This window comes from Rossellomorea sp. GQ25, from assembly GCF_059758515.1.
The window spans coordinates 1-57,369 of record NZ_JCAXEQ010000005.1 but is presented as its reverse complement, the minus strand read 5'-3'; the positions used below and the strand labels follow the sequence as shown (position 1 = coordinate 57,369).

Below are 57,369 nucleotides of genomic sequence, written 5' to 3'. Positions count from 1 at the left end.
TTGAATTTTCATGGACAACTTCCATTGATGAGATAGAAAATGATGTGCTTCAAAGAATGGATCAAACCCCACTCCCGGATGGGGCGGATAATCCCAGGTTTCTTAAGTTCGATCCGGCCCAATTTCCAATCATTCAATTCTCGTTGCGTGAAGAGGGGAAGGAAAGTAATTTAAAAACGCTATCCGAGAATTTGAAATTGGAATTAACCCGGGTTGAAGGAGTGGCCAATGTAAACGTTTCCGGTTCACTCAAGGATGAAGTGGTCATTGAATTGAATCAACAAGCGCTGAAAGATAATCGTCTAAGTCAATCTGACGTAATTAACACGATTAGAGCAAATAATGTAACATCACCTGGGGATACCATAGAAACTGATGGACAAACCTTAACCACCCGTGTTATGAGTGAATTACAGTCCGTCGATGAACTGGAAAAATTGGTTCTTCAAGTGAATCCTCAAAGTGGTAAGAAGATTACCCTTGGAGAAGTAGCGGCTGTTGAGAAGAAGCAACAGGACACGAATACGATCACTCGTGCCAATCAGGAATCTGCCATCCTTTTTAGTGTGTTACAGCAATCCGACGCAAACACGGCTTCTGTTTCAAAAGCATTTCAAGATGAGCTGGATCGTCTACTTCAACAAGATCAATACAAATCAATCAAAGCAGACATTCTCTTTGATCAGGGGGACTATATTACCCAAGCAATAGGAAATATTGCAAATTCCCTTATCCTTGGAGGGGCTTTTGCCATGCTTGTTCTATTTCTATTCTTGAAGAATGTAAAGAGTCCGTTAATCATTGGTGTGGCGATTCCATACTCTGTTATCGTTACATTTGTCTTAATGTTCTTTGCTGATTTTGCTTTGAATATCATGACTCTCGGAGCACTTGCCCTTGGAATCGGAATGCTTGTGGATAATGCCATTGTTGTAATTGAAAATATTTATCGGCACCTTTCCCTTGGGAAAACACCGAGAGAGGCTGCGAGTATCGGAGCCAAAGAAGTGGGTGGAGCCATTACGGCATCTACTTTAACAACAGTTGCAGTGTTTTTACCTGTTGTCTTTATTTCAGGTTTGCTTGGTGAATTATTTACCGAATTTGCCCTAACCATTTCTTTTAGCTTATTAGCATCGCTCGTTGTAGCTTTAACGGTGATCCCGATGTTAGCAAGCAGATTATTGAAGAAGCCTAAAGGAAATCTCGAAGCGAAGCGCAGGCGCTCAAAAAGCAGGAAAACATTTGCCAGATCTGTCAAGTGGGCCCTTCGTCACCGATTTATCGTCCTGTTTATAACGGCTCTCACTCTGGTCGCAGGCGGTTTCGGCTTAACGACGGTAGGAACACAGTTTTTACCTCCTACGGATGAAGGGTTTTTCAATATGAGAATTGAATTAGATAATGGAGCATCCGTGGAAGAGACGAATAAAGTTGTAAATGCAATTGAAGATAGGCTTGAAAAGGAAAAAGATGTTGATGTTTTTGTAAGCCTGGTCGGTACAACTCAGGAGGAGTCCTTTAGAGGAAGTTCAAAAGGGAATATTGCTGAGGTGTACGTAAAGATGAAACCTTTAGAGGATCGTGGGAGATCCATATTCACTTTTGCGGACGAAGTAAAACCTGAGATAGAAAAAGCTGCGAAAAAGGTAAATGATTCATCGGAAATTTATTTTAACCTTCAGTCAACGTCAGGTTCAAGTCCTCAAACCCTGACGTTCAATTTAAGGGATACAGATCCAAATCGATTGGAGCAATCTGTTGATGCCTTATTCAATTCTTTGAAGGGGATGAAAAACGTATCTGAAGTGACGACGGATCAAATGGAAACGGTCAAAGAAGTCCAAATGAAAGTGAACCGTGACAAAGCTCTCGAACAAGGGTTGGCACCAGCTCAGATAGGCACCCTTGTACAAGATGTTACACGAGGTGTATTGGCGACTCAAATGGTTACAGAGACTTCTGATGTCATAAATGTACTAGTTCAATATGACCGTAATATTACTGAAAATCTGGACTCTCTGAAGAAACTACTTATTCCTAATGGACAAGGAAAATATATTCAATTAAATTCTGTAGTAGATTTTTCGATAGAAGATGGTCCTGTCAGTATACAAAGAATCGATCAGCAGCACGCAGTTCAATTCACTTTGAAGTATTCTTCGTCTACCAATCTCGGGGCAATCTCGAAAGCTGTTGACGAGCAAATAGAATCATTGGAACTTCCGAATGAGACACTGGTTTCATTCAGTGGTGACAGGGAGTTACTGGAAGACTCCATTGATGATATGGCACTTGCACTTGGACTGGCGATTGTTCTTGTCTATATGGTCATGGCTGCACAGTTTGAATCGTTTAAGTATCCATTTGTCATTATGTTTACAGTGCCGCTCATGGTCATCGGGGTCGCAATAGCGCTGGCGGTAACTCAAACACCTATAAGCATTTCAGCGATTATTGGTGTCATTGTCCTGGCAGGCATAGTTGTAAACAATGCAATTGTGATTGTCGATTACATCAACCAGCGTAAAGAATCAGGAATCAATAGCTTTGATAGTATTGTTGAAGCGGTTCAAGACCGGGCACGGCCGATATTAATGACCGCATTGACGACTATACTTGGCTTGTTACCTCTTGCCCTGGGACTCGGGGAAGGTACTGAGATCAATCAGCCTATGGGTATAGCCGTAATTGGTGGATTAATAAGCAGTACACTGTTAACGATTTATGTCATTCCGATTGTATACAGTTTCTTTGATCAAGAGACGAGAAGAATGAAGAGAAATCGTGAAGCATACGGTAATAAAGAATAGACAAAATCAAACGTGCTAACCTGACAGGTAAGTAGTCACCTCCTTATATCGAGCAGGTAACTTAGACTGCAGGTTAGCTTTTTTCATTACCCATTTTGAAAGAAGTCCTTAGCGGGGGGAAGCGATATGAAGAAAGGGATATATTTAATCACGGGGTTTCCAGGGTTTTTGAGTCTTAATATTGTGGAAGAATTAATTAGTCAAGAGAAGGCATCGTCGATCTTCTTGCTTCATTTAGATACTATGACTGCAGAAGCAGAGGAATTAGTCGGCAAATTGAGAGGAAACAAAGGAGCCAACCTTATTTTAGTGAAAGGAGACATTACAAAACCTGATCTTGGAATGACAGAAGGGAAAATAAGTGAAATACGCGAAACAGTGGAGTACGTCTGGCATTTAGCTGCCATATATGATCTTGCCGTACCTGAAAATCTTGCACATAAAGTAAACGTCGAAGGTACTCGACACGTTAATTCTTTCTGTAAAACTCTTCACCAATTAAAGAGATATGTTTATTTCTCTACTGCCTTTGTGGCCGGAACACGTAAAGGAGAGATATATGAGGAGGAGTTGAAGTATCCAAATAGCTTTAATAACTTCTATGAACAGACAAAGTATGAAGCAGAGGTATTAGTGGACGAACAGAAGGAATTCCTGCCGATTACGATCATCCGTCCCGGTATCGTTAAAGGAAGTTCAAAGACTGGTGAGACAGTTAAGTTTGATGGTCCGTATTTTATTATGAATATGTTTAAACGATTATCGTTTTTACCTTGGATACCCTTTCTCGGAGGAGGTAATGCCCTCATCAATATCGTTCCCGTCGAATATGTCGTCCGAGCTTCTATATACCTCGGCCATGAAGGCATTGGAACAGGAAAAACCTATCATCTTACCGATCCACAACCAGTGACGGTAAAGGAAGTCTATGAACAGATTTTATGGCATATGTACAAAAAACAGCCACGGGGAAGGGTTCCCTTGTCTCTTTCCAATTGGGCACTGGGCTTTCGGTTTGTACGCAAATATTTGAAGGTTGAACGTGAAGCGCTTGATTATTTTACACTTGAAGGAAGGTTTAATTGTCAAAATGCTCAAGAAGACTTAAGAGGATCTGACATTCAATGCCCAACCCTCTCAAGCCAAATTGGAAAAATGGTTGAATTTTATCTTGAACATTCTTCTAACGAAAAATTACATGTAAAGATTAATTAAGGATGTTTTCATGAAGATTGTTAGATGGTGTCTTAATCCTCGTAATAATTGGGAGGTAAATGGTAAAAATAATGGGAGAAGCATCAATAGGAGGATTCTCGAGATGTCATTTTCCCTTACGCAAGATCAGACCAGGTACATATATCCTATAGTTCATTCACTACATCGCCTATTCTATTTGCTGGGATGCCCATGAAAACTTCGATTACAAAATTAGAAGGAATTCTATGGAGCATTGCTCTCCCTGGTTTTCCGCAATTACTGGTTGGACTTTGGTTTAAGGGAACGTTATTTGTGCTTCTTGAGATTATCATCAATGTCCAAAGTAACTTCAATCAAGGGATTATGTATAGTTTTTTAGGGGAAACCCATAAAGCAGCTTCTGTAATTAATTATCAATGGTTAATGTTTTATCCATGTCTTTACATGTTTGCCATGTGGGATGCTTATAAGCTTGCTCAAACCAAGGAAGAACCTTATATATTTTTACCTTTTGTCATGTCTGCTTATATGGTGACGGTAGGGCTGATGGTTTCACCGAAGATATATTTATTTGGGAATTTTATCGGGCCAATCTTTTTGCCGATGTTATTTGTGATTCCCGGAGTGGTCCTGGGCCTAATCATTCGATGGAGCCTGATTAGGATCCAATAAATTTTATTTCTTTACGTAACATCGTTCATGGGGTAAAATACAGGTATACAACTTAAACGTTTTCTACCTGTCAAAGGGGAGTAGCTATAGGTGACATACCTAAACAAAGTCGTCAGTTCATGGATGATTCCATCGGCTTTGTTGGCATAAATGATTATGCTCAGCAAGACCTTTGCCTTATTTAGGCAAGGGTCTTTTTATTTTATAAAAATCCTTGCCTATTGGAAAACTAACTGTGTAAATAGGAGGGACTTACATTAATGGATGCTTCAATGTTATTGGAATATGGTTGGGTACTGCTCATCCTTGTTGGTCTTGAAGGAATTCTGGCTGCCGATAATGCAGTTGTTATGGCAGTCATGGTTAAACATCTGCCGGTAGAGCAAAGAAAGAAAGCACTCTTTTATGGTCTGTTAGGAGCTTTTGTATTTAGATTTGCTGCACTATTTCTCATTTCGTTCTTAGTGAATGTATGGCAGGTTCAAGCCATCGGGGCAATCTATTTATTCTATGTGTCGATTCATCATTTCGTTAAAAAGAGGAAAGACATGGGAATTGTTGAGTCAGAGTCTAACAAGGGCTCAGGTTTCTGGACGACGGTATTGAAGGTGGAGCTTGCAGACATCGCCTTTGCAGTTGACTCCATGTTAGCCGCCGTAGCTTTAGCGGTTACTTTGCAGCCAACCGGATGGTTTGATGTCGGTGGAATTGACGGCGGTCAGTTTATCGTCATGTTCCTTGGTGGAATAATCGGATTGGTGATCATGCGATTTGCTGCAACATGGTTTGTGAAGCTATTGGAGAAATACCCTACATTGGAATCAGCGGCGTTTTTAATTGTTGGTTGGGTTGGGGTGAAGCTGGCTGTCTTTACGCTTGCTCATCCTGATGTGGCGATCCTGGATCACCATTTCCCTGAATCAAAGCCATGGAAGCTCGTCTTTTGGACCGTCTTAATCCTTTTGTCAGTTGGAGGATATTTATTATCACGCAGGAAAGCAAAACAGGAAGAAGCCAAAGCAGAAGCCAAAGCAGAAGCCAAAGCAGAATAAAGAATAATCGAAAGCTAACGTGAGAAATATTCACGTTAGCTTTTTTCCTATGAGAATCATATGTCTACCCACCCCTTACCATTCGGTCCCTTTTTGAGAACTTTATCAATATTTATTTGTATAAACCCCCTCAAAAAAAATTCTCTTAACGTAACTCCTTTAATAAGGCGATCGATCGACTAATAAAAATTTAACTTCCGAGGTGTACATATGACAAAACATTCCAAATTAATGAAATCATCTTTAGCTGTATTAGTAGCAGGATCTATTAGCTTTTCAGGTTCATTGGCTTATGCGAATAATGATGAAAAAACGTTCGACACGGTTACAATTGAGCAAAAGGGCAGTACGGGAGTTACAGTGAATGATGAAGCCATGATTGATTCTGCTAAAACAGAAATTGAAAAACTAGAAAAGACAGAAACTCCATCATTACTTCCTGGTGAGTTCTTCTATTTTGCTAAGCTTGCTCTAGAGAAAGTGAAGTTGGCCTTTACGATGGATGATGCGAAAGAAGCGAAATTACTTGCAGAGTATGCAGCAGAAAGACTTGCTGAAGTAGAAGCTTTATTTGAAGAAGGAAAAGAAGAAGAAGCCATCGAAGCAATCAATCATGCCATTGAAATGATTCAACGCTCTGGAGAGGAATTACCACACGGTGAGAATGAAGAAGCTTCTAACGATGATTCAATGAAAGAGTCAGAGGGCGAAACAGCAGATGAATCGAATACTGAAGAGAAAAACAGTGAAACTGAACAAACCAAAGAAAGTAATGATGAAGGAACTCTAGAAGAAGCAGATTCCGAAGAAAAATCGGATGAAATGACTGAAATGGAAGAGTTAATGTCACAAAATATCATTTCACTTAAAACGAATATGGAAAAAGTGAAGAACCCTAAAGCGAAAGCCGCTCTTCAAAATAACATTGAAAAAAGTTATTTAAAATTAGCCGAAAAGCTTGCGAAGTTTGAAGAAAAATGGACGAAAAAAGCAAATGCTAAAGAAGAAACAGAATCCGATGAATTGGTGATGGAAGATCCTGAAACTCCAGTTGAAGAACCAGCACCATCTGATACAACAAATGATGAGAATACAGCTGAAAATACAACTAAGGAATCTCCAGAAGCAGCAAAGACTGCACCAGTAAAAGTTCAGCACGTGGAAAAAGAAGCGAAAAAAGAATTAAAGCAGCAACAAAAGCAAGAGAAAAAAGAAGCAATAGAAGTGCGTAAACAAATGAAAAACGAGGAAAAACAAGCTCGTCATGATGTTAAAGAAGAAAAGAAACAACATCAGCCAGCTACAAAACAGAAAGAACACCAGGGTCAGAACAGTATAAGCGGAAAAGAAAACGGCAAGGGTCACAATAAAGACTAAGTATAGAACAATAGCTACAGGATAGGCTGGAATTCTAATTGCCCGTCAGTCTCGAAGGGGATACTGGACTTAAAGTAATTTTTCATTTGCTGGGTTGAATGCATCTGTAAAGATTACTTAAACAGTACCCCTTCCTCTCTATTATCCTTTTAAAATCAACATCATATGAGTATAATAGTGTGCAGGATGGAGTGAGACTGATGCTAAATGTATTACTATTTTTAATAGCCAAACAAAAGAAGAAACAAACGCTTGAAGACATGGCGATACGAATACAAAATGGTGATGAACAATTACTGAACATTGTTCTGGAAGACTATAAGCCATTTATAAAAAAAACGGTATCTTCAGTCTGCAAACGGTATATCTATGAAAGTGATGATGAATTTAGCATCGGTTTTATTGCCTTTCATGACGCTATCTTAAAATATAACCATCATCGGGGATCTTCCATCATCAGTTTTTCAGAAGTGATCATCAAACGGAAAGTAATTGATTATATCAGAAAAAACGGGAAGATTCAGGATGTGAGCATCGACATGAGTCTGGTTGAGGATGATGAAGAGAACCCTAATTTAACCATCGAGCAAATTGTCTCTGTTGATGAATATGGGAAGCAGGAAGAAGGAAAGAAGAGGCGGGAAGAGATCATTTCTTTCCAAGAACATCTTTCTCACTTTAAATTATCCTTCCATGAGCTAGTCGAACAATCACCTAAGCATGAAGATGCAAGACTGAATGCCATTGACATTGCTAAAACGGTAGTGAATTCCAAAGAATTATTGGAATACCTTCTTGAAAAGAAACGATTACCCATAAAAAAATTAGAGAAAAAGGTAAACGTTAGTAGAAAAACAATTGAGAGAAATAGAAAATATATTATTGCCATTACTCTTATTCTTATAGGAGATTATGTGTATTTACGGGATTACTTAAAAGGGCGGTTAGAGATATGAAAAAAGGGATCATTATGGAAATCAAACGTGATGTCCTCGTTATGATTACGTCAGAAGGGGAATTTCTGACGGGAAGAAGACAGCCCAATCAAAAATATGCTATTGGAGAGGAAATACCTTTCTTTCCCATGCATCACGAACCTGCTACAGCTCAACCATTTCTTAAATGGAACTGGAAGGTGTCAACTGCATTATTAACAGCTATAATCGTCATCCTCACCCTGTTTTCAAGTGCTTTCTTACAGAGTAACCAGGCATATGCCTATGTGTCTGTCGATATCAATCCAAGTATGGAATTGACATTGAATGAAAAACAACAGGTGATAAAGATTACTCCTTACAATCAAGATGCCAAAGTGCTCCTGGAAGAGTTAGTTGGCTGGGAAAACATGGATGTAGGTGAAGTGACAGAGGAAATCTTCCTCTTATGTGAAGAAATGGGATTTTTAAAAGAGAATCAAAATGTTCTCATCACCTCATCATTTATTGAGGATTCAAATGGTCAGCGTGAAGATGATTTGGTTGCTGAAATAAACAAGTTTGTTCAAGAATACAGCACAGACCACAACATGAACATCACGGTGAAAGAAACATCGCAGGAAATGAGAGAAAAAGCTTCAGATAAAGGAATGACTGCAGGGGCCTTATTACAAGAAACTGAAAAAGTTGAAACACCGAAACCAGCAGGGGATCCTAAAGAAGATAGTAAAGACCAAGATGTGCTTAAAGAGGGAATGAAGAAAGAGGAGAATTCAAAGGTTGAAAATCAAAATGTGGAGTTACCATCTGTAGAGAAGAAGCAGAAACCAGCGAAACCTGAGAACCATCCAAAAAATAATAAACCTCTTCCAAATGAAAATAAGCCTCAAGAAAAACCTGCACAATCCCAAGGCAAAGGTAATTCCTCTGACCATAACAAATGGAATGAGCCCAATGGGAACCACACTGGTTCTTCTAAACAAGGTAATAAAGATCAATCCAGAGACAATGAAAACCGTGATAACAACGAAGAAAAGAAAATGGATCACCAAGAACGAAAAGATAATAAAAAATATAAAGAAGATTAGAAAACTGCGGCCCATTTGCAAAAATGGGTCGTTCTCATTTATAAGAGGTAGCTGGTGAAACCAGCTACCTCAAGCCAATATTATTTAGTTTGTTGTCCGGAAAGTTGAGATTGAGCTTGTTTAACCAGTCGTTTTGTAATTTCTCCTCCAACGGATCCGTTAGAGCGAGCTACTGTATCCGATCCGAGTGTTACACCAAACTCTTGAGCGATTTCATATTTCACTTGATCAAGGTATTGTTCAACACCAGGAACGAGTAATTTATTACTGCTTCTAGCCATGGTTGTTTCCTCCTTAGTAATAGACTTGAAACAAGGATGTTTCAGTAGTACTATTATTTGTCTTATTTCTTCGAACATGAATGGTAATATTTCGCCGAAATTGTATAGTTTGTATGGGAAGAAATGAATCACTGATACTTAATGGTTTAAGCTGCTTTCCTTAAAGAAAGAATAAACATTAGGAAATTATCCATTTTTCCTTTCATTCTTCGTACATATTCATTAAGATAGAAAAGGAAATAACCTTGAAAGGGAAATATACATATGTGGTATAAACTTAGATTAAACTTGAATAAATTGACTCCAGCTCAAGTCATAGTGACCTTCTATCTTATCGCTGTAACAGTGGCAACGATTCTTTTGAGCTTACCATTTGCCCATAAACCCGGGGCAGAGTGGAGTTTTATAGATGCTATTTTCACTTCCGTCAGTGCCGTGAGTGTAACCGGCTTAACTGTTATTAGTACTGCGGATACGTTTAACACAGTAGGGATTTTCTTATTGATATTTGTTTTACAGTTCGGTGGAATTGGAATCATGACTCTTGGAACTTTTTTCTGGCTCTTGGTAGGAAAGAAAATTGGTTTGAAAGAACGACGATTGATTATGATGGATCAAAATCAATCCAACTTGTCAGGTCTTGTTCATCTATTAAAACAAATATTATTGCTTATCATTGTGATTGAATTAGTCGGTGCGTTTATATTAGGGGTCTATTTCCTGAGTTACTATCCAAGCTGGCAGGAAGCATTTATACACGGACTCTTTGCCTCAGTAAGTGCTACGACTAACGCTGGTTTTGATATAACTGGTCAGTCACTCATACCTTTTAAAAATGACTATTTTGTCCAATTTATCACAATCATCTTACTCACTTTAGGGGCAATTGGATTTCCGGTATTGATTGAAACAAAAGACTATCTAATGAATAAGCAGCGAAGTAAACATCATTTTTCCTTGTTTACTAAAATTACAACCATTACTTTTGGGCTGTTGTTGGTATTTGGGACTTTGATTATTTGGTTATTCGAAAATGATCAATTTTTTTCCGGGATGACATGGCATGAATCTTTCTTTTATTCATTATTTCAGTCTGCATCCACTAGGAGTGGTGGACTAGCCACCATGAATGTCGCTGAATTTTCCACTCCGACTCTAATGGTGATGAGTGCGTTAATGTTCATCGGAGCATCCCCAAGTTCAGTTGGCGGTGGAATCAGGACGACCACTTTTGCATTAAACATCCTGTTCTTATTTCACTTTGCCAGAGGCAATCAAACGATTAAGGTTTTTAGAAGAGAGGTACATGAACAGGACATCATTAAATCTCTTGTTGTTACGATGGTGGCTGTTCTTATGTGTTTTGTGTCGGTCGTTATCTTAACGATTACAGAAGATCACAGCCTGATAGAAATAATCTTTGAAGTGGCATCGGCCTTTGGAACAACGGGTTTATCATTAGGGATCACTTCTGATTTAACTTCTGTAGGGAAGTGCATCATTATCGCGTTAATGTTCATCGGTCGTGTAGGAATACTCGCTTTCTTGTTTATGATAGGTGGAAAAGAGAAAACAACCAAGTATCATTATCCAAAGGAAAGGGTCATTATTGGATAGAAAAACGATGCATGCCGCATCGTTTTTTTTATTTGAGCACAGAATAAGGGACATCAAAGTAAATCCAAAGGAAGATAATGATGGGAAAGGATATGATCCATCCTACAATCGGGTTTTTATGATGGACAATGAGTACGGTGAACATCATGATATTAAATAGGATATCCCACCCCAAATGCCAGCCGTGGTGATAGGTCATCATCCCAAATACATAGGATAAGCCTTCTGTCGGACCGTAAATACCAGTCCACATTAGTATCCAGGCTAGTTTTCCCCAGTATGTTGAGGGGAGTTTCCCGATAAAGATGGCAACGGTTGCGGTGTATTGAACAGCCATTTTACACAGTGAAATGATCGTATGATTCAGGTTGATGTGGTCCCCGAATGGTGTAATCGCATGGAATTTCCACATAGAGTAGTCATACAAAAGGAACTGGGAGAGTAGATCTCCAATAATAAAAAACAACAATGTTGGATAATAGCTGTAAAAATCTTTCCAATTTCCGAATTTCCATCCAAGTAGAGCGTAACAAATTAAGAAGACAAGTATCATGTCATATCCTCATTTAACATTTTTGCATAGTTTTTGGTTAAATGCTGCATTTATTCAGACTTTTTCTTCTAGTATTGGAATACCTTTATCATCTGAAAATCATATATCTTTTGGAATGGAAAGAGAATCGAGTGGGGAAAGTAAGGTTACAAAGGAGATGAGTTAATGATGAAACGTAAAGCTCAGTATAATGCTGCTGAAAAGAACAATCAAACACCTTTAAAGAATAAGCAAGAGGCAGAATTCTCCGCTGAATTCTCACAAGGAGAAGATCCAGCGAAGGGAAAGAATAGAAACTCTTCTAAAGGTATGAAGGGTAGAAGCTGATGAAGGATAAAAAACAATCCTTCCGTGAGGAGTTTGGTCAGGAATTTGGAGATGTTAATGCGGCTAAGATCCTGGAAGTGACACAAAAACAGCCAAAAGTAAAAGAAGACAAGAAAAAATGTTAAGCGAACCGCTTAACATTTCTTCTTGTTTATAGTGAAACAGATTGTCGGCCAAACTCAAATACGGTAGATTGACCTGAGGCTGGTTCAAAGTAAGCTAATACATACTGATCTTGTCCATCCTTCGACTGAATCGTTTCTAAGAGTGTATGCTTATACAATTCTTTTTCATTTAAGTTTAGCTCAGCGAAAGATTCACCTGCGATAGATGGTTGTGCAAGCAAAGTTTGATAAATAGCAGACCTTTCTTCTTTCGTCAGTTCATGTGTCCACCAAGGCTTTCTTGGTTTGTACTTCTGATTCTCTAAATAATCCAGTTTCATTAGACCTTCAATAATCGACATGTTGTAGCTTGTCTCTGTATATAAAAACTCATGTAGTCTTTTAAACAAATCCTCCAGTTGATGCCCGATTCTTGACCAACCACGGTTTTCCCAGTAGGAGCCGAATAGTTGGAAGAAATCAAAGGGTGTTTCAAAGCATTCGGTCACCAGATATTCGATCGTCCGATCCATACGATGATCGTTCCAATACTTTTCTAATACATCTTCAACCTGTTTGATTCTAACGATATCATCAAAGGATAATACATTGTTGCCCAAGATTTCATAGGGTGAATGGTCCATGTACGTATATTGATGGTCGTTTGCACGAATCCTTAAGCCCGTACCACGAAGCATCTTCAGGAATCCTAATTGAAGTTCTTCTGGTCGCAGTTCAAATACATCATTGAAGGTTTTCCGGAATGAATGGTAATCCTCTTCAGGCAGACCGGCAATCAAATCCAGATGCTGATCGATCTTTCCTCCATCCTTGACCATCGTAACGGTTCTTGTCAGTTTCGAGTAATTTTGTTTTCTCATCACAAGATCATTCGTTTCGTCATTTGTTGATTGGATTCCTATTTCAAAGCGAAATAAACCTGCTGGGGCATTTTCATTCAGGAATTCAATGACTTCCGGTCTCATGATGTCTGCTGTGATTTCAAATTGAAAGACGGTTCCAGGCAAGTGTTCATCGATTAGAAATTGAAACATTTCCATGGCATAGCTTCGGCTGATATTGAAAGTACGATCCACAAACTTTATCGTTTTTGCACCATTTTTCATTAAGAATCGAATGTCATCTTTTACCTTTTCTCTGTCGAAGTAACGTACACCTACTTCGATCGAAGAAAGACAGAATTGACAACGGAATGGACAACCTCTGCTTGTCTCAATATACGTAACCCTCTTACCCAATTGAGGAAGGTCTTCTTGAAAGCGAAACGGTGAAGGAACATCTCTTAAATCAATTTTATTCTGCTGTGGCTTGATGACCGGCTTTCCATCTGCTAAGTAAGCCACTCCATGGACCTGTGAAAAGTCCCTATCACCATTAAGTTCCTCCAATAACTGCTTAAAGGATTCTTCCCCTTCACCGATAACGATAAAGTCAACGTCTTGCAGCCGCTCCAGCCAGTAGGGAACATCATATGTGACTTCTGGCCCACCCAGGACGATGGTTATTTCAGGCAGGATTTTACGAAGGATCTTGATCACTTTAATCGTCTCTTCGATATTCCAAATGTAACAGCTGAATCCTATAATATCAGGTTTTTTCGAAAACAAGTCAGAAGCGATGTTAAGGGTTGGATCTTTAATGGTGTATTCAGCCAGTTCTATCTCATGTTCAGGCTCTGCAAAGGCCTTCAGGCAACGAATCGCCAGATTGGTGTGAATATATTTTGCATTTAACGTACTTAAAACGACTTTTTTCATCAATAAGCTCCTTTTATACTAACCTCACATGGATGAACCATGTGAACCATTTTAAACGATATATTCCAACATGTACGAGTTGTTCGTACATCTAATATCAACAGTTCTGATTATCATTTTATCTAAGGAAGAGAGAAAGCTCAATGTTTGTCTAGAATGAATTTAAATTTATTGTAAGTATTAGAAGGAATTTAAGGAAAAGTTACGAATAGTATAATAAAATAAATAGTTTTTTGAAAATTGTGTAGAAGATGATCAATATATACCTTAAGAGAATAGATATTCATGAAAAGGGACTGACCCGTGTCTGCTATTGGGTCAGCCCTTTCTAGTGAGGTTTATCTTGTTTTCATTTCTCTTTTTGAAAGAAGTTTCTGGAGTTTGGTTGATTTAAACTCCACTATTGGTTGCGTTATGCTTGTGAAAAACCATGTTGAGAAAATCATTGTCAGAACCAATGATACACCGAGTAAGATTAATAAACTCGTAGTGGGATCAATTGTATCCTTCAGCTGGCTTTCCCGGAATAAGCGGATAAGAAAGCCGTGCAGCAAGTATACATATAGCGTATTTTTGCCCCACTTAGTGAAGAACTGTCTTTTCGTAGGGACAAAGGTAAAGAAGCTAAAGATCATCACAACGTTCAGCAAGTAAACAAATGCCCTGACCGCTAAACTAATGACGTTGTTCCCTTCGAAGTCTCCATACGGCTTAGAGCCAAGTAACCATTTATCGGAGAATTCAGGTATAAAAAACATTCCTAAAAATACGAGAACAAATAATGTACCTGCCACTATACGTGCTTTACTCGTTTTAAAATATTCGAAGTGCTCCTTCTCCAAATAATAGCCCATCAGGAAAATGGGAAAGAAAACAAATGTTCTGGACAGGCTTAGATAGTTTGAAATCACATCAGCAAATCCTACAAGCAGCCCAATGGAAAAAGCGATTGTCAATCCGATGCCGGGCTTGAACTTAAACCACTTGATGAAAACATACAATAATGCGTTCCAACAGAATAAGCTGATGAGGAACCATAATGACCAGTGCGGATTAAGGGGATCGACTTCAAATGTTGATTTTTGATAAAGAAAATAGTAATACACCGTGTAGATCAATTGAAACACAAGGTAAGGAAGTATTAACTTTTTCGCCAGTTTTTGAATATATCCCTTTTTATAAAATCCTTTTGCAAAAAACCCTGCCACAAGAATAAAGGCTGGCATGTGGAAGGTGTAGATCGTTTTGTACAGAGAAAGGATAAATGGATCGCTTTCTATATAGGACCGGATCAAATGTCCAAAAACAACCAGGAAGATCAAAATGAATTTGGCATTGTCGAAGTAATAGTCACGTTGTTTCATATCTTCACCATCTCTTAGAATAGATTTATCCTAATTCATTCTTACCCTAGGATACAATGAGTAAAACATGAATTTCACTGTTAATTATCACCAAAAGTATGGGAAGCTATGCGAACTCTATAATGACCTGAGCCAATAGTCGTCTTTTAAAATAGTAGGGGGATGAGGAAATGACTAATAGTAGTAAATTGCAGAAAGAGCTGAATAAGGACGAATGTCATCCCGTCGATAGGGAAATTTGCTTAGCATCACCCATGCCGATGTTCGTGATCAATAAAGAGTTGAAAATTGTCTTTGCCAATGGAGAAGCATGTGAAACGCTACAGACCACGAAAGAAAGGATTGTAGGCACACTGTTCAGCAACTTTTTTTCTTCTGTTCCGGCCCCGATTGTGGCTCATTATAAGGAAGTAATGGAAACCGGAAAGAACCTTGAAGATGAAACGTTAATGAATATTAGTGATAAGAAAATCATCCATATTGAACTATTGCTTAAAAAATCGACCATTTCTCCTAATGCCTATCTGTATTTCAAGGATGTAACGGCACTAAAGGAAAAAGAGCGGAAAGATCATATGAATGTCCATTTGTTATCGAATATTTTTCAGAATGCATCAGAAGGAATCGTTCTCTTTGATATAGAAGGAAATATTAACGACGTGAATCAGGCATTCAGTTTACAAGTCGGATTGGAAAAGGATGAAATCACAAACAGGAAAATAAGCTCATTTATTCCTGAGAATGCGCATTATAAGGTTGAAAAGATAAAAGAACTGATTTCTCAAAACAAAAAAGCCCGTGGGGAAATTCCAATAAAAAAATCACATAGCATTTCAATGGTGGAATTTACGACAAGTCCGTATGTGCATCACAAGCTTCATATGGCCATCCTTAGGGATGTAACCGAGAAGAGACAGATGGAGATTCAATTAAAACGAAACGAAGAGTTGTTTAAAGGCTTATTTGAAGAAGCGATTGATGCGATCGTTTTATGGGATCAGGATGGTAGAGTACTTAAAGCGAACTCTTCCGCCCTGAAGATCTTTGAATGCTCACTTTCAGAGCTTCTTTCGAAGAGGATCCGTGACTTTGTTTATCCTCTGGAAAGCCAAAAGTTTGATTTAGTCATGGAACAGTTAAACAGAAGCGGTGCAGTAAGGGATGAAGTACTGTTTCTAATGCCTAACAATCAGTTGAAGCATTTGGAGTTCACTTCTAAGCTTCATTCCGTTGATGGGTATAACATGACGATCTTCAGAAATGTCAGTGAGCGTTATCAAATGGAAAAGGAATTGCGGGAAAGCGAGGAGAGGTTCAGGAAGATTTTCGAAGGTTCACTGGACGGCCTGATTCTTACCAATCACAATTATGTTGTCGTAGACGCAAATCCTGAAGTGAGTAAGATCATTGATATCGAGAAAGATCACTTAATAGGTAAAGATGTACGTGAAATATTGACTATAGAACCCGGTGAAGAATCATATGATGAATACTTACAACAATTGAAAGAAGACGGGCAGGCGACGTTTTTAAAAACGTTGACTTCTCATAGGGATAAGGTTCAATACATTGAGCTGTCATCCAAGTACAATTTGCTCTCTAATTTAAATCTAACGATCATTCGTGACATTACAGAACAAATTGAAATGCAGGAGCAGTTGAGAAAGTCAGATACATTGAGTGTAGTTGGGGAGCTTGCTGCAGGTATTGCCCATGAAATCAGAAATCCAATGACTGCCCTTAAAGGCTTTATTCAATTGTTGGAAAATAGTGTGGGTCAAGATCATGAGATGTACTTTAATGTGATTACTTCTGAGTTTCAGAGAATTGAATCCATCATTACTGAGTTTCTAGTATTAGCAAAGCCACAGGCGATTCAATATCAAGAAACAAATTTAATCAGAATCATGAAAGATACGGTAGAACTATTAAGTGCTCAGGCAGTCATGCATAATGTGCAATACGAGGAGAGTTACCAAGTGGATCTCCCAACCATCATCGCAGAGCCCAATCAGTTAAAGCAGGTTTTCATTAATGTCATCAAGAATGCGATTGAAGTTATGACGGACGGTGGGTTCATTTCCATCCGAATCCAAGAGACGGATGATGAAATGATTCACATACGCATAAAAGATCAGGGTGGCGGGATATCAAAGGATAAGATTAGAAAGCTTGGTGAACCATTTTACACTACGAAGGAACGGGGAACTGGACTTGGTCTGATGGTAAGCTTTAAAATTATTAAAGAGCATAAAGGAAGTGTTCAGGTTGAGAGTATCGTTGGAGAAGGAACCACCTTCCACATCTATCTCCCTAAATCGTAAAGGAGTCCTGTATAATGTCATCTCATTCTATTATAATGGAGAGTCCGATTGGAAAGTTAGAACTTCAAGCGGATCAGAGCCATCTAATTTCGGTACAGTTTTTAGAAAATGATTTACGAGGGGATTTTGTCACCGAGAATCCAATATTACTAAGGGCACAAGAGCAAATCACAGAATTCTTTAAGGGGGAGAGAAGAGAATTTGATCTCCCTCTAAAGATAGAGGGAACGGCTTTTCAGAAGGAAGTATGGAACACCCTGCAACAGATTCCATTTGGTGAAACCCGGTCTTACCAGGAGGTAGCCCAAGCGATCCAAAGACCTAAAGCTGTCAGGGCAGTAGGGCAAGCGAATAAAGCCAACCGATTCCCCATCATCATCCCATGTCACCGTGTCATCGGTAAGAATAACACACTTACAGGTTATGCTGGTAAGCAGGTGGATAAGAAAGAAACCTTACTGTCATTAGAAAAATAGATTCAGTAACAGGCATTTTCCATAGGGAGAATGCCTGTTTTTTTATGACTGATTTCGCAAGGTTTGTTGTATTATGACATATGATCAGCCAGGACTCTGTCAACCCGTGTGTGCTAGATAGTGAGGGGAACCGCTCCGTTTGCAGCTAGCGTTCGGCCGAGCCTCCAAAGCTTAGCCGAACGGGGTCTCTGCACGCCCGTACTTCCGCGGGGGACTACGCAGTTCCCCTCACCATCTATAAGAAATTTTCATGACACAGAGCTTAAAGGTAACAAAAACTTTTAAAGAAGACAGAATTTCTAGTACACAAGAGAAAATAGTTCACTGGTAAAAGAGGTTGTTTTCTAAATTTTTGTTGTTATTATTTAGATTTTCTAAGAAAATTTATGCTGAGAAAGTTGATTCTCGCTGCAGGTGCTCGACTCCTGCGGGAGAAGCGGGACAGTACGAAAAGCGGAAGGGCTTTGCCAGGTGCGACCCCACAGGAGCAGAGTGACGAGGAGGCTCACCACACGCCCCGCGGAAAGCGAGCACCTGGAGCGGAAATCACCCACTACTCGCTAAGCAACAAAGTTTACGAAAATAGCCTATTTATTTTGTGATTGATTTATCATTCTAATTAGAAAGGGGGAGACCTGTTGCAATTAAGTAAGCAGGTAGCTTTTCATAAAACAATGGGGGATCCGACCCGAATCAAGATTGTCTATTTACTGGCATCAGAAAGCTTTCACGTAGGAGCCATTGCGGGAAAACTGGGACTCACCGCCCCGACAATATCCCATCACCTAACGAAACTCAAAGAGTGCAATCTTGTTTATTCACGAAGGGAGAAGAACACGGTTTACTACTATTTGAATAAAAAAGTTCTGAGTCATCATGGGAGTGTTCTTCATCAGTTTGCTCATGAAGAGAAAGGGGACAGTGTGATGGCAGAAAAACTAATGAAAGAAAAACAAAAGGTGATGAATAATTTCTTGGAGAAAAATGGACGAATCAAAAATATTCCTTCTCAACAAAAAAAGAAATTATTTATATTGGAACATATGGTGGAAGGATTAAAGGTGGGAGAAAAATATAAGGAAAAAGATTTGAATGAATATATTCAGCAATTTCATGAAGACTTTGCAACCTTACGAAGAGAATTTATCATTCATCAGTTTATGTACCGGGAAAATAGCATTTATGAAGTGAATCCGAGGGAAATGTGGGCGTCGACAAAGTTATATGGGTAATAACATGGAAGCCAAAAGAAGAGCAGGAGGAATCTATTGCTCTTCTTTTGGCTATTGTTTAATACCTATGGTTTGTTGAATACTTTCCTCGAAGCGAGGGTACAGGACACATTTTTCCGTGATGATGCCGGTAATCAGTTCATGAGAAGTAACATCGAATGCAGGATTATAAACATGAACGTTTTCTGGAGCAATCAACGTCCCCCCGATTGTTGTGATTTCTTCCCGGTTACGCTCTTCAATGGGAATATCGTTTCCGTTTAAGCTGGAAAGATCGAAAGTGGAAGAAGGAGCAGCGACATAAAAGGGTATATTGAAATGTTTACACAAAATGGCAAGCATGGACGTTCCGATTTTATTTGCGGTATCCCCGTTGGCAGAAATCCGGTCAGCCCCGACAATGACGGCTTCTACACCTTTTTCTTTCATGGTATGTGCAGCCATGCTATCTGTGATGAGGGTGACATCTACTCCTGATTGCTGTAACTCCCAAGCGGTCAGGCGGGCTCCTTGCAGAACAGGTCGTGTCTCACATGCATAAACCTGAAACGCTTTTCCCTTTTCTCTTCCTAGATGAAAAGGGGCCAATGCAGTACCGTATTTACTCGTTGCAATGGACCCGGCATTACAGATGGTCATCACGATTTGTTTATCCTTCAATACACTCAAACCATTTTCCCCTAAAAGACGGCACACGGCCTCGTCTTCTGCATGAAGCTGGATGGCAGCATGGAGTAAATTGGTTTTAGCTTCATTAACAGAAGAAACATTCTCTAATACCTTTTCCAAGCGGTTCAAAGCCCAAACCAGGTTGACTGCTGTAGGGCGTGAATCGGCAAGATATTCTTTGTCACATTGAAACAGGCCGATAAATTCCTCTAACGTATTCACTTCATACTGACAAGCTGACTGGGCTAAACCGTAAGCAGCCGTAATGCCAATGGCAGGTGCACCTCTCACTTTTAGTGTGATAATCGCATCATAATACTCTTCGATGGTCGTCAGTTTAATGTATTCCACTATGTTAGGCAGTTTTTGTTGATTAAGAATCAGTAAATAATCTTCATGCCACTCTAGTGAAGTTGGAATTGTAAGTGTTTGTGTCATGATAATCTCCTTTATTCATTAAGAATGGGACTGTATTAAGGATATGAGTTCCTCGATGGAATGGATCTGTTTTCGTTTCACGATCAGTTCTTTCCCGAGAACTATGCAAGTACGTTTGGCCAGTATTCTTTGTTCTTTTTCAGCGATACTCTCCAAATCTTCAACATGAGCAAGGCCTATCGTTCTCCTGATACATTCACATCCTGCAAAACCGATGCTGTCTTGAAAGCTCTTCTCCAATACATATTCAAGGTAGCCATCCACTTTCGTGTAGGCATCTCCGCTTTCTTTCCAATACTTGGAGAACACAGTAGAGAAGACGTTCCAGGTATTCTCAATGTGATAGAGAATCGTTTCCTTCTCATCTGGCTTGGAAACGGCTTGGAAAATAAGGTTGGCAATGAACTGTCCAATATCAAAGCCAATCGGTCCATAAAAGGCAAACTCGGGATCAATCACTTTTGTTTGATTCTTATCTACAAAGATGCTTCCCGTATGAAGATCTCCATGAAGAAGTGCCTCTCCTTCAGTAAGAAAGCTCTTTTTCAATTTGGCCACTTCAAGTTTCAAGGTGAAATCAGCCCATAAATGTTGGACGTCCTGGGAAAGCTCTTCTTCAAATTCATTGGTTTCACTGTTAAAAAAAGGATCCGTGAATACAAGGTCCTCAGTGATTTTGCACAACTCAGGATTTGAAAATTCTTTCACGTATTCCTTTTTCTTAAAAGGATGAAGGGCATAATCAGAGGTGAAATATAAGGTATTAGCTAAAAATGTTCCAATGTCATGGGAGAGCCGGGGGTAATTTTCCCCTTTGATAAGGCCAGCCCGGGCAATGGTCAGTGCGCTCAAATCTTCCATGACTGTAATCGCAAGTGTCGGATCAGAATAGTACACTTCGGGAACGAGATCCCCTACAAATGATTGCTGAAGCTTAAGGGCACTCGCTTCTATTCTTGCCCGTTCGATTGTCAACGGCCAGCTTTCACCTACAACCTTCGCATATGGTAGGGCTTGCTTAATGATGATTCCCTTACCTGTTTCCCGTTCTAATACACGAAAGACCAGATTTAAATTCCCGTCTCCAATTTCTTCACACGTTAAGAGAGTGCCGTCTTCAAAAATTCTTAAGCGAATCGCCAGTGCAATTGCCGCCTGTTCAGTTAATGGTTGATATGTATTGAGTCTCGTAATCGCCATTGTCCTTCCTCCTTTAAGTACAGTCTTATTGAAGACTGTGTTGTGGAGGCTTTTCTGTGGCATAAGAAAAGCCTCTTTCCATGTTCGAAAGAGGCTTGAAGAAGGTATCTTCGTCGCCTCTTATCTCTCAGAAAGACTATCTTTCTGTTGGAATTAGCACCGTGCCTTAATGGATCCATTCAATCCGGCGCGTGCTGCGCCCCGTTTTACAACGGTATTATGGTCGGTTGCTGGGCTTCATAGGGCCAAATCCCTCAGCCAGCTCTTGATAAGAGTTGCGTAAACTATTTAATTAAACTTTCAGAATGTTTCATTTGATTTGAATAGTACCATCGAAGTATTTTCCATGTCAACGTTTTTTAAAAAAAATAACCCTTTTTAATAAAAATGCGGTCTTCGATCCTGGAATATCGGAATCTGTTTTCGGACTCTATCTACTTCCTGTAAATTGATTTTAGCTGAAACCAATTCTTCATTTTGTGACCCTTTTGAAAGAATTTCTCCCCATGGATCAATGATGAGGGAACAACCGCCAAATTCATTGTTCGGGTCGCTTCCCACCCGGTTGCAGGCGATCACGAAGCATTGATTTTCAATCGCTCTTGCCCTTAAGAGGGTCTGCCAGTGATCAATTCGTGCTGCAGGCCACTCTGCTACGACAAAAACAACCTTGGCACCTAGTAGAACTTGTTTTCTGAACCATTCCGGGAAACGGATGTCGTAACAAATCAATCCCGCCATCTCTGTGTCTTGAAGGGTGAAGATGCCATCTTCATGCCCAGGAAGTAAATAATGATGTTCATCCATTAGCTTAAACAAGTGAAGCTTCGAATACTTTTTCACCAACTCGCCTTTTGAATTCGTAACTAAAAGGGTATTGGACACCCCATCCTGCGTTTTCTGTGCAATAGAACCACCTACAATATGAATAGAATATTTCTTTGATAGGGCAGACAGGAAGGAGATTGAATCTTTTGCTCCTTCATCAGCGATTTCCTCCATTCTTGTAAGGTCATATCCAGTCGTCCACAGTTCAGGGAGTACAACCGTATCACAGCCTTCGTCACACGCTCTTTTAACCCATTGTTCTACTTTTTGCTTGTTTTTTTCGGGATCCCCGAACACAATATCCATTTGTGCAAGACCTATCTTTTGAATCATTTCTTTCACCTCATTATGGACTTTTGGAATTTATTCCTTTACATTCTTTATTTTCCGTTATATCATTTGTGACTAGAATTTGAAAGTAATTAATTTTCAAAAAAATGTAGTGGGTGAGTGTATGAAAACCTTTAGTAAGGCAAAACGATTAGATTTATTACCTGAACAATTTTTCGCATCCCTCGCGGAAACAGTGAATGCTGTGGTCAAAGAGGGACATGATGTCATTAATTTGGGCCAGGGAAATCCGGATCAACCGACTCCTCCACATATTGTGGAAAAACTGACAGAAGCAGCAGCTTCCCCGTCCAATCATAAGTATCCTCCATTTCGCGGCTTATCGTCCTTTAAAGAGGCGATTGCTGCTTTCTACCTTCGTGAATATGGTGTGGAATTAGACCCGGAAACAGAGGTAGCTGTGCTGTTCGGAGGAAAGGCAGGGTTAGTTGAAATCCCTCAATGTTTATTGAATCCTGGTGATGAGGTATTGGTGCCCGATCCCGGTTATCCTGATTATTTATCAGGGGTGGCATTGGCAGAAGCACGTATGATTAAAATGCCTCTACGAGAGAAAAATGGATTTCTGCCTGATTATCGTGAACACTCTCGTAATGAGCTGGAAAATGCGAAGCTAATGTTTCTGAATTACCCTAATAACCCTACTGGAGCGATCGCCACAAAATCATTCTTTGAAGAAACAGTCACTCTTGCCAATCAGCATGATATTTGTGTTGTACATGATTTTGCCTATGGAGCTATAGGGTTTGATGGAAATAAGCCCATAAGCTTCTTGGAAACAAAAGGAGCAAAAGATGTGGGGATTGAGATTTATACATTATCGAAAACGTATAATATGGCTGGCTGGAGAGTGGGGTTTGCAGTAGGGAATAAGAGTGTCATAGAAGCGATCAACCTCCTCCAAGATCACTTATATGTGAGTCTGTTCGGTGCTATTCAAGAAGCGGCTACCACTGCCCTTTTAAGTTCCCAGGAATGCGTACATGAGCTTGTTTCAACATACGAAGAAAGAAGAAAACTATTAATCTCCGGACTTCAGGAAATAGGGTGGGATGTAAAAGCTCCACAAGGTTCCTTCTTTGCTTGGTTAAAAGTACCTGAGGGATTCACCTCTGTAGAGTTCTCTACTTATTTACTTGAAAAAATCAAAGTCGCTGTAGCCCCGGGAGTTGGCTTTGGAGAATTCGGAGAAGGGTATGTACGTGTAGGACTATTAACCACAAACGAGCGGATAAAAGAAGCGATTTCGCGTATTGAAAATTTAGAATTATTCCATAAAAGGGATTGACAGAAGTTGAAATTGGTGCAATAATCCAACTGAAATAATGAATAATGAAATTCTTATCAAGAGCAGGCGGAGGGACCAGCCCTATGAAGCCCGGCAACCGACTTATTCAAGCACGGTGCTAATTCTTGCAGCAATAATGCTGACAGATAAGAAAGAGTGACTTTATCAAACCTCTTCTTATTTGGAAGAGGTTTTTTGTTTACCCGGGCTTATGAAATCAACATGCGGATAAGAATAGCATGTTTTCAAAAGGAGGCAGGACAACAATGAGTGAAGTGATAGCCACATATGAACTAAAGGGAAAGAGTGGTTCATTCGAGAAAAAGGCAGAGGGAATCGCCCTGGGATTGACGGTCGGTTCATGGACGGACTTACCGCTCCTGGAACAGGATCAATTGCGCAAGTACAAGGGGAGAGTCGTTTCTGTGAAAGAGTGGGAGGGTAAAAATGGACCCAGAGGTAAGGTGCAAATTGGCTATCCCGGTCATAATTATTCAAATGATATCCCAGCCATCCTTACTACGGTATTCGGCAAGCTTTCCCTGGATGGTGAAGTGAAATTAGTAGATATAGAGTTTTCCAGTGACTTAAAAAAAGCCTATCCTGGGCCACGGTTTGGAATAGAAGGAATCAGGGAGCTAACAGGTGTACAAGAAAGACCCCTGTTAATGAGCATCTTTAAAGGCGTAATCGGCAGGGATCTTACCTACCTTGAAACTCAATTAAGGGCACAGGCTCTAGGGGGAGTCGACGTAGTAAAAGACGATGAGATTCTCTTTGATAATTCACTAACACCTTTCACTGAGAGGATCAATATAGGGAAAAGAGTGTTATACGAGCTGTTTGAAGAGACAGGTAAGAAAACGTTGTATGCTGTAAACCTAACAGGAAGGACTTCAGAATTACGTGATAAAGCAAGAAAAGCACGTGAGCTTGGAGCCCATGCCCTTTTATTCAATGTGTTTTCATACGGCCTGGATGTTCTCCAGGAATTGAGGGAGGACCCTGAGATCGGATTGCCGATTATGGCCCACCCTGCATTTGCAGGTGCTGTTGCTTCATCTCCTGCACATGGTGTGAGCTATTCTTTATGGTTAGGGAAATTCTTACGAATGGCCGGAGCTGATTTTTCTTTATTTCCATCTCCATACGGAACTGTCGCATTAGATAAGAACCAAGTCCTGTCGCTCAGTCATGAGTTAACAAAGGATGACGATCAACTAAGAAGATCATTGCCCGTACCGTCAGCTGGCATTCATCCTGCGCTTGTACCGCTTTTGATGAAGGATTTTGGTTTAGACTGTGTCATTAATGCAGGTGGTGGCATCCATGGCCATTCAGATGGGGCAATTGGAGGGGGAAAGGCATTCGTCCAAGCAATTGAAGCAGTTTTAAGAGGAGAGTCTCTGACAGATGCTGCAGATACCCATAGTGAGCTTCGTAAAGCACTATCCCTATGGGGAGAGGAGGTAAAGGTATAGTGACGCGTCCGATCATTTTCTGTGATTTTGATGGCACGATTACAGAAACCGATAATATCATCTCGTTAATGAAATCCTTTGCTTCTCCAGAATGGGAACCTATCAAAGACGACATCTTAAATCAGTCGATTTCCATTAAAGAAGGAGTCAGCAAGCTGTTTTCACTTATTCCTTCATCACAGAAAGAGGAAATGATTCAGTATCTATTAGACACAGCAGTCATACGTAAAGGGTTTAAGGAATTTGTAGATTATACAAAAAAACATGAGATTCCTTTGTATATCGTTAGCGGTGGAATCGACTTCTTTGTTCATCCTTTACTAAAAGAATATGGGCCTTTTAATGGGGTTTATTGTAATAAAGCAAACTTTAACGACTCAACCATAACGCTTCATTGGCCATATCCATGTGACGATCACTGTGAAAATAAAGGATGTGGGTGCTGCAAGCCTTCCATCTTGAGAATGTTGTCTTTAACAGAAGATACAGAGGTCATTGTGATAGGGGATTCTGTCACTGATATCGAAATGGCAAAGCTTGGAGATACTGTGATCGCCAGAGACTATTTGGCACATACATGCGAAGAAAAAGGAATTCTCTATCATCCGTTTGAATCCTTTCACGATTGCTTGGACGTCATTGAAAAAGGAGTGAAAATATGAATTCCTATCAATCTCAATGGAAAGAACTCGCTGATATTAAAAGGGAACTGGCAGCCAGGGATTGGTTTATGGGAACGAGCGGGAACCTTGCGATACGAGTGAGTTCTTTACCTGCTACTTTCCTGGTAACGGCAAGTGGAAAGGATAAAAGGAAGCAAACCGATAAAGATTTCCTGCTCGTGAATGCTCGTGGTGAGGCCATCGAGGATACTCCTTTACGACCATCTGCCGAAACATTGCTGCACAGTCATGTTTTCACAGAAAGTTCAGCAGGTTGCAGCTTACATGTCCATACTGTTGCCAATAATGTGATTAGTGAATTGTATGGGGATGAAGGTGTCGTCACATTTAGAAACCAAGAATTAATTAAAGCGTGGGATAAATGGAAGGAAGATGATTCTTTAACCATTCCAATTATTCGTAATCATGCACATATCCCGACGCTTGCCGAGGAGTTTCAGTCCTTTATTAAAGCAGACAAAGGGGCAGTGCTCATTCGCAACCACGGGATTACGGTATGGGGACGAACCGGTTTTGAAGCTAAGAAACTATTAGAAGCTTGTGAGTTTATGTTTCAATATCAACTCACTCTTTTATCCTTAACGAACACGAGATCATTTACTAAAGGAGGAGTCAGATTATGACGACAATCAAAATCCAAGGGAAAAACCAAGTCATTGATAATCAGGAAGAAGTAGTGAAGTATTTAAGTGAACAAGGAGTCATTTATGAGCATTGGAAAATCGAAAAGCTGGACGAAGGACTAAGGGACCAATACGCTTTAACCGAAGATGATAAAGCGGAAATTCTGTCTACTTTTAAAGAGGAGATTGAAAATATTTCAGAGCGAAGAGGATATCAGGCTTGGGATGTGATTTCCCTTTCCGAGCGCACACCAAATCTTGAAGAGCTTTTAAAGAATTTCCAACAGGAGCATCATCACACAGATGATGAAGTCCGTTTTATTGTAAACGGCCATGGTGTATTTGTTATTCAAGGAAGTGATGGTGATTTCTTTGAAGTGCATCTAAACCCGGGTGACTTAATTTCAGTCCCTGAAAATATCCGGCATTATTTTACATTGAGTGAAGACAAGCAAGTAGTTGCCGTCCGGATTTTCGTTACACAGGAAGGCTGGGTACCAATCTATTAATATAACTTTAGGGTAGACAAAGAGTGGAATCCATTGTCTATCCTTTTGTTTTTGATAGAGGATATATTTAGCGAAAAATGTCTAATTAAGATACATTACTAGTTATTTTGTCTTGTTTTGCGAATCTATTTACTTTTCTAATAATACTTGCGATAATGCTCAAGTAACGATTTAACTTAATAAAGGCTAGGAGCTAAAAAGGAGTTTATAAGAAATGGGTCGTCTACTAAAACAGAAGTGGTTATTAATGAGAATTAATCAAAAACGTTCAGAAATGATTGGGTTGGGAGAGAGTTTAGGATTATGTGCAGCGGAGACAATCAAATGCAGCCAGCAATTAGATCAGCTTTTGAACGACTATGAAAAGTGCACAAATATGATAGTACCATTAACCCTCCAAGAAACATCAAACGAATTTGGGCAATACATTAAGAACTTATTAAAACGAACTGCTTCTTGAGACTACTCACCAAGGCTTTCCCTCACCATTCAAGGTTTACAAGAGACAATCATCTCCAACAAATCCACATTTAAACCAAGACAATCATTTTAATTTGTCGTTATCTAAATAAACGAAGGGCGGTTCGCTATATGCGTAACGCCCTTCGTTTATTTACTGTTGAGCAGTGATTCTTGTTTGACAAGGATAGGGTTTATCTGTATAATATTTTGAAACTGAGATATTTATTTAAAAGGAATGAATGGAATGAACGAAACTCCAGACACAAAACGATCATTAAAGCTTTTCATTGTCCTGTCAAGAGCTTTCAAAGCCTTAAATGAAGAGATAAATAAAAACATCCAGGAGAACGGTTTAAACCCTACTGAATTTGCCGTCCTAGAGCTTCTTTATCATAAGGGAGATCAGCCTTTGCAACAAATTGGCGGAAAGATTCTATTAGCTTCCGGCAGCATTACGTATGTAGTGGATAAGCTTGAACAAAAGGGCTACCTAAAGCGCAATGCTTGTCCAAAGGACCGTCGGGTCACCTATGCTCAAATAACAGAAAGCGGCAGAAAGTTAATTGATGAGATATTCCCTAATCACGAAAATCGAATTCATGAACTGATGTCAGCTCTATCTCCTGATGAGAAGGAAGAAACGATAGAAATGTTGAAGAAATTAGGCTTATCCATTAAAGACTTGTCGTATTGAGTCGAACTTCCTGTGCCCCGTCTTTCATGAGACGGGGCTTTTATTTTGTCTTATAAGCACGTCCTTTCACATCAGTTCCATTATTTCTATTTCCTAAAATTCGATATTACAATAAACAGGAGATTTTCTATCATAAGTCGAATAACTATATTCGGGATTATATTAGGAGGAGGCAATAGTATGAAGTTTGATCAGTTTACATATGAAAGGCCCAATTTAGAAGAGGTTAAACCTGTTTTCCAACAATTGCTAGGGAAATTTAGGTCTGCGTCCAATGTACAGGAACAGGTGGATGCCATGAAGGAATTGAATGATATACGTCTGAACATCGATAACATGCAAAATATATGCTATATCCGGCATTCTATCGATACCAATGATGAGTTTTACAAAAAAGAGCAAGATTATATCGATGAAATGATGCCTGAGGTTCACGGGATGGTGACGGAATATTACCAGGAACTCGTAAACTCTCCTTATCGAAAAGAATTAGAAGAAAAGTGGGGAAAGCAGCTATTCGCTCTGGCAGAAAGTGAAATGAAGACTTTTTCTCCTGACATCGTCACTCTATTGCAGAAGGAAAATAAATTATCTTCCCAATATACAAAGCTGATGGCGTCTGCAAAGATTCCATTTGAGGGGGAAGAAAGAACTTTGGCTCAAATGGGTCCTTTCACACAATCTGTAAATCGGGAAACAAGAAGAGAAGCCGCTCAAGCGACCGTTGCTTTCTTTGAAGAGAATCAAGAAGAATTGGATCGTCTATTTGATGAGTTAGTTAAGCTGCGTCACACGATTGCGACCACATTAGGGTATAAAAACTTTGTTGAATTAGGTTACTATCGTATGACGAGAACGGATTATACTCCTGATATGGTAAAGGTTTTCCGCGAGCAAGTAAAGAAGCATATCGTTCCTCTTGCTACAGAACTTAAAGAAAGACAAGGAAAGCGCATTGGAATAGATTCCATGAAGTTTTTTGACGAAGGCTTTAAGTTTACTTCCGGAAACGCAGTTCCTAAAGGAAGCCCTCAGTGGATCATAGATAATGGCAAAAAGATGTACGAAGAGCTGTCACCTGAAACAAAGGAATTCTTTGATTTCATGATTGAGCATGATCTCATGGATCTGGAAGCGAAGAAAGGAAAAGCTGGAGGCGGCTACTGCACGTATATTGCAAACCATGAGTCTCCTTACATCTTCTCAAATTTCAATGGGACCTCAGGAGATATTGATGTATTGACCCATGAAGCAGGTCACGCGTTCCAGGTTTACTCCAGCAGGGGATTCGATATCCCTGAATATATTTGGCCAACGTATGAAGCGTGTGAAATTCATTCCATGAGCATGGAGTTCTTCACGTGGCCATGGATGAATTATTTCTTCGAAGAGGATACAGACAAGTATCAATTTTCACATTTAAGTGAAGCATTGCAATTCCTTCCTTACGGTGTGGCAGTTGATGAGTTCCAGCATTTTGTGTATGAGAATCCTGAAGCTTCCCCGGCTGAACGGAATGCCGCCTGGAGAAAAATTGAGAAGGAATATCTTCCCCATAAGGACTACGGTCATGTTTCTTACTTGGAGAATGGAGGATTTTGGCAGCGCCAATCCCATATTTATAATTCTCCCTTCTATTATATCGATTACACATTGGCTCAAATTTGTGCATTTCAATTCTGGAAGAAGATGAATCTTAATCGTGAGGAAGCGTGGAGTGACTATGTTGCCCTTTGTAAACTGGGAGGGAGCCTTTCATTCACCGGGCTTGTAGAAGCAGCCAAACTTGATTCTCCATTCCAGGAAGGGACAGTTGAAAAAGTCATTGAACCGATCAGACAGTGGCTAAATGGAATAGATGATCAATCATTATAAATGCAAAAAGGGCAGCGTATTTTTTACGGCTGCCCTTTTTGTTAGGGCTCTTCTACAATTCCGGAAGAATTACGTTCTTTTGCTTCTGAATTTCCCTGCTTGTACATAAGGTGAAGTAGAAGGTTGTCAGAGGTGATGGGATGAAAAAACTAGCTGGGTCGTTTCAAATAGCTGCTGTTTATGTTGGTACCGTTATAGGAGCCGGATTTGCAACAGGAAGGGAAATTGTAGAGTTTTTCACTCGGTTTGGCTTTGTCGGGTTTATTGCGATTTTATTAAGCGGGTACTTATTTATTACAATGGGAACGAAGATTATGCTGAAGTCCCATGATATTAAAGCAAAGTCCTTTGAAGAATTTAATGAATATCTATTTGGAAAATGGTTTTCTAAGGTTATGAATATCGTCATGATGATTATGCTGATCGGGGTTTCTGCGGTTATGCTTTCAGGAGCGGGGGCTGTTTTTCAAGAGCAGCTTTTGCTACCAAAACAATTAGGGATATTGCTGACAATCGGTCTTGGATTCATCACGATGATGGTGGGGATTAAAGGGCTTTTTGCAGTTAATACGTTCGTTGTTCCTCTTATGATTGTCTTTAATCTTTTATTGATGGTTTATTCTGTTCGAAACGCAGCTTTTTTAGACGCATTTCTAATGATACCGCATGCAGAGGATGGATGGAAATCCGTAGTAGCACCTTTTTCATACGTGGCCTTTAATCTGGCCATGGCTCAGGCGGTTCTCGTTCCCGTTGCCGGAGAAGTGAAAGACCGGGAGACCATTAAGTATGGAGGATATCTTGGCGGTTTTTTCCTTACACTGATCCTCATTTCCAGTCATATTACCTTAGTCATGATCCCGAATGTGACACAATACCAAATTCCAATGGCTGTGGTGATGAAATCCTTTGTAGCCGGGTTTTATCTTGTTTATATCATCATCATTTATGGTGAAATTTTCACTTCCGTGATCGGGGGGGTATTTGGTCTGGAGAAACAATTAACGAATTATTGGAAGGGCTCTTCTTTAATGACCTTTACCGGTATCTTTCTCGTGATCTATTCGTTAAGCTTTTTTGAATACAGTGAACTTCTGTCGTATTTATACCCACTTTTTGGGTATATGAGCTTATTATTCATCATTCTTCTTTGGATGAAACCCAATAAATAATCATCAAGGTGAGAGTAAAATGCGGGTCTGCTGCTCATGTTAATAGGGACTAATGAAAAGGAGTGGCGAACATGACGCAATCAAAACATGAAAAAGAAAGACAGTGGAATGTAAGAAAACAGGAACAGCATCCTCATGGCAAAGTATCATCCTTCAAGGAGCTTTCAGAAGGAAAAAAAGGAAAAGAATAAGAAAAAAAACGGATGCATCGTGCATCCGTTTTTTTCTTGGCTCTAATTACTCTTCTCTCTGATGATGGTAAGAGTCGCTTGTCTTATATTGTTCGGGGAAATATTTATTCCGCACTTCATCCTTATCCCAATCCGTTTGATTGCAAGCTGCAGCCAGTTCATCCAGGTGCCTCATAATGTACTGCATGTCGAGATTTTGAAGGCTTTCGTAATCAATTCCTTCCAGAATATAGTCTTTAAATGTCCACACCATATGCTGCGTTTCTTCGCTATTGTTTTCCCCTATCATTCGCAGCGAACGCAGGATTTCAGCAATAATGGATATGTCCTGCTTCCCGTAATGCCTTAACTGGTAAAAGCTCTTGTATAGATGATCAACAAAGGTAGGCTGTTCCAATATGATTCGCACATTGTTTTCTTCATCCGATAAATAAGAGCTTGGAAGCTTGTATTTAGCAAGTTTCGATAGAATGATCCCGATTTCTTCTATACAGTTTTTTGCCGTATTCGGGTCATTGATGGCGGGGGAAATGGCTCTCAAGGCTATTTCAACCAGCTTTCTTATCCCGAGCTCAATGTCTTCCATGGGCTCTTTATCAGGCCCAAGTACGAGGTATTCCAAGTAATCTTCTACATCAATGTCTTTATTCGTCGCCCATGCTGTCATGATAGGAGTTCCTTCAAGTAAGTATTCACCGGGTGTTTTCATCATGCGGATAACTGCTTCATCCTTAGCAGCATTATTGATCATTCCTTCAATATTGATCTGTTGTAAGTACCCCGATTGTTCACTATACACCAAAATGGGCTCCGTATCGTCAAAGAGCGTCTCATTAAAGGTTGAAGGCTGTTCATTAATGGCATTCTTTCTATATAAATAACTATTATCAATTTTTTTATTGGTTTTGATTGTTATATTATGTATTAAATTACTTACCTTCACCCAATTGGAAACATGATGAACAAAGTAGACGAAAACAAATAAACAAATAATCGCCACTATACCGGCAAAGGCCGAAGAAATATATAGTTTTTGCCCGGACTCGTCCTGAAGGAGAACCAACAAAGTGATGCAGTACACCACACCTGACACAAAAATGGCTAGAACCCGTTGTGTAGGACGGTCATTAATGAAGTTCTGCAGGGTTCTGGGTGAATATTGGGACAAAAAAGTGGTTAAGACGACCATAATCGTTGAAAAGGTAATCGTCGTCATGGTCATGATCGAAGATGCAATCGTACTGATGATGGTCATGGATAAATCAAAATTGGAAAATAGTACCTTGGGGAACAAAGGATACTCATGCTGACTCAACCACCAATCAAAATAGAAGGTGATGAGAGCAAGTACTAATGAGATAAGTGAAAATAAAAATGGTACAAACCAAAAACTTTTCCTGGCTTTGTTAACCATGTGAATATTTAAATTCATGACGGGGGTCCACCTTACGAAACAGTATGCTATAAGAGTATCCTTAATGACATTTCCGTAAACCTTTCTCTAGTTAAGGAGCTCAATTTAAAAAGATGGAGTCTCATTCTCCACCTTTTAGAAAATCGTACTATGCTTCAACTATTTTATAGTTTTTATGGTTAACAACTGTTTTTTCTTCCAGTTCAAGGTCTCGATAATTTTTCATATACGTTAGATCAACGATAACCGAGTTTTCATTTACTTTCTCTACAATACCTTTTAAACCCTCTCTAAATTCAATCACATTTCCAATTTCTGCTTTTTTCATCAGAGGTCGCCCCTTTTTACCAAAATTCTACAAACAATTACTAATATTTTGACTTAAACTCTTGGAAAGGTAAAGAGTTTTCTAAAAATTTCATCAAAAAAATTATTCTTGAGGTTTACATCCTTTTAAAACTACAATAGAGACATTCAGGATGGAGGTTGTTTGGATATGAGTGAAACAGAAATTCTTGAACAATTACAATTATTGCGTACAAGAAAAATGGAAGAAATAAGAGTAACGAAAGAAGACTTTCTTACCTTTCGATCTGTACTCGTTAAACAAGAGGATTTTAAACAGTTTCGTGGAGTGGCTCAGCATGGCGGTGATATTTTTTATCACTATTTAGATACACCAAGAAGTTAGAAGAAGCGGGGGATGAGATCCTCCGTTTTTTTTGGGTTAATATCCAATATATGAAGCACTAAGGTTTTTTAGAATGTATTGCCAGGCTACAAAGAACGGACTGTGGTAACCATTACCTGATGAACTTCTGTTTATTCGTTGTTATCTTAGGGGGAGTGCTAATTAGGAGGTAGCAAACGGTCAATATGCCTTTTCACCGGTTCAGAAAGGGGAAATCAACCAAGCGCCTTCACAGGAAGCGAGAGACGCTGTTCAAGAGGCTTTGGCTTTCAGAGGTCAAGGACAAGGTTCTCTCTTCTTCTATAATCCACTAACATCTACAAGCGATGGATTACAAATAGAGAAACCATGTTAACCATTGGAAAACAACGCTTCGCAAAATAATCATTACGCAGTATTTGACTCAATATCAAAATAGCGTTCGGATACTTTTTTCTTTTCTCTACGTGGAATTAATAGTAAAATAGAGTAAAGAAAAAGAGGTGATGTTGATGAATGGGACCATTGTGGCTCGAATTGAAACGGTAAGGTGGAAGATGATACAGACAGGCGTTCGTTTTGGGCTTAGCAGTCCAGCCACCATTCAACTTAGTAAAGAGCTGGATGCCTTAATCAATATTCATCAGCAAAATGATATTAATAAAACTACAAAAAATAAGATAGTACAATAAATAAAAGGATTAACCTTGGAATGTCCCGGCATTTCCACAGGTTAATCCTTTTCTATATGTCTGAAAGAAGGTTGAGGGCCATGGGGAAAGGGTATGCTTTTTAGGAAGAGAACAGTAAATCGCAAATGAAAATATTTGAAGATAAAGGGAGATGACAAGATTGAAAGATAAAAATGGTCTGCATAACAGGTGGAGCGAATGGGATCGGTAAAACGCTGGTTGAAGAATTTGCGAAGCAAGGTGCTGTTGTTGAATTTATGGACAGGGACGGGGATAAAGGGGAGGAATTATCCCTGCAGCTCAATTCAGAAGGTTATTCAACAAGGTTTCATGAAGTGAATGTAGGAGTCTATCAACAGGTAAAAGATGTTTTTTCAAAGATAAAAGAAGATCATGGCGTCGTAGACGTACTTATCAATAATGCAGGTGTTTCGAAGCTCATGTCCTTTTGGGAGATGGATCCCGAGGACTGGGACAGCATTCTATCGTCAAACTTAAGTAGTGTCTTCTATTGCAATAGAGAGGGGGCCGCTTTAATGAAGAACCGAGGGGGTTGCATTATTAATATGGCCTCTACTAGAGCTTCCATGTCTGAACCGGATACGGAAGCCTACTCTGCAACAAAAGGGGGCATTGTGAGTTTGACTCATTCAATGGCCATTACATTGAGTGAGGTTGGGGTCCGGGTGAATTCCATAAGTCCCGGCTGGATTCAAACCGAAGATTATGATTCATTACGGGACAAGGACCATGACCAGCATCCTTCGGGGAGAGTAGGGAAACCCGAAGACATAGCAAGGGCATGCTTATATCTTGCTCATCCTGATAATGATTTCATTACAGGAGAAAACTTAGTGGTGGATGGTGGAATGACAAGGAAGATGATCTATGAGCATTAGCACTGTCGGGGAATAGGATAAGTATTTGTAAATATTTGTATGAACATAGAAGAACTACCGGTTACGAATCCAAGACAGGGATGGTGACCGGCTTTTTACTGTTCAGAAACAAAAGGGATATTTTAACAATATACTATGGTATGATGAGGATGGTTCTATTTTTAGAATATTGGCTGAATATTTATTGTTATTTTAAAATTACTAGATAAATAGAGATCAAAATAAAGGGGGAGCAAAGGTGTCTACTATACAAGACATAAAAAAAGAAATGAGCAAAGTTCTGATTGGAAGGGAGAAAGAAGTCAATCTTCTATTGATTGCCTTACTTCAGGAAGGGCACGTCTTGCTAGAAAGTGTACCAGGGACTGGTAAAACATTATTGGCTAAGACATTTTCACATTGTATTGAAGGAGATTTTAAGCGAATACAATTCACACCGGATGTATTGCCGAGTGATGTAACAGGCATTCAGTTTTTTAATCCAAAAACTCAAGAATTCGAATTGAGAACCGGACCAGTTGTCACTAATGTGTTATTAGCAGATGAAATAAATAGGGCTACTCCCAGAACGCAGGCAAGTTTACTTGAAGTGATGGAAGAGAAACAGATCACCATCGATGGAGAGACGGTATCATTACAGCCTCCGTTCATTGTGATAGCGACGCAAAACCCGATTGAATCACAGCAGGGGACATTTCCTCTACCAGCAGCCCAACTGGATCGTTTTCTGTTGAAGATTCCATTTGCATATCCAAGTTTCGAAGAGGAACGCAGTATTCTAAATCGATTTAAATCTGCACAACCTTTAAATACAGTAGAAATGGTGATGAGCCTGGGTGAAATTCAATCTCTTTCAAGTCTCGTTAAAGAGGTACATATATCTGAGGATATCGAATCTTATATTCTTCAGATCACAAGGGCGACAAGGGAGCATGAATGGGTTGAAGTAGGGGCGAGTCCACGTGCAAGTTTAGCTCTTTTAAAAGCATCACAGGCTCAGGCATTCATAGCGGGGAGGGACTTCGTCAGACCCCAGGATGTCGTTGCGGTAGCACCATTTGTCCTTCAGCATAGAATTCAATTAACCATTGAGGCATCCCTTACTAAAACACCTGAAGAATTGATTGACAGAATAATAGAGATTGCCATGCTGCCTGTTGAAGCGAGGCAGGCGCAGTGAACTGGAAGCGCGAAGTAGTTGAAGACCCATATATATCCTTGAGTTTAGTGCTCCTTGTCATTGTCGGGGCAGTAAGTTTCTATGTACAATCGTATGTTGGATTGGGGATTTTCCTGTTGATCATCCTCTATTTTCGCGTTCATCAGTGGTATCTGCTAAAAGTTGGAGAGGGAGTCATGATTGAAAGATCTCAACGAAGATTGAGGCTTCATTGTGATGAGGAAGATAATTGGGTATTTAAACTTGAAAACAAAGGACTTCCCATTTGGGGAGCAACATTGAAGATAACATTTAAAGATATTGTGGAGCCTACAAAGCATCCATATTCATTGGGCATTGCTAACGAGATCGAGGTATCTATCCCTTTCTCCATTGGGAAAAATGAAGAGAGGCAAATTTCGTTACCGGTCAAAGGTAAGAGAAGAGGGTTATGCCGTATAACCAATATGCAGCTTGAGATCCCTCATCTTTTTGGAAGTGGTAAGGTTCTCCTGAATCTACTCGATTCAGTTCAAACCACCATTATGGTGTTCCCTTCTTCATCACCTGTAAGAATGGTGGAGCAACAGCTTACATTAAGGCAAGGGGACGTATCTACTCCCCATTCTTTGTTTCATGATGTGTTCCATTCCGTAGGCACAAGGGGGTACGTACAGGGAGATCGATTTCAGGATGTTCATTGGAAGGCTTCTGCACGAACAGGCGAGCTGCAAACGAAAATCTTCGCGCCTGCTACTCAAAAAGAGTGGATGATTGCCATTAATATCTCTGATCGTTTTGCCATTACGAGCAAGTTGGAGGGAATCATCAAGCATGCAGCTTACCTTATGCAACTTGCTGTGGAACAAAACATCTCTTTTTCCCTAGTCTTAAATGTGAGAACACCGGGACTTACACCTTATTATTATCTGCCACCAGGAACAGGAAGGAAGCACCGACAGAGAGGGCTGGAGCTTTTAGCTACCTTATCGACCGATGAATTCACCATGCCCTTCCACATCGTCCTCCAGCATTTGTATCTACGCCGACTGGTACCGTCCGTCTTTATTGTCGCCGGTTCGCTTGGGTCAAGGGAAGAGGACTTATTGCAGAATATCGGCAAAGGCCATCCACATATTTTTAAGCTAAGCTTAGAAGAAGAACAAGGAGTCGTCACATTATGGAATCGTTCGTTGAAAATTCCTTCATAACGAAACTTAAACAAATGCTTTTTATCAAAATGGGGCTGTATGCAGGAATTGATCTTTTGTTTGTCCTGCTGGCCATTACGTTTCTATTTACTGGAGACGTCGTATTGAACCAATACGTACCCGCTTTTGCTATGATGTTGGTCTTGGTACTGACTTACACGGCCATATCCCTCAAAGTGCAGAGCTTCAATCACCTCTTGTTATATGCAGTGTTTGCCCTGGGGGTTGGAACTGGGATCTTATTACTCTCGGCGTCCTGGTGGGTTTTACTTCCCGCTACGATCTTTCTGCACTGGAGAATCAGCTCCTATTTACAGATCAAGGACCCATCAATTGAAGTCAGCAGTGGTAACGTATTGATTTTTCTTTTTATCTCTGCTGTTTCTTTATTCACGGGATCTATCAGACATTTGGAAAACACATACCTGGTTTACAGTCTGCTGTTTCTATTATTCGCGTTCATTGGGACCTTCACTTCGATTCAAAGGATGTTGGCCAGCGAAAGTAAAGGAGTAAAGAAGAGTATATACAAGCCTTTTGCACTCCTTCTCACGGTGTTTGTAAGCGTGGGGATACTTGCAGCTTTTAGTTCAGTGGTCAGCCAAGGAGTCTATTGGCTGCTTGAAAAGGTGCTTTGGTTATTCTCCTTTTTGGTTAACCCGATTTTTAATATATTGATTAAATTAAGGGATTTGATCCTGAAGTTTTTTGAAAGTAATACGGAAAAGGGAGACGGAAATGAGATTGAACAACAAATTTATGATGATTCCCAGCTGCCTACCAGTGGTGACGCACTTTCGTTTTCATGGGTAGATGAGGCACTGCTGGCCCTATTGGTTTGCTTTGCAATCATTTATTTGTTCAAGAAAAGAAAAACTTCCTTACATTTATCCTTGAATGAGGGTACAACACCTGTCATAATGACCCGGGTAGAAGGAGCGGCTGATACGCATAATCAAAAAGAGCAGGTCGAATATTCTAAAGCAAGGGACGCAATCAGAAAATCGATGGAAATGTTAGAAGAAGAAACTTACAAGAATGAAGTGGGCAGACTTCCGAATGAAAACGTCCAAGCTTGGTTCACTAGAATTGAGTTGGAGGAAAGTGCCCAATTTTTCGCTATATACGAACGTGTGAGATATGGACGTGGAGTTCCGGATCAGGATGAAGTGGATTTATTCACAAAACGAATCCGGGAACACATCGAATCCTTGAATACACCACTTGAATGAAACTGGTGCTCGAAGTTCTCCTTTCGAGCATCAGCTTCTTTATTTCATGATTCTTTAGGGTATGATAAATGTGAATATATGGGAGGGTGAAGGTAGTGCTGTTTCAATTAGAATGCGTAATATTTAAAAATATCGTAAGCATCGATCACTTGGAAATAGCCTCACACAAAACAACCTGCCTCATCGGTGAAAGCGGTGCGGGAAAATCTACTTTTCTAAAATTGCTAAATAAAATGAATATACCAGATGAAGGAAAGGTCTATTATAATGAGACTCCCTTACAAGAAATGGACCCTGTAAAACTTCGAAGAGAAGTAGTGATGATTTCACAAACCCCCTTATTGTTCGGGGATACGGTAGAAGAGAATTTGCAGAAGGGTCTTCTGTTTTCAGAGAAGCCGCTTGCAAGTCGTGCGGAGCTCATGAAGACACTGAAAATCGTAAAGCTGGATAAACCTTTGGGTTCTCGTGCAGAACAGTTGTCCGGAGGGGAGAGGCAGCGCCTGTCCCTTGGCAGGGTGTTGTTGATGAAACCGCCAGTCTATTTACTGGACGAGCCTACGTCTGCTCTTGATGAGGAAACGGAAATTGAAGTGATGAAAAGCTTTATCGAAACTGCCAAAGGTCATGGAGGAACCATTATCATGGTCACTCATTCGACCAACGTTGCCGAGCAATATGGTGAAGAGATTATTACCATATCAAAATAAAAGAAGGAGAGAGTATTATTGGAAAAAGGAATAATTGATATAGAGCTGTGGAGATTTTTAGCAGCATATTTCTTCGTTCTTCTATTGTTGTTTATTGTGAAGTGGAGAGGAATTTCCAGGGAGAAGCAGATTATACTTGCCTCCTTTCGAATGACCATTCAGTTAATCATCGCAGGATACATACTAACCTATATTTTTGACAATCCAAGTCCGTGGCTTACGTTAGGTATTATATTGATTATGGAAGCCTTCGCCATCAGGAATATATTTAAACAGGTTAAATACGAAATGGATAAGAAACTGAAAGGGATTGCCGCCTTATCTTTACTAATTGGAACTCTCATTAGCTTATTCTACTTTAATATGGTGGTTATTCATTTCTCCCCTTGGTATGAACCGAGATATTTTATACCCATTGCCGGAATGATAGTGGGGAATTCCATGACGGGCATCACTTTGGGGATCAATACTCTATTAGGGGGATTAAAGGATCAAAGAGAAAAGGTAGAAGGTGCCCTCATGCTCGGAGCAACCCCTAAAGCAGCCTCTAAAAAATATGTAGATAATGCCTTTGATGCAGCGATTCTTCCCACTCTTAATAATATGTTAGGGATGGGCATCATCTTTTTACCTGGAATGATGACAGGGCAGATTCTTTCGGGGATAAGTCCATTAGTGGCCATCGAGTATCAGATTGCCATACTTTTAGGCATAGTGGGGAGTGTAGCCTTAACAGTCATCAGCTTTATATTAATGGGATATAAGCAACTATTTACGAGAGATGCCCAATTAAATTTATAGATACCACATAGCACTCCTGTTCTAATCTAGTTTTTTCCTGCATATGATAGAGAAAGAATGGCAGGAAAGGGGAGAGAACTATATGAATTACCAAACAGAACAGGCGCTAAGAGTGAAAAGTTTAGCCATGGATGTCATAGAAGAACTAATGAAAGAGGATGGCAAGCATGAGGTGCAGGAATTAAAACAACTCTCAGAATTATTCTCTCGGTGCATATGTGACTTGGTAAATGTATATACAAACACCTCTGAAGATCATGAAATGACTCTGAAGGGGACCGTCATAAAAGCAAAAATCGGCTATAATATCATGAAAGCTAAATCAGAAATCATAGAAAAAGAATAGTATCGCAATGACACAACTGACTCATACTAAAGACTCCTTCTCCTAATTGGAATGGAGTCATTGAAGAGTCAGTTTTTATTTTGTAAAGGTGTCTTCTAAAAGGTTGTTTTTCTATAATAATTTTGTTAAAGCAAGACGAATCTAAGAAAGTTGAGTGGAGCGGAAAGCGAGCGTCCTGTAGCGGAAATCAACTACTACTTTCTTCTCTAAGATAGCCACAAACTTTGCGAAAAGAGCCTTTGTAAAAAACATCATAATTTTTACATAAATAGGTTCATAACAGTGGCAAATTTATGAAATACTAAAAAAATCAAGCTTTACAATTGTGTATATCTTCATTGCATGCTATTCTTTTTTATTGAACAGCTTTATAGTAGGAATGGATTATTTACTAGAAATAGTTGACGTATTCTTCATAATCCATTACTTTAATGAAGCAACTAAAAACAAGATAAATTAAGGAGTCGATTTACATGGCACAAAAAACATTTACAGTTACAGCTGAAACAGGAATTCACGCTCGTCCGGCAACTCTACTAGTTCAAACGGCAAGCAAATTCGACAGCGATGTACATCTAGAATACAAAGAAAAGAAAGTAAACTTAAAATCAATCATGGGTGTTATGTCTTTGGGTGTAGGTAAAGGTGCAGAAATCACAATCATTACTGAAGGTAGCGACGAAGAAGAAGCGTTAAACAGCTTACAAGAAACATTGAACAAAGAAGGTTTAGCTGAGTAATGTCCAGTCTTTTAAAAGGAATTGCGGCATCAAATGGTATTGCCATAGCGAAAGCGTATCGCTTAGTTGAACCCGACCTAAGCTTTGAAAAGAAAAACGTAGACAATGCTGAACAGGAAGTATCACGCTTCCAGGAAGCCATTGCGACGTCAAAGTCAGAGCTTGAAGCGATCCGTGATAAAGCTAGAGAAGATTTAGGTGAAGATAAAGCTCAAATCTTTGAAGCGCATCTTCTTGTCCTAAGTGATCCAGAACTACTGACACCAATCGAAGACAAAGTGAAATCTGAAAATGTAAACGCTGAATTCGCCCTTAAAGAAACAGCGAATATGTTTGTATCCATGTTTGAATCCATGGACAATGAATACATGAAAGAACGTGCGTCAGATATCCGTGACGTGACGAAACGTGTCCTTTCACACCTATTGGGCGTGCAGATTGCGAACCCAAGCATGGTGACAGAAGAAGTGATTGTGATCGCAGAGGATCTAACACCTTCTGATACGGCACAATTAAACCGTGAATTTGTTAAAGGATTTACAACAGATATCGGTGGAAGAACATCTCACTCAGCCATTATGGCACGTTCAATGGAGATTCCAGCTGTAGTGGGAACGAAATCCATTACTTCCTCAGTTGAAAATGGTGACATGATCATCGTTGACGGATTAAATGGAGAAGTACATATTAATCCGACTCCTGAAGTCATCGAAGAGTACAAGAAAGAGCATGCCCGATATGAAGAACAAAAAGCTGAATGGGCGAAGCTTGTCAATGAACCAACGGTATCCAAGGATGGGGAGCATGTTGAACTTGCTGCTAACATTGGGACACCTAAGGACCTTGAAGGGGTTATAAATCACGGCGGAGAAGGTGTAGGTCTGTATCGTACAGAATTCCTATACATGGGTCGTGACGAATTACCGTCTGAAGACGAGCAATTCGAAGCTTATAAGGCTGTATTAGAAGGTATGGAAGGGAAACCTGTAGTGGTTCGTACCCTTGACATCGGTGGAGATAAAGAGCTTCCTTACTTAAATCTGCCAAAAGAAATGAATCCATTCCTGGGGTATCGTGCGATCCGACTCTGTCTGGACGAACAGGATATCTTCCGTACTCAGCTTAGAGCGTTATTAAAGGCCAGTCCATTCGGAAATCTAAAGATCATGTTCCCGATGATTTCAAATCTTCAAGAGTTCAGAGAAGCGAAAGCCATCCTTGAAGAAGAGAAAAAAGCTCTTCTTGAGAATGGTACAAACGTAGCTGATCATATTGAAGTGGGAATCATGGTAGAAATTCCATCAACAGCTGTAATGGCGGATGTTTTTGCCAAGGAAGTAGATTTCTTCTCTATCGGAACCAATGATTTAATTCAGTACACAATGGCTGCCGACCGCATGAATGAGCGAGTTTCCTACTTATATCAACCGTATAACCCTGCCATTTTACGTCTTGTCAAAATGGTGATTGATGCGGCTCATAAAGAAGGCAAATGGGCAGGTATGTGTGGTGAAATGGCTGGAGATGAGATTGCTGTACCGATCCTTCTGGGATTAGGTTTGGATGAGTTCTCTATGAGTGCTACATCGATCTTACGCGCACGTTCTCAAATCCGTCAGTTGAACCGTGCTGAAATGAAAGAACTGGCAGAACAAGCACTACAATTAGACACCAATGATGCTGTCATTTCTGCTGTGAAAAAAGCGACATCAATGGAATAAATGTAGGTTTAGATGGTGGGAATGAGGGTATTATATCTGTGAATAATAAGGCACACCATTTGGGCCTTTTCATTCTCCTTTCCCCCTTTCTTGTGGATTGAAGGAACGTATTGTTCTTTCAATCCCTTTTTTCTTTTTCAGGGAGTACATCATTTGCAATACACGTTAAAACCTTGAACCTTTAAAAGGATTTTTCCATTCCATTAAAACCCCATAGTCACATGATTCTTCATCCTTCAGGTACCCTTTAACCGCTTTTAAAGGAGTGCGTCCTGTTTGCAGAAGAAACGTAATGACGGGATCCTTGAATTCTCCACTCGTTAATTTCTGTATATATTCCTCAATCGGAAAATTTTTGGCCACTTTATGATAGGTAGGAATCCGACCGCCGCCTAGTAAGCGATCCAATTGTAAATGAACCACAATCTCGAACATGGCATTCATCAAGACTTTTCCAAGCTTAAATCCCCTATAATCAGGGTCGATACATAGATCCACCACATACAATGTATTTCCATATTCATTGTGAGTCCGGATATATCCATCATCAGTTATGTCTTCCCACGTATGATGCGGCTCTAACGGATCAAAGTCGACGATTAAACTGGTCATGCTTCCCACTAATTTCCCGCCTACTTCCACACACATAGCCCCAAGGGGGAAATGAATCAAGTGATGTGCGAGCTGATCTTTATTCCACCATAATTCTGATGGGAAAGGAGGTGGAAAAGCTCTTTTTTGAAGGGATATCAAATCATCGAAATCGTCTTTGCGGTAATTTCTGATAACGGCTTTATGAATTTGGCTGTTTCTGAAAACGTACTGTTCTTTCACATACATGTTAGAACCTCATTTCTCAGAATTTACTTGTTCATTATACTTTATGAAAGCGCTTTTTTGAAGTGTTTTTCTGAAATAACTTTTCTTCTGAAAAAAAATTAATTTTTTCTTGAAGGGCGGTTTATCATTCTGGAAAGCGGGTATTCTATAATTAAGCATGAAATTGGAGATTAATTTCTCACTAACACCCCCTTTTCCTTTTTTTTGAATCAACTCAGTTAACTGGGTTGGTTCTTTTTTTGCTATTTTTATACCGGAAGTTGATTCGTATAGTGAAAAAGAAGAAAGCGAATAATAATATTGTGCTAATCCATTAAAGATTAGCATGATTAATAAAAGGGGTGTATAAATAATGGCGAAACGTACAAAAAAGAATGATCCACAACAGAAGAACAAAAAAGGGTTCGATTCTTCTAAGATCAATGCGGAGTTTGCCCACGAAATAGGCAGTGCGGCAACAAACAAAATACACAAAGACAAAGCCAAAAAAGAAAAAGCACCTAAAAATAACGGTGAATATAAAGGGTAAATATGAAGAGGGACGGACCTTGTTATGCAAGGTCCGTCCCTCTTGTCCGTCCCTCTTGTCAGGGTTGGATGAAGGAGTGGATACGGTCGAGTCCTTCTGTCAGCTGGTCCATGGAGCAGGCATAGGATAGTCGGAAGTATCCTTCGCCGAGAGGGGAAAAAGCATCTCCAGGAACGACAGCCACCTTTTTCTCCTGAGCAAGTGCCAACGAAAAATCAAATGAACTTAAAAGAATCCGATCTGGTATCTTGACGAAAAAGTAGAAGGCTCCGTCAGGTTTGACGATTCCTTCAAATCCCATCTCAACTAATCGGTTGTATACATAGTCCCTTCGTTTTTTATATTCTTTCTTCATATCTGCCGCATCATCTTTTCCGACTGTAAGAGCTTCATAGGCAGCTTTCTGGGAGACGGAAGAAGCACAGGAAACATTATACTGGTGAACCTTTATGAGATGCTTAGAAATCGATTCTGGAGCGAATACCAGCCCGATCCTCCAACCGGTCATACTATGTGATTTAGATAAACCATTGACGACGATGGTTTGTTCTCTTAAATATTCGGCAATGGAATAATGTGAGTCATCAAAGGTAAGCTCGCTATAAATTTCATCAGCTAACACAAAGATATTTCTATTTCTAAGTAAGTCGGCAATCTCTTTTAATTCTGCTTTTGATAGGCTTACCCCTGTTGGATTAGATGGATAAGGCAATATAACACATTTTGTAGAAGGAGTTAAGCTCTTCTCAATAAGTGCGGCATCCAACTTAAAATCATTTTGTGTTATATCAATTTGTACGGGATTAGCACCACAAAGTTTAATGATCGGTTCATAGCCTGGATACACGGGTCCCGGAAGGAGGCAGTCATCTCCTTCGCATAATAGCGTACGAAGGATCACATCGATCCCCTGAGAAGCGCCGTTTGTGACTATGACCTCATTTACAGGGTTATAATGTACATTATATTTTTCTTTTACATATAAAGCCGCAGCTTCTCGTAATTCGAGAAATCCTGCATTATGGGTATAGGAAGTGAAGTCATCATCAATGGCAGCCATACCCGCGTCTTTAACATGTTGTGGGGTAGGAAAATCCGGCTGACCGATTGTCAGGGAAATGATGTCGTCTATGCCTGCCACCATATTAAAAAACTTTCGAATACCTGAAATCTGGATGTCCTTGACCCGAGGGTTAATATACTGTTCCAATACGTACACCTACTTTAATAATTTGATTCATATTTTATCATTAATTCTAGCTTTTACGTAGTGATTTTGTTTGAATGATGATGAAAAAGGGAATGGATAAAAAATAAATACATGTCAGTTAGGGAGAGCCATATGATTCGAACGAGTATTATCATGGAAAATGGGGAAATTGAACAGAATGTTCCCTTATCCAGAATAAAAGAAAAGGGGGTTAAATGGTATTGGGTGGATTTTTCAGAACCGACCAGCAAGGATATTCGGCTACTTAAACTGTATTTTCGATTCCATCCACTTGCGATAGAGGATTGCCTGGACGATTTCAGCCAGCGTGCTAAGCTCGATTTTTATGATCAGTACATATTTGTCCTTCTGCATGCCATTAATCAGAAAACCCTGGATTCTCACGAAGTGAATATGTTTGTGAACTCCAGTTTTATCGTTACCTTCCATAAACAGCCTGTAAGGGAATTAAATAATGTATGGGAAAAAGTTCAACAAGAAGGGGATCAGCTCAGTCCTTTTAATGTCATGCATGGAATTGTTGACCGGTTAGTGGACGATTATTTTCCGCTCGTTTATGGTATTGAAGATCGCCTCAATAAAATTGAAGATAACACGAATGAAGATGCTGAGAGTGATTTGATGGATGAATTATTCGATATTCGTCATGATATGTCAAAGTTAAGAAGAACCCTCGTTCCCATGAGGGATTTATTATATCGAATTAGCAATTCCGGCAGATTGAATGCACTCAAAGAAGAGCAGCTCTATTTTAATGATGTATACGATCATTTAATTAAGCTTGTCGAGATGCTTGAATCGTATCGTGAATTTTCATCAGATATCCGGGATAATTATTTATCCATTAACTCAGATAAAATGAATAATATCATGATGACCTTAACTGTGATTACGACGATTTTTATGCCGCTTACGTTTATTGTGGGTCTGTATGGGATGAACTTTGTCTATATGCCGGAACTCGATGAGCGAAGCGGATACTTTATCGTTCTCGGGGTTATGGGGATCATAGCACTGGTCATGTTTGGGTTCTTTATAAAAATCGGCTGGCTGCGATTCAGCACGAAAAAACGAAGAAAACGAGGAAGGCTCCTTCGTTTAAAATAAGCAAGCTAAAAAGCAGTGACATTCCAGGGAAGTTACTGCTTTTTTTTATCTATTTATTCATAAGCCAGCCATTTTCAACTCCCATTTCTACCCATTCGTTAATTTGAGCATAAATTTGTGGTGAAATCTCTTTAATCCACGCATTACGGTTTAGAACCTGATGAGCGTGAATCTTATGTTCCATCCATGATTTTCCTTGAGTTGAAACATTTAAGAGAAGGGGCTGAATGTGGTCGATGATCCCAGCATAGAGAGCTTCATTGGTCATTCCTTCTTCAAACTCATCCCATAGAGAGCGGTATTCGTCTCTTGTTTTTTCAGGAAGCAGTCCAAAGATTCGGTCAGCTGCAAGCTCTTCCCGTTTTCTCTTGTCTTCATAGCCTCTTTCATCAAACGCGTATGTATCGCCAGCATCAATTTCTACGATGTCATGTAGAAGAAGCATCTGAATGGAAGTGAACAGGTCTGTTTCCTGATTTCTCTCATACACTTCAAATAAGGTCATGGCCATCACGCATACATGCCAGGAATGCTCGCCGCTATTTTCTCTGCGGCTTTTGTTGCTTACGTATGTACGGCGTTCGATCGTCTTTAGTTTGTCTACCTCTGTAACGAAATTAATCATATCAGCTAACATGCCATACCCTCCAATTAATGATTCTTTTATGTCCATTATGAGGAGGGGGGAGGTATTTTGCAAATAATCGGCGGCCGGTGAAATGGAGACCTGGTCACGATGGAGATTACTTTTCCGATGAAATTCCCGTAAACGGTAGATTTTTTTGAAAAAAAACGTTATATTGGTTGAGGACAAAAGAAGAAGAACTGGGATAGATAGATAAGTCTCGAGAGGTTCTAGCACAACCCTCTATAAAAAACTAAGGAAAACGGCATCCTTAGGTGTCGTTATTTTTTGTAAATGACGGCTTTAAAGCCATTGTAATAGGGTATCACAGAATCTCTTTCTTCTTTTCATGGCAAAAGAGCCTGTAGAAAAGAAAGGAGAACCTTTTATGAACACAGAGAAAGCGTTAGTCGTATTCAGCGGAGGTCAAGATAGTACAACGTGTTTATTTTGGGCAAAGAAAGCATTTAAAGAAGTAGAAGCGGTGACATTTAACTATGGTCAGAGGCATGTTGCAGAGCTGGACTGTGCAAAAGAGATTGCAGAGGATCTGAAAATCCCTCACCATGTATTAGATATGAGTTTATTAAATCAATTGGCACCAAGTGCTTTAACACGGGCACATGAAGAAATCACTCATCAGGATGGTGAATTACCATCTACATTCGTTCCTGGAAGAAATCTATTATTCCTATCATTTGCAGGCATATTAGCGAAGCAAATCGGAGCGAGGCATATTGTAACAGGTGTATGTGAAACGGATTTCAGCGGCTATCCTGATTGCCGGGATATTTTTGTGAAATCCTTGAATGTTTCCCTCAATCTATCCATGGATGATCAGTTTGTGATTCATACTCCACTAATGTGGATCAATAAGGCACAAACGTGGGAAATGGCCGATAATTTAGGTGCCTTCCATTATGTACAGGAAAATACCCTCACTTGCTATAATGGGATAAAAGGCAGCGGATGTGGTAAGTGCCCTGCATGTGAGCTTAGACAAAGAGGGCTGGAAGAGTATACAAGTGCAAATAAAGGGGGAGAGGGAAGATGATTCAACAAATTTACCCGACTCCTGACCACACTTATGAATTTGAATTAAATAAAGATATGCATTTTGCGGCAGCCCATTATATTCCACATGTGGATGCAGGAAGCTGTCAGGATGTCCATGGACATACGTACTTTGCAAATATAACTATTGGCGGGGATCAACTTGATGATTCAGGGTTTCTTATTAATTTTCAACACATCAAACAGCTGATTCATAAGCGCTTTGATCATAAGGTCATGAACGAAGATGAATTGTTTTCTGCAGAGAACGGCAATGTGTTCCCGACCACTGAAGTTGTAGCGAAAGTGATGTGGGAAATCATTCAGAATCATTTAGACACACTGCCTCACCAACCTAAATGCCTTCAAATATTTCTAAGAGAAACACCGACAAGTTACGTCATATACAGACCAAAGGTGAGACAACCATGAAGAAAATCCCCGTTTTAGAAGTGTTTGGTCCAACCATTCAAGGAGAAGGTATGGTAATAGGTCAAAAGACGATGTTTGTCCGAACTGCGGGATGTGATTATAGCTGTGCATGGTGTGACTCTGCATTTACGTGGGATGGATCTGCAAAAGAGGATATTCAGCTTATGACGGCTGGAGAAGTGTGGAACAGGCTAAAAAAAGTTGGAGGAAATAAGTTCTCACATGTTACCATTTCCGGTGGGAATCCTGCTCTGTTGGCTCATTTGAAGGAGCTTATCGAGATCTTAAAGGAGAATGGCATAGCTTCGGCCTTAGAGACGCAAGGAAGCCGCTGGCAGGATTGGTTCTATGATATAGATGACCTGACACTTTCTCCAAAGCCTCCAAGTTCGAAAATGGAGACTGATTTTGAGAAGCTGGATATCATTGTACAACGTTTAATTGAGAATGGCTCACAATTCAGCTTAAAAGTTGTTGTCTTTGACGACAGGGATCTGGAATACGCCACAAAAATTCATAAACACTTTCCTGACGTTCCATTCTATATCCAGACGGGTAATCCTTCTGTTTCCGAAGGAGATACACCTAAGCTGGTGTCAAATTTATTATTGGATTATGAAACGCTCATTGAGAAAGTTTGTGAGAAGGAAGAATTGAATCATGTACGGGTGCTCCCGCAGCTGCATACTTTGGTATGGGGCAACAAGCGCGGAGTATAAGAAAAAAGCGATTGAAGGGATGACTTTCAATCGCTTTTTCTATTATTTATGAAGATTTTCACGTTGTTCCTGTTTTATCCTTCTTTGTCCCTCGATATAAGAAAGTTCATCGGGTTCATCTTTTCCATCAGCATTCTTCCCGAAGGCAATAATGGGAAGATTGTTTTGTGAGGGAAGGATGTGGTCACTTATTTCATCAAAATCAGGCAGGCTCCGGTTCTCTAAGTCCCTTCGATCGGTCATATAAACACCTCCTCCCCTTAGTATGTATAGGGATTCATTTTCTATTACCATTTAGGTCACGGTATAGAAAGTGAGGGTTGAAAAAGTCTGCTTTCCCAAACGGGTCTGCCTACTTTTTTCATGGTTACCTGTAAACATGTTTCTCAATTGTTCGATATAAGAAGAGTAAGGAAAATACTCATGTTTGTATGGAAGGACGAAAATAATTGAATCAATCAAACAGCATTCTTCTAGAAAGTGGGACCAATGAACTTGAAATTGTTGAATTTGAAGTTCATCACAATAAATTTGGTATCAATGTAATTAAAGTGAAGGAGATTATCCAACCAACTCCTGTCATCCCAATTCCCCATTCTCATCATCATGTGAAAGGACTCATTCAATTGAGGGGAGAGGTACTTCCAGTAATAGATATGGCAAGGGTACTGGGAGTGGAAGAGGAGGAATCTTCCAATTCAAAGTACATTGTCGCTGAGTTTAATCAACAGAAAATCATTTTTCATGTACATAACGTTACCCAAATTCATCGCATTTCATGGAATCAAATAGAGAAACCTTCAGAGATGTATTCTGGTGTTCATTCCGGAATAATAGGAGTCATCAAGCGAAACGAATCAATGATATTGTTACTGGATTTTGAGAGTATTATGCTGGAAATCAATCCTGATACAGGGATCCGGGTGGAACAAGTGAAGAAGTTAGGACCAAGGGAGAGAAGGAATAAGAAGATTGTTGCTGCTGAGGATTCCCCTTTACTCCGCAAGCTTTTGAATGATACGTTGAGTGAAGCAGGATATGAAGAAGTAGAGTTTTTTGAAAATGGAGGTGATGCATTGAATTATCTGGAATCACTTGTTGAAGGAACTCATGATATTCAACAGTCAGTTCAGCTTGTCATTACAGATATTGAAATGCCGCAAATGGACGGACATCATTTGACCAAAAGAATCAAAAGTCACTCTAAGCTCAATAAACTCCCAGTCATCATTTTTTCTTCACTGATTACAAATGATTTAAAACATAAAGGTGAGATGGTCGGAGCTGAAGATCAAATCAGTAAACCCGAGATTGCTGATCTGATTTTAAAAATCGATCAACATATATTGTAGAATCAAAAGAGATTGAGGATAATCATAAAGGGTTCAGACATTTGTCTGAACCCTTTATGACATATATGCGTTAATCCGCTAAAATCATTGAATATTAAAAGAAGCTATCGCCCAATTTTTTAAAAACAGGTTTTTGATAACTACTCTTCCCGGGCTTACGTGGCTGTTCATTACGATCAGACATCCCTGTATATTGTTCTAAAATACCTTTAGCCTGCTGAAGTCCCATTTTACATTTAGGATTTCTTAACGATTGATCAAGTGAACCCAGGTGTGGCAATTCCTTGAAATCTTCCTTTGATGGAGGGATATGAAAGGTATAATCTCCGCAATCAATCAATACGTCAGATTGTTGTTGACTATTCTTTGGGTTGTTGGAAAAGTGAAGTCCAACTTTCTTCGCCTTACCTTCCCGAATCATTTTCATTAAGGCTCGTTTTTTTAATGAATATAAGTATTTTGGGTTACCTGCTGTTTTCGCATGACGATTCACAGTGAAAATAGCTTGAGAGAGGGTGATTACGGATGTGGAAGAAGGGGTAGATTTACTAGTATTCCTCAAGTTATTGGCTCCTTTCCAATGTATTAATCTTCATTATACCTACTTTTTCTGGGATTGGAAAGGTACGGAGGGGGAGTTTCTTGTTGAAAGTTAGTAATATTTCGACAGGTCAGTTTCTATAGGAGGAATTATAGCGTTACCTTAAGAGGATTAGACGGGGTACCCTGGCCTCAAAGTAAAAGTTGTAGAGGGTAAATATCATAAAGGCTCTACCTAAAGAATGTAACACTTACATTTTCAGGTGAGCCTTTTGTTTATCTTTGGGGGTATATATTAATATTCTCTGTAAAGTTGTACGGTGAAGATTGGATATTATTTCCTCCGTAGGGTTGTGGGTATGCAGGGTAAGGATACCCTCCGTAAGGCGGATAAGGTGGATAGCAAGCAGGACCGTAGCAAGGTCTGTTGAAAAGGAACGGGCTAATGGCCAACCCAGCTAAACCACCTGCTAAAAACGGTAATCCAAAGAATGGGAAGAAGCGCTGGTCTCCTCCTCTAAACTGTGGATAACTGTGGTATGGGTAATATGCGTGCTGATACATATACAATAAACCTCCTCTCTCTATTCACATTAGTGTATGGTTCATATTCAAGCTGCGCGCCTGTCTCACATATAATAGGCAGACGAATGGAGTGGAACATAGGTATAAAGTAACGGTAAATGAAGAAAATAACAAATATTCTTATAATAATGTAGGAAACCCTTGGATTAACTAGTAAAATATATGGAGGAAGCATTATGTAGAAAATGACAGAAGGCTAAAAGGATGACGAATCCATGAAATGGACTACTATTATTAACACCAATGGTCAAGATCAACAGGTCCTTGACACTGTTTTGAAAGAACTAATTTTAGATCATATACATGATATGATTTTCATTATGAAGGTTGAAAAGGGACCTTCTTTCAGGTACCTATACATAAATGAATCAGCCAAAAGGTACACATCCATTCAGCATGGGGATATGGGACGCCTATTGGAGGAAGTGGTTTCATTTGAGATGGCTACTGACTTACAGGAGAAATACACCCTCCTTGTTCAAAAGGGTGAGAGTGTTACCTATCAGGATACTTTCTTCCATGCGAATGGAAGTCAGGTTGTGAACGAATCCATACTGACACCCATCAAGGATGGATATGGAAATGTAGAGTACGTTGTTTCCATTACAAGAGATATAACTTCGTCCATTATGGAGAAGAAGAGATTAGTGAAAGCGAAAGAACGATACAAATCTATTATCGAGCATAATCTGGATGCCATATTCATTCTGGACGGACAAGGTGTCATCAAGGAGTCTAACGGAGCAGGCTGCTCATTAACAGGCTATTCAAAAGAAAACTTAGTAAATATGAAAATCTATGATTTATTTCACTCTCAAAATGAGAAACTCTTGACAGAATCACTTATCCAAACATTAATGGGAACACCTTCTACAATTGATTATAGTCTTCTTCTTAACGAAGCAGGAGAGGAGAAAATAACCCAGCTGAAAATGGTTCCTATCGTGGTAGAAGAAAAGTGTGACGGCTGTTATATTATCGTGAAGGATATAACCAAGCATCATGAACAGAATGAAATGATTCATTATATGGCTCTGCATGATCAATTAACTGGTCTATGGAACAGGAAAGCACTGGATGATCATGTCCCTTTAATCATTCATAATATGGAAGAAAGAGGTATAGAGCTCTCGCTTTTATACCTGGATCTAGATCGGTTTAAATTTGTAAATGATACCCTTGGTTTAAAGGGAGGAGACCGGTTTCTCAAAAAAATCACAGAGCGTTTGATAACCCTTACGAACGAAGAATGTTTATTATACAGACAAGGAGGAGATGAATTTATTTTTCTGTTGAAGAATAGTGGTTTTGATGATACCAAGACGAAAGCGAAGGAAATCTTGGCACTCTTCATAGACCCCTTCACTATAGATGAGCAGGAATTTTATATCTCTCCTTCGGTTGGAATCAGCCGTTATCCTGCCGATGGATATGATTCTAATTCACTCATTCAAAAAGCTGCTCAAGCACTCTTTGAAGTAAAAGAAAAAGGAAGAGCCCATTATCGTTTTTACCAAACACATATGAAATCAAGTTTTCCGAATTATATCATTATGGAAGCTCATCTGAGAAGAGCAATAGAGAAGGGGGAGCTATACATCCATTATCAGCCACAGGTAAACTTAGCTACAGGTACCATCGATAGCTTCGAAGCGTTAGTCCGCTGGAACAACCGTAAATTTGGGTTTGTATCTCCTGCACAGTTCATTCCGTTGGCAGAAGAAACAGGCTTGATTCATCAAATTGGCGAATGGGTACTGGAGCAAGTGTGTATACAGCTTCAAAAGTGGCGAAACAAAGGATATAAGACGGTACGTGTGGCTATCAACATTTCTCCCAAGCAATTCCTTCAGGAGCAATTAGTAGATACCATTGAATTCTATTTATCAACGTATAATCTTCCCGCTTCTTGCATAGAAATTGAAATTACGGAGGGCGCCATGCAAGATACTCAACAAACATTAAAAATGCTGAGAAAGCTTAAAGATCTTGGTGTGTACATTTCTGTGGATGATTTTGGAACAGGATATTCTTCTCTTCATTATTTGAAACGATTCCCCATTGACATCTTAAAGATCGATCAATCGTTTGTGAAAGAGATTGGAATGAATCAGAAGGATTCTGCCATAACGACTACCATCATCCATCTTGCACATAGCCTGGGTCTTGAGGTGATTGCAGAAGGTGTAGAAAGAGAGGGACAGGTTGACTTTCTTAAAGAGGCGAACTGCCAAAAAGCTCAAGGCTACTTCTTTAGTAAACCTATCTGCCCGAAAGAGATCGAGCAGCAGCAATTTGTTCTTATGTAACGTTCTTGCCCCACTATTTGAGGCAACCTGTCATTTGATGATACGTTTTATTTTCATTCGTCTCACATACGTCTGGTAAAAGCGATGAAATATTTGACAGAGTAGTTCCTATGACTTATTTTAAAGTGAGGAGAGTAAAAGATTCATAGACAGGCATAAAGAATCGAAATCCGTGTGAATCAGAGTTCCGAATGCTTTATAAAGGAGAGGGATTATGAAAAAGACAAAACGTATGGAAATCCTATTTCTCCCTACCGATAGAGGAACGATTAAAGCATATATTTATGGCTTTAAAACTCCTCGATCTTTAGGTCAGGTAGTCGTTTCATATAATAATGTTTCTGTTGAAGCAAAAGGATATAAGAGAAATAAAACCATTATTAAGGCATTGGCGCAATTACACGATACCATTGTTAACAATCCTGATAGCTAATCTTTCAGACTGATTTTTAAGAAGGAGGTATTTTCTTAAAAATCAGTCTTTTTTATATTTAAAATGGTTGCAACGCATCTCTATATGGTAAAATTGTGAGTGAACATTCATTCATAAAAAAGGGGGAGTTACATATGGGAGAACAACAAGTTGTAATTGTAACAGGCGGTTCGAATGGTATGGGGAAATATATGGCGAAGCACTTTGTAGAGTCTGGCGCAAGCGTCGTCGTAACAGGGAGAAATGAAGAACGACTACAATCGGTGAAAGATGAATTTTCGTCTCTTAATGGAAAGATTGAAGTATTTCAAATGGATGTCAGGGAACAGGAACACGTAAAGGCAATGGTTGAATTTACGGCTGAGAAGTTCGGCAAAATCGATGTACTCATTAATAATGCAGCTGGTAATTTTATTTGTCCTGCTGAAAAGCTTTCACCTAATGGCTGGAAATCTGTTATTGATATCGTTCTAAATGGAACGTTCCTGTGCTCACATGCTGTAGGGAATTATTGGATTGAGAACAACCAAAAGGGGTCCATCATTAACATGGTTGCCACTTACGCTTGGAATGCAGGTACAGGTGTGGCTCATTCTGCGGCTGCCAAAGCCGGAGTCTTATCGTTAACCCGCACGCTTGCAGTCGAGTGGGGCCATAAATACGGTATTCGTGCAAATGCCATTGCACCAGGACCGATTGAAAGAACGGGTGGTGCCGAGAAGCTTTGGATTTCTGAAGAGGCAGCGAAAAGAACGATTGATAGCGTCCCGTTAAAACGATTAGGAACACCGGAAGAGATCGCCGGCCTTGCTTATTTTATTGCGTCAGATCAAGCGGCGTATATAAACGGAGAATGCATCACAATGGACGGGGGACAATGGCTTAATCAATTTCCATTCTAATATAAGGTAAAGTATGAACAAAGGATTAAAAGCTTTCCCCCCATATGTCTAAACGGCAGGGCGGGGAAAGCTTTTTTGTTTATGTCACTTCGATTCCACTGTATAGTTGTGTTATAATTATGCAAAAAAACATGAGTAATGGTGGGGGAGTGCGCATGGACGCATTAGAAGTATTAACCAATATTGAAAAAGTGATTCCGTACTTTCAACCGATTTTCAGTGCGGATGAACATAAAATCATCGGCTACGAGGTATTAGGGAGAATAGGGGTGGATGAAGGAACTATCGAGAGTCTTGGTCCATTTTTTGGAGATGAAGAGATACCGGATGAATATAAAGTGGAAGTGGACGAACGAATAACCAGATTGGCTCTAAGTAAGTTTTTAGGTGAGGATCAAGAGGGATATATCTTCTTAAACCGTGATGCAAGGCTATTGATGCTTGACCACGGGGAATCCTTTCTGGAGCTCCTTCAAGAGTACGAAAAAAAGGGTTTGAATTTGAACCGGACGGTGATTGAGCTGTCTGAAAAAACGTTTATAGGGGACTTTGACCAGCTGGTTCATTTGCTTCTGTATTACAAAACATATGGAATTAAAATTGCGATTGATAACGTTGGCGGAAACAGCGGTCAGTTGGATCGGCTATCTCAATTCTCACCTGATATTTTGAAGGTGGATTTATACCAACTGAGAAATGATGCGGGGAATAAAGTCTATAAAGATATATTATACAGTTTGTCAATGCTTGCGAGAAAGATTGGGGCATCCCTCTTATTTGAGAATATCGAAATCAACTTTCAACTGCAGTTTGCCTGGTTGAATGGTGGTCGCTATTATCAAGGATATTATCTGCAGCACCCGTCAGACTCATTTTTGAAGCCGGATATCCTAAAAGAAAAATTGAAGGAAAAATGTCAGGACTATATTCGATATGAGAAGAAGCATCTTGAAGCAGGGTATGAATTCGCGGATGTCCTTCATAAAGAAATCAGTCAAAAGCTGATGATGATAAAAAAACAAAGTACTGAATTCGATGACATACTCTTTGAGTTGGGGAAGTATTTTACCGACAAATGCTTCCGGCTATACATTTGTGATGAAAATGGCTTCCAAGTGACTAGTAATGTATTAAAAACTGATCAAAAGTGGCAGATAGAACCAAGGTACAAAGGGAAGAATTGGAGCTGGCGCCCGTACTTTCTGGAAAATATCATTCGTATGAGGATCAATAAGAAAGGTTTATTATCGGACATTTACAGCGATATTGATTCAGGAGAATCCATCCGTACGTATTCCTTTCCGTTTGGCAATGGATTGTATTTATTTATGGATCTTTCGTATGAATTTTTATTTGAGGAGGATGGTTTGATCTTTTAAATCCCTGGGCGCCTTTCTGTCAGTTGCGCCTCTGGGCAAAGCCCCTCCGCTTTTCTTGATGTCCAGCTGCAGGGCTTAGAGGCT

Annotated in this window: 59 protein-coding genes and 4 riboswitches (1 of these 63 only partly in view); of the genes, 45 read left to right on the top strand and 14 right to left on the bottom strand. The window is 39.7% G+C overall.

Features of this window, described 5'->3' with window-relative positions:
- The 7 genes from AC6CIB_RS15915 to AC6CIB_RS15885 form a co-directional block, all read left to right on the top strand.
- Window positions 1–2,813, top strand: partial view of an efflux RND transporter permease subunit gene (locus AC6CIB_RS15915; protein WP_498282294.1) — the 3' portion only. Its footprint begins 277 nt before the window's first position; 2,813 of the gene's 3,090 nt are visible here — the last part of the coding sequence; the start codon falls outside the window, past its left edge; it ends in the stop codon at window positions 2,811–2,813.
- A gap of 126 nt (window positions 2,814–2,939) precedes the next feature.
- Window positions 2,940–4,028: an SDR family oxidoreductase gene (locus tag AC6CIB_RS15910; protein ID WP_498282292.1), complete on the top strand. Its 1,089-nt coding sequence runs from the start codon at window positions 2,940–2,942 to the stop codon at window positions 4,026–4,028.
- Window positions 4,029–4,220: 192 nt separating this feature from the next.
- The gene (locus AC6CIB_RS15905) at window positions 4,221–4,682 is read left to right on the top strand and encodes a hypothetical protein (protein WP_498282290.1); all 462 of its coding nucleotides are present in this window, start codon (window positions 4,221–4,223) and stop codon (window positions 4,680–4,682) included.
- Between the two features lie 63 nt (window positions 4,683–4,745).
- Window positions 4,746–4,844: riboswitch (yybP-ykoY riboswitch) on the top strand.
- A gap of 98 nt (window positions 4,845–4,942) precedes the next feature.
- Entirely contained in the window at window positions 4,943–5,734 is a 792-nt protein-coding gene (locus tag AC6CIB_RS15900) for a TerC family protein (protein ID WP_498282288.1), read from the top strand.
- Between the two features lie 210 nt (window positions 5,735–5,944).
- Window positions 5,945–7,111 carry a hypothetical protein gene (locus AC6CIB_RS15895; protein WP_498282286.1) on the top strand — a complete coding sequence of 389 codons (1,167 nt, stop codon included), beginning with the start codon at window positions 5,945–5,947 and terminating at the stop codon, window positions 7,109–7,111.
- Window positions 7,112–7,311: 200 nt separating this feature from the next.
- Window positions 7,312–8,067 (top strand): RNA polymerase sigma factor SigI, encoded by a 756-nt coding sequence (sigI, locus tag AC6CIB_RS15890; RefSeq protein WP_498282284.1) that lies wholly within the window; start codon window positions 7,312–7,314, stop codon window positions 8,065–8,067.
- Window positions 8,064–9,134 carry an anti-sigma factor domain-containing protein gene (locus tag AC6CIB_RS15885; RefSeq protein WP_498282282.1) on the top strand — a complete coding sequence of 357 codons (1,071 nt, stop codon included), beginning with the start codon at window positions 8,064–8,066 and terminating at the stop codon, window positions 9,132–9,134. Before sigI ends, AC6CIB_RS15885 begins: the two co-directional genes overlap by 4 nt.
- Window positions 9,135–9,214: 80 nt before the next feature.
- On the opposite strand, the gene AC6CIB_RS15880 is transcribed toward AC6CIB_RS15885, so the two are convergent.
- Window positions 9,215–9,415, bottom strand: coding sequence for an alpha/beta-type small acid-soluble spore protein (locus AC6CIB_RS15880; RefSeq protein WP_044337619.1), 201 nt, complete (start codon window positions 9,413–9,415; stop codon window positions 9,215–9,217).
- A 264-nt stretch (window positions 9,416–9,679) separates the two neighbouring features.
- Between AC6CIB_RS15880 and AC6CIB_RS15875 the strand changes: the two genes are divergently transcribed.
- Window positions 9,680–11,032, top strand: coding sequence for a TrkH family potassium uptake protein (locus AC6CIB_RS15875; protein WP_498282280.1), 1,353 nt, complete (start codon window positions 9,680–9,682; stop codon window positions 11,030–11,032).
- 28 nt (window positions 11,033–11,060) lie between these two features.
- Here the strand turns inward: AC6CIB_RS15875 and AC6CIB_RS15870 are convergent, their stop codons facing one another.
- Window positions 11,061–11,585, bottom strand: a complete 525-nt coding sequence (locus AC6CIB_RS15870; protein WP_498282278.1) for a CBO0543 family protein — start codon at window positions 11,583–11,585, stop codon at window positions 11,061–11,063.
- Between the two features lie 165 nt (window positions 11,586–11,750).
- Between AC6CIB_RS15870 and ykzP the strand changes: the two genes are divergently transcribed.
- Together ykzP and ykzE are read left to right on the top strand one after the other, a co-directional pair.
- On the top strand, window positions 11,751–11,912 hold the full coding sequence (ykzP, locus tag AC6CIB_RS15865) for a protein YkzP (protein ID WP_324747899.1): 162 nt from the start codon (window positions 11,751–11,753) through the stop codon (window positions 11,910–11,912).
- A complete protein-coding gene (ykzE, locus tag AC6CIB_RS15860) occupies window positions 11,912–12,037 on the top strand; it encodes a protein YkzE (RefSeq protein ID WP_498282276.1) in 126 nt (41 codons plus the stop codon). Before ykzP ends, ykzE begins: the two co-directional genes overlap by 1 nt.
- A gap of 26 nt (window positions 12,038–12,063) precedes the next feature.
- On the opposite strand, the gene AC6CIB_RS15855 is transcribed toward ykzE, so the two are convergent.
- Both AC6CIB_RS15855 and AC6CIB_RS15850 read right to left on the bottom strand, forming a co-directional pair.
- The gene (locus AC6CIB_RS15855; RefSeq protein WP_498282274.1) at window positions 12,064–13,794 is read right to left on the bottom strand and encodes a B12-binding domain-containing radical SAM protein; all 1,731 of its coding nucleotides are present in this window, start codon (window positions 13,792–13,794) and stop codon (window positions 12,064–12,066) included.
- Window positions 13,795–14,132: 338 nt separating this feature from the next.
- A complete protein-coding gene (locus AC6CIB_RS15850; protein ID WP_498282272.1) occupies window positions 14,133–15,158 on the bottom strand; it encodes an acyltransferase family protein in 1,026 nt (341 codons plus the stop codon).
- 170 nt (window positions 15,159–15,328) lie between these two features.
- Between AC6CIB_RS15850 and AC6CIB_RS15845 the strand changes: the two genes are divergently transcribed.
- From AC6CIB_RS15845 to AC6CIB_RS15835, 3 genes are all read left to right on the top strand, one after another.
- Complete coding sequence (locus AC6CIB_RS15845; RefSeq protein ID WP_498282270.1) at window positions 15,329–17,482, top strand: PAS domain-containing sensor histidine kinase; 2,154 nt, start codon at window positions 15,329–15,331, stop codon at window positions 17,480–17,482.
- A gap of 14 nt (window positions 17,483–17,496) precedes the next feature.
- The gene (locus AC6CIB_RS15840) at window positions 17,497–17,958 is read left to right on the top strand and encodes a methylated-DNA--[protein]-cysteine S-methyltransferase (protein ID WP_498282268.1); all 462 of its coding nucleotides are present in this window, start codon (window positions 17,497–17,499) and stop codon (window positions 17,956–17,958) included.
- 638 nt (window positions 17,959–18,596) lie between these two features.
- Window positions 18,597–19,190: a DUF2087 domain-containing protein gene (locus AC6CIB_RS15835; RefSeq protein WP_498282266.1), complete on the top strand. Its 594-nt coding sequence runs from the start codon at window positions 18,597–18,599 to the stop codon at window positions 19,188–19,190.
- A 51-nt stretch (window positions 19,191–19,241) separates the two neighbouring features.
- On the opposite strand, the gene mtnA is transcribed toward AC6CIB_RS15835, so the two are convergent.
- The 3 genes from mtnA to AC6CIB_RS15820 all read right to left on the bottom strand — a co-directional run bounded on the left by mtnA (window position 19,242) and on the right by AC6CIB_RS15820 (window position 22,658).
- A complete protein-coding gene (mtnA, locus tag AC6CIB_RS15830; RefSeq protein WP_498282264.1) occupies window positions 19,242–20,297 on the bottom strand; it encodes an S-methyl-5-thioribose-1-phosphate isomerase in 1,056 nt (351 codons plus the stop codon).
- 18 nt (window positions 20,298–20,315) lie between these two features.
- A complete protein-coding gene (gene mtnK, locus AC6CIB_RS15825; protein WP_498282262.1) occupies window positions 20,316–21,497 on the bottom strand; it encodes an S-methyl-5-thioribose kinase in 1,182 nt (393 codons plus the stop codon).
- A gap of 117 nt (window positions 21,498–21,614) precedes the next feature.
- Window positions 21,615–21,772, bottom strand: a riboswitch (SAM riboswitch).
- 103 nt (window positions 21,773–21,875) lie between these two features.
- A complete protein-coding gene (locus AC6CIB_RS15820; protein WP_498282260.1) occupies window positions 21,876–22,658 on the bottom strand; it encodes a carbon-nitrogen family hydrolase in 783 nt (260 codons plus the stop codon).
- Window positions 22,659–22,779: 121 nt separating this feature from the next.
- Between AC6CIB_RS15820 and AC6CIB_RS15815 the strand changes: the two genes are divergently transcribed.
- From AC6CIB_RS15815 to AC6CIB_RS15770, 10 genes are all read left to right on the top strand, one after another.
- Window positions 22,780–23,964 carry a pyridoxal phosphate-dependent aminotransferase gene (locus AC6CIB_RS15815; protein ID WP_498282258.1) on the top strand — a complete coding sequence of 395 codons (1,185 nt, stop codon included), beginning with the start codon at window positions 22,780–22,782 and terminating at the stop codon, window positions 23,962–23,964.
- Between the two features lie 50 nt (window positions 23,965–24,014).
- Window positions 24,015–24,117, top strand: a riboswitch (SAM riboswitch).
- 113 nt (window positions 24,118–24,230) lie between these two features.
- A complete protein-coding gene (locus AC6CIB_RS15810; protein WP_498282256.1) occupies window positions 24,231–25,445 on the top strand; it encodes a 2,3-diketo-5-methylthiopentyl-1-phosphate enolase in 1,215 nt (404 codons plus the stop codon).
- Window positions 25,445–26,107, top strand: coding sequence for a 2-hydroxy-3-keto-5-methylthiopentenyl-1-phosphate phosphatase (locus tag AC6CIB_RS15805; RefSeq protein ID WP_498282254.1), 663 nt, complete (start codon window positions 25,445–25,447; stop codon window positions 26,105–26,107). Before AC6CIB_RS15810 ends, AC6CIB_RS15805 begins: the two co-directional genes overlap by 1 nt.
- Window positions 26,104–26,751 carry a methylthioribulose 1-phosphate dehydratase gene (locus AC6CIB_RS15800; RefSeq protein ID WP_498282252.1) on the top strand — a complete coding sequence of 216 codons (648 nt, stop codon included), beginning with the start codon at window positions 26,104–26,106 and terminating at the stop codon, window positions 26,749–26,751. Before AC6CIB_RS15805 ends, AC6CIB_RS15800 begins: the two co-directional genes overlap by 4 nt.
- On the top strand, window positions 26,748–27,260 hold the full coding sequence (locus AC6CIB_RS15795) for a 1,2-dihydroxy-3-keto-5-methylthiopentene dioxygenase (protein WP_498282250.1): 513 nt from the start codon (window positions 26,748–26,750) through the stop codon (window positions 27,258–27,260). The genes AC6CIB_RS15800 and AC6CIB_RS15795 overlap by 4 nt, the downstream gene beginning before the upstream one ends.
- A 214-nt stretch (window positions 27,261–27,474) precedes the next feature.
- Window positions 27,475–27,720, top strand: coding sequence for an aspartyl-phosphate phosphatase Spo0E family protein (locus AC6CIB_RS15790; protein ID WP_498282248.1), 246 nt, complete (start codon window positions 27,475–27,477; stop codon window positions 27,718–27,720).
- A gap of 237 nt (window positions 27,721–27,957) precedes the next feature.
- A complete protein-coding gene (locus tag AC6CIB_RS15785; RefSeq protein WP_498282246.1) occupies window positions 27,958–28,416 on the top strand; it encodes a MarR family winged helix-turn-helix transcriptional regulator in 459 nt (152 codons plus the stop codon).
- A 180-nt stretch (window positions 28,417–28,596) separates the two neighbouring features.
- Window positions 28,597–30,291: a M3 family oligoendopeptidase gene (locus AC6CIB_RS15780; protein ID WP_498282244.1), complete on the top strand. Its 1,695-nt coding sequence runs from the start codon at window positions 28,597–28,599 to the stop codon at window positions 30,289–30,291.
- 140 nt (window positions 30,292–30,431) lie between these two features.
- Window positions 30,432–31,463 carry a YkvI family membrane protein gene (locus AC6CIB_RS15775; RefSeq protein WP_498282242.1) on the top strand — a complete coding sequence of 344 codons (1,032 nt, stop codon included), beginning with the start codon at window positions 30,432–30,434 and terminating at the stop codon, window positions 31,461–31,463.
- A 71-nt stretch (window positions 31,464–31,534) separates the two neighbouring features.
- Complete coding sequence (locus AC6CIB_RS15770; protein WP_220154054.1) at window positions 31,535–31,654, top strand: DUF6254 family protein; 120 nt, start codon at window positions 31,535–31,537, stop codon at window positions 31,652–31,654.
- A 46-nt stretch (window positions 31,655–31,700) separates the two neighbouring features.
- Here AC6CIB_RS15770 and AC6CIB_RS15765 read toward each other — a convergent pair whose 3' ends face one another.
- Both AC6CIB_RS15765 and AC6CIB_RS15760 read right to left on the bottom strand, forming a co-directional pair.
- Entirely contained in the window at window positions 31,701–33,086 is a 1,386-nt protein-coding gene (locus AC6CIB_RS15765; protein WP_498282240.1) for a DUF2254 domain-containing protein, read from the bottom strand.
- A 130-nt stretch (window positions 33,087–33,216) separates the two neighbouring features.
- The gene (locus AC6CIB_RS15760; RefSeq protein ID WP_044337597.1) at window positions 33,217–33,396 is read right to left on the bottom strand and encodes a YkvS family protein; all 180 of its coding nucleotides are present in this window, start codon (window positions 33,394–33,396) and stop codon (window positions 33,217–33,219) included.
- Between the two features lie 168 nt (window positions 33,397–33,564).
- Here AC6CIB_RS15760 and ykzS point away from each other — a divergent pair, with 168 nt between their 5' ends.
- From ykzS to ptsP, 12 genes are all read left to right on the top strand, one after another.
- Window positions 33,565–33,759 (top strand): protein YkzS, encoded by a 195-nt coding sequence (ykzS, locus tag AC6CIB_RS15755; protein ID WP_498282238.1) that lies wholly within the window; start codon window positions 33,565–33,567, stop codon window positions 33,757–33,759.
- A 214-nt stretch (window positions 33,760–33,973) separates the two neighbouring features.
- Window positions 33,974–34,114, top strand: coding sequence for a hypothetical protein (locus AC6CIB_RS15750; RefSeq protein WP_498282867.1), 141 nt, complete (start codon window positions 33,974–33,976; stop codon window positions 34,112–34,114).
- Between the two features lie 136 nt (window positions 34,115–34,250).
- Window positions 34,251–34,430 (top strand): Spo0E family sporulation regulatory protein-aspartic acid phosphatase, encoded by a 180-nt coding sequence (locus AC6CIB_RS15745; protein WP_498282236.1) that lies wholly within the window; start codon window positions 34,251–34,253, stop codon window positions 34,428–34,430.
- Between the two features lie 173 nt (window positions 34,431–34,603).
- Window positions 34,604–35,329, top strand: coding sequence for an SDR family NAD(P)-dependent oxidoreductase (locus AC6CIB_RS15740; protein WP_498282234.1), 726 nt, complete (start codon window positions 34,604–34,606; stop codon window positions 35,327–35,329).
- 268 nt (window positions 35,330–35,597) lie between these two features.
- Entirely contained in the window at window positions 35,598–36,509 is a 912-nt protein-coding gene (locus tag AC6CIB_RS15735; RefSeq protein ID WP_498282865.1) for an AAA family ATPase, read from the top strand.
- The gene (locus AC6CIB_RS15730; RefSeq protein ID WP_498282232.1) at window positions 36,506–37,699 is read left to right on the top strand and encodes a DUF58 domain-containing protein; all 1,194 of its coding nucleotides are present in this window, start codon (window positions 36,506–36,508) and stop codon (window positions 37,697–37,699) included. Before AC6CIB_RS15735 ends, AC6CIB_RS15730 begins: the two co-directional genes overlap by 4 nt.
- Window positions 37,669–38,931, top strand: coding sequence for a hypothetical protein (locus AC6CIB_RS15725; protein WP_498282230.1), 1,263 nt, complete (start codon window positions 37,669–37,671; stop codon window positions 38,929–38,931). Before AC6CIB_RS15730 ends, AC6CIB_RS15725 begins: the two co-directional genes overlap by 31 nt.
- Before the next feature lie 98 nt (window positions 38,932–39,029).
- Window positions 39,030–39,641 carry an ABC transporter ATP-binding protein gene (locus AC6CIB_RS15720; RefSeq protein ID WP_498282863.1) on the top strand — a complete coding sequence of 204 codons (612 nt, stop codon included), beginning with the start codon at window positions 39,030–39,032 and terminating at the stop codon, window positions 39,639–39,641.
- Between the two features lie 18 nt (window positions 39,642–39,659).
- A complete protein-coding gene (locus AC6CIB_RS15715) occupies window positions 39,660–40,442 on the top strand; it encodes an ABC transporter permease (protein WP_498282228.1) in 783 nt (260 codons plus the stop codon).
- An 82-nt stretch (window positions 40,443–40,524) separates the two neighbouring features.
- The gene (locus tag AC6CIB_RS15710) at window positions 40,525–40,788 is read left to right on the top strand and encodes a hypothetical protein (RefSeq protein ID WP_498282226.1); all 264 of its coding nucleotides are present in this window, start codon (window positions 40,525–40,527) and stop codon (window positions 40,786–40,788) included.
- 473 nt (window positions 40,789–41,261) lie between these two features.
- The gene (locus AC6CIB_RS15705) at window positions 41,262–41,528 is read left to right on the top strand and encodes a phosphocarrier protein HPr (RefSeq protein WP_034756145.1); all 267 of its coding nucleotides are present in this window, start codon (window positions 41,262–41,264) and stop codon (window positions 41,526–41,528) included.
- Window positions 41,528–43,249, top strand: coding sequence for a phosphoenolpyruvate--protein phosphotransferase (ptsP, locus tag AC6CIB_RS15700; protein WP_498282224.1), 1,722 nt, complete (start codon window positions 41,528–41,530; stop codon window positions 43,247–43,249). Before AC6CIB_RS15705 ends, ptsP begins: the two co-directional genes overlap by 1 nt.
- A gap of 165 nt (window positions 43,250–43,414) precedes the next feature.
- On the opposite strand, the gene AC6CIB_RS15695 is transcribed toward ptsP, so the two are convergent.
- Window positions 43,415–44,089 carry a GNAT family N-acetyltransferase gene (locus AC6CIB_RS15695; RefSeq protein ID WP_498282222.1) on the bottom strand — a complete coding sequence of 225 codons (675 nt, stop codon included), beginning with the start codon at window positions 44,087–44,089 and terminating at the stop codon, window positions 43,415–43,417.
- A 352-nt stretch (window positions 44,090–44,441) separates the two neighbouring features.
- On the opposite strand from AC6CIB_RS15695, the gene AC6CIB_RS15690 reads away from it, so the two are divergent.
- A complete protein-coding gene (locus AC6CIB_RS15690) occupies window positions 44,442–44,618 on the top strand; it encodes a hypothetical protein (RefSeq protein ID WP_188048448.1) in 177 nt (58 codons plus the stop codon).
- Window positions 44,619–44,676: 58 nt separating this feature from the next.
- On the opposite strand, the gene AC6CIB_RS15685 is transcribed toward AC6CIB_RS15690, so the two are convergent.
- Entirely contained in the window at window positions 44,677–45,828 is a 1,152-nt protein-coding gene (locus AC6CIB_RS15685; RefSeq protein ID WP_498282220.1) for an aminotransferase A, read from the bottom strand.
- A 132-nt stretch (window positions 45,829–45,960) separates the two neighbouring features.
- On the opposite strand from AC6CIB_RS15685, the gene corA reads away from it, so the two are divergent.
- Window positions 45,961–46,956: a magnesium/cobalt transporter CorA gene (gene corA, locus AC6CIB_RS15680; protein ID WP_498282218.1), complete on the top strand. Its 996-nt coding sequence runs from the start codon at window positions 45,961–45,963 to the stop codon at window positions 46,954–46,956.
- Window positions 46,957–47,005: 49 nt separating this feature from the next.
- Here the strand turns inward: corA and AC6CIB_RS15675 are convergent, their stop codons facing one another.
- Window positions 47,006–47,593: an HD domain-containing protein gene (locus tag AC6CIB_RS15675; RefSeq protein ID WP_498282216.1), complete on the bottom strand. Its 588-nt coding sequence runs from the start codon at window positions 47,591–47,593 to the stop codon at window positions 47,006–47,008.
- 206 nt (window positions 47,594–47,799) lie between these two features.
- Window positions 47,800–47,844, top strand: a riboswitch (PreQ1 riboswitch).
- Between the two features lie 125 nt (window positions 47,845–47,969).
- Here AC6CIB_RS15675 and queC point away from each other — a divergent pair.
- Genes queC through queE form a run of 3 tightly spaced genes read left to right on the top strand, consistent with a single transcriptional unit; the run spans window position 47,970 to window position 49,785 of the window.
- The gene (gene queC, locus AC6CIB_RS15670) at window positions 47,970–48,635 is read left to right on the top strand and encodes a 7-cyano-7-deazaguanine synthase QueC (RefSeq protein ID WP_498282214.1); all 666 of its coding nucleotides are present in this window, start codon (window positions 47,970–47,972) and stop codon (window positions 48,633–48,635) included.
- Window positions 48,632–49,066 carry a 6-carboxytetrahydropterin synthase gene (locus AC6CIB_RS15665; RefSeq protein WP_498282212.1) on the top strand — a complete coding sequence of 145 codons (435 nt, stop codon included), beginning with the start codon at window positions 48,632–48,634 and terminating at the stop codon, window positions 49,064–49,066. The genes queC and AC6CIB_RS15665 overlap by 4 nt, the downstream gene beginning before the upstream one ends.
- On the top strand, window positions 49,063–49,785 hold the full coding sequence (queE, locus tag AC6CIB_RS15660; protein WP_498282210.1) for a 7-carboxy-7-deazaguanine synthase QueE: 723 nt from the start codon (window positions 49,063–49,065) through the stop codon (window positions 49,783–49,785). The genes AC6CIB_RS15665 and queE overlap by 4 nt, the downstream gene beginning before the upstream one ends.
- Before the next feature lie 42 nt (window positions 49,786–49,827).
- Here queE and AC6CIB_RS15655 read toward each other — a convergent pair whose 3' ends face one another.
- Window positions 49,828–50,028, bottom strand: a complete 201-nt coding sequence (locus tag AC6CIB_RS15655) for a hypothetical protein (RefSeq protein WP_498282208.1) — start codon at window positions 50,026–50,028, stop codon at window positions 49,828–49,830.
- A gap of 206 nt (window positions 50,029–50,234) precedes the next feature.
- Here AC6CIB_RS15655 and AC6CIB_RS15650 point away from each other — a divergent pair, with 206 nt between their 5' ends.
- On the top strand, window positions 50,235–51,137 hold the full coding sequence (locus tag AC6CIB_RS15650; protein ID WP_498282206.1) for a chemotaxis protein: 903 nt from the start codon (window positions 50,235–50,237) through the stop codon (window positions 51,135–51,137).
- A 94-nt stretch (window positions 51,138–51,231) separates the two neighbouring features.
- On the opposite strand, the gene AC6CIB_RS15645 is transcribed toward AC6CIB_RS15650, so the two are convergent.
- Window positions 51,232–51,699, bottom strand: coding sequence for a YkyB family protein (locus AC6CIB_RS15645; RefSeq protein ID WP_498282204.1), 468 nt, complete (start codon window positions 51,697–51,699; stop codon window positions 51,232–51,234).
- A 778-nt stretch (window positions 51,700–52,477) separates the two neighbouring features.
- Between AC6CIB_RS15645 and AC6CIB_RS15640 the strand changes: the two genes are divergently transcribed.
- The 4 genes from AC6CIB_RS15640 (at window position 52,478) to AC6CIB_RS15625 (ending at window position 57,285) form a co-directional block, all read left to right on the top strand.
- Window positions 52,478–54,571 (top strand): sensor domain-containing protein, encoded by a 2,094-nt coding sequence (locus AC6CIB_RS15640; protein WP_498282202.1) that lies wholly within the window; start codon window positions 52,478–52,480, stop codon window positions 54,569–54,571.
- 214 nt (window positions 54,572–54,785) lie between these two features.
- Window positions 54,786–55,004 carry a hypothetical protein gene (locus AC6CIB_RS15635; RefSeq protein WP_498282200.1) on the top strand — a complete coding sequence of 73 codons (219 nt, stop codon included), beginning with the start codon at window positions 54,786–54,788 and terminating at the stop codon, window positions 55,002–55,004.
- Between the two features lie 134 nt (window positions 55,005–55,138).
- Entirely contained in the window at window positions 55,139–55,906 is a 768-nt protein-coding gene (gene fadH, locus AC6CIB_RS15630; protein ID WP_498282198.1) for a 2,4-dienoyl-CoA reductase, read from the top strand.
- A 155-nt stretch (window positions 55,907–56,061) separates the two neighbouring features.
- Window positions 56,062–57,285 (top strand): EAL domain-containing protein, encoded by a 1,224-nt coding sequence (locus tag AC6CIB_RS15625; RefSeq protein WP_498282196.1) that lies wholly within the window; start codon window positions 56,062–56,064, stop codon window positions 57,283–57,285.
- The last annotated feature ends 84 nt before the right edge of the window (window positions 57,286–57,369 follow it).

Excerpts from the sequence above, each read along its gene's own strand:
- AC6CIB_RS15910 (WP_498282292.1), top strand. The coding sequence starts at position 2,940 with ATGAAGAAAGGGATATATTTAATCACGGGGTTTCCAGGGTTTTTGAGT.
- AC6CIB_RS15905 (WP_498282290.1), top strand. The coding sequence starts at position 4,221 with ATGAAAACTTCGATTACAAAATTAGAAGGAATTCTATGGAGCATTGCT.
- AC6CIB_RS15900 (WP_498282288.1), top strand. The coding sequence starts at position 4,943 with ATGGATGCTTCAATGTTATTGGAATATGGTTGGGTACTGCTCATCCTT.
- AC6CIB_RS15895 (WP_498282286.1), top strand. The coding sequence starts at position 5,945 with ATGACAAAACATTCCAAATTAATGAAATCATCTTTAGCTGTATTAGTA.
- sigI (WP_498282284.1), top strand. The coding sequence starts at position 7,312 with ATGCTAAATGTATTACTATTTTTAATAGCCAAACAAAAGAAGAAACAA.
- AC6CIB_RS15885 (WP_498282282.1), top strand. The coding sequence starts at position 8,064 with ATGAAAAAAGGGATCATTATGGAAATCAAACGTGATGTCCTCGTTATG.
- AC6CIB_RS15880 (WP_044337619.1), bottom strand. The coding sequence starts at position 9,415 with ATGGCTAGAAGCAGTAATAAATTACTCGTTCCTGGTGTTGAACAATAC.
- AC6CIB_RS15875 (WP_498282280.1), top strand. The coding sequence starts at position 9,680 with ATGTGGTATAAACTTAGATTAAACTTGAATAAATTGACTCCAGCTCAA.
- AC6CIB_RS15870 (WP_498282278.1), bottom strand. The coding sequence starts at position 11,585 with ATGATACTTGTCTTCTTAATTTGTTACGCTCTACTTGGATGGAAATTC.
- ykzP (WP_324747899.1), top strand. The coding sequence starts at position 11,751 with ATGATGAAACGTAAAGCTCAGTATAATGCTGCTGAAAAGAACAATCAA.
- ykzE (WP_498282276.1), top strand. The coding sequence starts at position 11,912 with ATGAAGGATAAAAAACAATCCTTCCGTGAGGAGTTTGGTCAGGAATTT.
- AC6CIB_RS15855 (WP_498282274.1), bottom strand. The coding sequence starts at position 13,794 with ATGAAAAAAGTCGTTTTAAGTACGTTAAATGCAAAATATATTCACACC.
- AC6CIB_RS15850 (WP_498282272.1), bottom strand. The coding sequence starts at position 15,158 with ATGAAACAACGTGACTATTACTTCGACAATGCCAAATTCATTTTGATC.
- AC6CIB_RS15845 (WP_498282270.1), top strand. The coding sequence starts at position 15,329 with ATGACTAATAGTAGTAAATTGCAGAAAGAGCTGAATAAGGACGAATGT.
- AC6CIB_RS15840 (WP_498282268.1), top strand. The coding sequence starts at position 17,497 with ATGTCATCTCATTCTATTATAATGGAGAGTCCGATTGGAAAGTTAGAA.
- mtnA (WP_498282264.1), bottom strand. The coding sequence starts at position 20,297 with ATGACACAAACACTTACAATTCCAACTTCACTAGAGTGGCATGAAGAT.
- mtnK (WP_498282262.1), bottom strand. The coding sequence starts at position 21,497 with ATGGCGATTACGAGACTCAATACATATCAACCATTAACTGAACAGGCG.
- AC6CIB_RS15820 (WP_498282260.1), bottom strand. The coding sequence starts at position 22,658 with ATGATTCAAAAGATAGGTCTTGCACAAATGGATATTGTGTTCGGGGAT.
- AC6CIB_RS15815 (WP_498282258.1), top strand. The coding sequence starts at position 22,780 with ATGAAAACCTTTAGTAAGGCAAAACGATTAGATTTATTACCTGAACAA.
- AC6CIB_RS15810 (WP_498282256.1), top strand. The coding sequence starts at position 24,231 with ATGAGTGAAGTGATAGCCACATATGAACTAAAGGGAAAGAGTGGTTCA.
- AC6CIB_RS15800 (WP_498282252.1), top strand. The coding sequence starts at position 26,104 with ATGAATTCCTATCAATCTCAATGGAAAGAACTCGCTGATATTAAAAGG.
- AC6CIB_RS15795 (WP_498282250.1), top strand. The coding sequence starts at position 26,748 with ATGACGACAATCAAAATCCAAGGGAAAAACCAAGTCATTGATAATCAG.
- AC6CIB_RS15790 (WP_498282248.1), top strand. The coding sequence starts at position 27,475 with ATGGGTCGTCTACTAAAACAGAAGTGGTTATTAATGAGAATTAATCAA.
- AC6CIB_RS15785 (WP_498282246.1), top strand. The coding sequence starts at position 27,958 with ATGAATGGAATGAACGAAACTCCAGACACAAAACGATCATTAAAGCTT.
- AC6CIB_RS15780 (WP_498282244.1), top strand. The coding sequence starts at position 28,597 with ATGAAGTTTGATCAGTTTACATATGAAAGGCCCAATTTAGAAGAGGTT.
- AC6CIB_RS15775 (WP_498282242.1), top strand. The coding sequence starts at position 30,432 with ATGAAAAAACTAGCTGGGTCGTTTCAAATAGCTGCTGTTTATGTTGGT.
- AC6CIB_RS15770 (WP_220154054.1), top strand. The coding sequence starts at position 31,535 with ATGACGCAATCAAAACATGAAAAAGAAAGACAGTGGAATGTAAGAAAA.
- AC6CIB_RS15765 (WP_498282240.1), bottom strand. The coding sequence starts at position 33,086 with ATGAATTTAAATATTCACATGGTTAACAAAGCCAGGAAAAGTTTTTGG.
- AC6CIB_RS15760 (WP_044337597.1), bottom strand. The coding sequence starts at position 33,396 with ATGAAAAAAGCAGAAATTGGAAATGTGATTGAATTTAGAGAGGGTTTA.
- ykzS (WP_498282238.1), top strand. The coding sequence starts at position 33,565 with ATGAGTGAAACAGAAATTCTTGAACAATTACAATTATTGCGTACAAGA.
- AC6CIB_RS15745 (WP_498282236.1), top strand. The coding sequence starts at position 34,251 with ATGAATGGGACCATTGTGGCTCGAATTGAAACGGTAAGGTGGAAGATG.
- AC6CIB_RS15740 (WP_498282234.1), top strand. The coding sequence starts at position 34,604 with ATGGTCTGCATAACAGGTGGAGCGAATGGGATCGGTAAAACGCTGGTT.
- AC6CIB_RS15735 (WP_498282865.1), top strand. The coding sequence starts at position 35,598 with ATGAGCAAAGTTCTGATTGGAAGGGAGAAAGAAGTCAATCTTCTATTG.
- AC6CIB_RS15725 (WP_498282230.1), top strand. The coding sequence starts at position 37,669 with ATGGAATCGTTCGTTGAAAATTCCTTCATAACGAAACTTAAACAAATG.
- AC6CIB_RS15710 (WP_498282226.1), top strand. The coding sequence starts at position 40,525 with ATGAATTACCAAACAGAACAGGCGCTAAGAGTGAAAAGTTTAGCCATG.
- AC6CIB_RS15705 (WP_034756145.1), top strand. The coding sequence starts at position 41,262 with ATGGCACAAAAAACATTTACAGTTACAGCTGAAACAGGAATTCACGCT.
- ptsP (WP_498282224.1), top strand. The coding sequence starts at position 41,528 with ATGTCCAGTCTTTTAAAAGGAATTGCGGCATCAAATGGTATTGCCATA.
- AC6CIB_RS15695 (WP_498282222.1), bottom strand. The coding sequence starts at position 44,089 with ATGTATGTGAAAGAACAGTACGTTTTCAGAAACAGCCAAATTCATAAA.
- AC6CIB_RS15690 (WP_188048448.1), top strand. The coding sequence starts at position 44,442 with ATGGCGAAACGTACAAAAAAGAATGATCCACAACAGAAGAACAAAAAA.
- corA (WP_498282218.1), top strand. The coding sequence starts at position 45,961 with ATGATTCGAACGAGTATTATCATGGAAAATGGGGAAATTGAACAGAAT.
- AC6CIB_RS15675 (WP_498282216.1), bottom strand. The coding sequence starts at position 47,593 with ATGTTAGCTGATATGATTAATTTCGTTACAGAGGTAGACAAACTAAAG.
- queC (WP_498282214.1), top strand. The coding sequence starts at position 47,970 with ATGAACACAGAGAAAGCGTTAGTCGTATTCAGCGGAGGTCAAGATAGT.
- AC6CIB_RS15665 (WP_498282212.1), top strand. The coding sequence starts at position 48,632 with ATGATTCAACAAATTTACCCGACTCCTGACCACACTTATGAATTTGAA.
- queE (WP_498282210.1), top strand. The coding sequence starts at position 49,063 with ATGAAGAAAATCCCCGTTTTAGAAGTGTTTGGTCCAACCATTCAAGGA.
- AC6CIB_RS15655 (WP_498282208.1), bottom strand. The coding sequence starts at position 50,028 with ATGACCGATCGAAGGGACTTAGAGAACCGGAGCCTGCCTGATTTTGAT.
- AC6CIB_RS15640 (WP_498282202.1), top strand. The coding sequence starts at position 52,478 with ATGAAATGGACTACTATTATTAACACCAATGGTCAAGATCAACAGGTC.
- AC6CIB_RS15635 (WP_498282200.1), top strand. The coding sequence starts at position 54,786 with ATGAAAAAGACAAAACGTATGGAAATCCTATTTCTCCCTACCGATAGA.
- fadH (WP_498282198.1), top strand. The coding sequence starts at position 55,139 with ATGGGAGAACAACAAGTTGTAATTGTAACAGGCGGTTCGAATGGTATG.
- AC6CIB_RS15625 (WP_498282196.1), top strand. The coding sequence starts at position 56,062 with ATGGACGCATTAGAAGTATTAACCAATATTGAAAAAGTGATTCCGTAC.